General features: G+C 64.6%; 55 protein-coding genes (1 of these 55 running past the window's edge). 26 read left to right on the top strand and 29 right to left on the bottom strand.

Features of this window, described 5'->3' with window-relative positions:
- The first annotated feature begins 435 nt into the window (after positions 1 to 435).
- The 6 genes from AC1RKI_RS22480 (at position 436) to AC1RKI_RS22455 (ending at position 3,305) form a co-directional block, all read left to right on the top strand.
- Positions 436 to 798 (top strand): hypothetical protein, encoded by a 363-nt coding sequence (locus tag AC1RKI_RS22480; RefSeq protein WP_492797195.1) that lies wholly within the window; start codon positions 436 to 438, stop codon positions 796 to 798.
- Between the two features lie 274 nt (positions 799 to 1,072).
- On the top strand, positions 1,073 to 1,222 hold the full coding sequence (locus tag AC1RKI_RS22475; protein WP_492797217.1) for a PAAR domain-containing protein: 150 nt from the start codon (positions 1,073 to 1,075) through the stop codon (positions 1,220 to 1,222).
- A gap of 384 nt (positions 1,223 to 1,606) precedes the next feature.
- Entirely contained in the window at positions 1,607 to 1,876 is a 270-nt protein-coding gene (locus AC1RKI_RS22470) for a hypothetical protein (protein ID WP_492797193.1), read from the top strand.
- Positions 1,877 to 1,925: 49 nt separating this feature from the next.
- Positions 1,926 to 2,426, top strand: coding sequence for a hypothetical protein (locus AC1RKI_RS22465; RefSeq protein ID WP_492797191.1), 501 nt, complete (start codon positions 1,926 to 1,928; stop codon positions 2,424 to 2,426).
- Between the two features lie 21 nt (positions 2,427 to 2,447).
- The gene (locus tag AC1RKI_RS22460; RefSeq protein WP_244788431.1) at positions 2,448 to 2,864 is read left to right on the top strand and encodes a hypothetical protein; all 417 of its coding nucleotides are present in this window, start codon (positions 2,448 to 2,450) and stop codon (positions 2,862 to 2,864) included.
- 102 nt (positions 2,865 to 2,966) lie between these two features.
- Positions 2,967 to 3,305 carry a hypothetical protein gene (locus AC1RKI_RS22455; RefSeq protein WP_492797189.1) on the top strand — a complete coding sequence of 113 codons (339 nt, stop codon included), beginning with the start codon at positions 2,967 to 2,969 and terminating at the stop codon, positions 3,303 to 3,305.
- A gap of 131 nt (positions 3,306 to 3,436) precedes the next feature.
- Here AC1RKI_RS22455 and AC1RKI_RS22450 read toward each other — a convergent pair whose 3' ends face one another.
- Positions 3,437 to 4,339: a metal-dependent hydrolase gene (locus AC1RKI_RS22450; protein ID WP_244788429.1), complete on the bottom strand. Its 903-nt coding sequence runs from the start codon at positions 4,337 to 4,339 to the stop codon at positions 3,437 to 3,439.
- A gap of 332 nt (positions 4,340 to 4,671) precedes the next feature.
- Here AC1RKI_RS22450 and AC1RKI_RS22445 point away from each other — a divergent pair, with 332 nt between their 5' ends.
- Positions 4,672 to 5,022 carry a hypothetical protein gene (locus AC1RKI_RS22445; RefSeq protein ID WP_061953972.1) on the top strand — a complete coding sequence of 117 codons (351 nt, stop codon included), beginning with the start codon at positions 4,672 to 4,674 and terminating at the stop codon, positions 5,020 to 5,022.
- A 190-nt stretch (positions 5,023 to 5,212) separates the two neighbouring features.
- Here AC1RKI_RS22445 and AC1RKI_RS22440 read toward each other — a convergent pair whose 3' ends face one another.
- Positions 5,213 to 6,106 carry a DMT family transporter gene (locus AC1RKI_RS22440; RefSeq protein WP_492797186.1) on the bottom strand — a complete coding sequence of 298 codons (894 nt, stop codon included), beginning with the start codon at positions 6,104 to 6,106 and terminating at the stop codon, positions 5,213 to 5,215.
- Positions 6,107 to 6,337: 231 nt separating this feature from the next.
- Here AC1RKI_RS22440 and AC1RKI_RS22435 point away from each other — a divergent pair, with 231 nt between their 5' ends.
- From AC1RKI_RS22435 to AC1RKI_RS22425, 3 genes are all read left to right on the top strand, one after another.
- Positions 6,338 to 6,988: a hypothetical protein gene (locus AC1RKI_RS22435; RefSeq protein ID WP_222156462.1), complete on the top strand. Its 651-nt coding sequence runs from the start codon at positions 6,338 to 6,340 to the stop codon at positions 6,986 to 6,988.
- 68 nt (positions 6,989 to 7,056) lie between these two features.
- A complete protein-coding gene (locus tag AC1RKI_RS22430; RefSeq protein WP_061953968.1) occupies positions 7,057 to 8,277 on the top strand; it encodes a hypothetical protein in 1,221 nt (406 codons plus the stop codon).
- Positions 8,278 to 8,315: 38 nt separating this feature from the next.
- The gene (locus AC1RKI_RS22425) at positions 8,316 to 8,951 is read left to right on the top strand and encodes a Vgb family protein (protein ID WP_150979706.1); all 636 of its coding nucleotides are present in this window, start codon (positions 8,316 to 8,318) and stop codon (positions 8,949 to 8,951) included.
- Positions 8,952 to 9,028: 77 nt separating this feature from the next.
- On the opposite strand, the gene AC1RKI_RS22420 is transcribed toward AC1RKI_RS22425, so the two are convergent.
- Positions 9,029 to 9,940 (bottom strand): bestrophin family protein, encoded by a 912-nt coding sequence (locus tag AC1RKI_RS22420; RefSeq protein ID WP_492797184.1) that lies wholly within the window; start codon positions 9,938 to 9,940, stop codon positions 9,029 to 9,031.
- Between the two features lie 80 nt (positions 9,941 to 10,020).
- Positions 10,021 to 10,989 (bottom strand): MBL fold metallo-hydrolase, encoded by a 969-nt coding sequence (locus AC1RKI_RS22415; RefSeq protein WP_492797215.1) that lies wholly within the window; start codon positions 10,987 to 10,989, stop codon positions 10,021 to 10,023.
- Between the two features lie 438 nt (positions 10,990 to 11,427).
- Between AC1RKI_RS22415 and AC1RKI_RS22410 the strand changes: the two genes are divergently transcribed.
- On the top strand, positions 11,428 to 11,982 hold the full coding sequence (locus AC1RKI_RS22410) for a ferritin-like domain-containing protein (protein WP_061953962.1): 555 nt from the start codon (positions 11,428 to 11,430) through the stop codon (positions 11,980 to 11,982).
- A 145-nt stretch (positions 11,983 to 12,127) separates the two neighbouring features.
- Here AC1RKI_RS22410 and AC1RKI_RS22405 read toward each other — a convergent pair whose 3' ends face one another.
- The 3 genes from AC1RKI_RS22405 to AC1RKI_RS22395 all read right to left on the bottom strand — a co-directional run bounded on the left by AC1RKI_RS22405 (position 12,128) and on the right by AC1RKI_RS22395 (position 14,643).
- Positions 12,128 to 12,889 carry a hypothetical protein gene (locus tag AC1RKI_RS22405; RefSeq protein WP_490713552.1) on the bottom strand — a complete coding sequence of 254 codons (762 nt, stop codon included), beginning with the start codon at positions 12,887 to 12,889 and terminating at the stop codon, positions 12,128 to 12,130.
- A 243-nt stretch (positions 12,890 to 13,132) separates the two neighbouring features.
- A complete protein-coding gene (locus AC1RKI_RS22400) occupies positions 13,133 to 13,891 on the bottom strand; it encodes a hypothetical protein (protein WP_492797181.1) in 759 nt (252 codons plus the stop codon).
- Positions 13,892 to 14,253: 362 nt separating this feature from the next.
- Positions 14,254 to 14,643 carry a putative periplasmic lipoprotein gene (locus AC1RKI_RS22395; RefSeq protein WP_227460590.1) on the bottom strand — a complete coding sequence of 130 codons (390 nt, stop codon included), beginning with the start codon at positions 14,641 to 14,643 and terminating at the stop codon, positions 14,254 to 14,256.
- 335 nt (positions 14,644 to 14,978) lie between these two features.
- On the opposite strand from AC1RKI_RS22395, the gene AC1RKI_RS22390 reads away from it, so the two are divergent.
- Positions 14,979 to 15,569 (top strand): DUF2239 family protein, encoded by a 591-nt coding sequence (locus tag AC1RKI_RS22390; RefSeq protein WP_150979712.1) that lies wholly within the window; start codon positions 14,979 to 14,981, stop codon positions 15,567 to 15,569.
- A 3-nt stretch (positions 15,570 to 15,572) separates the two neighbouring features.
- Here the strand turns inward: AC1RKI_RS22390 and AC1RKI_RS22385 are convergent, their stop codons facing one another.
- Positions 15,573 to 17,411: a cytochrome c biogenesis protein DipZ gene (locus AC1RKI_RS22385; RefSeq protein WP_492797179.1), complete on the bottom strand. Its 1,839-nt coding sequence runs from the start codon at positions 17,409 to 17,411 to the stop codon at positions 15,573 to 15,575.
- 236 nt (positions 17,412 to 17,647) lie between these two features.
- On the opposite strand from AC1RKI_RS22385, the gene AC1RKI_RS22380 reads away from it, so the two are divergent.
- The 5 genes from AC1RKI_RS22380 (at position 17,648) to AC1RKI_RS22360 (ending at position 21,627) form a co-directional block, all read left to right on the top strand.
- Positions 17,648 to 18,391 (top strand): response regulator, encoded by a 744-nt coding sequence (locus AC1RKI_RS22380; RefSeq protein WP_061953950.1) that lies wholly within the window; start codon positions 17,648 to 17,650, stop codon positions 18,389 to 18,391.
- Complete coding sequence (locus AC1RKI_RS22375) at positions 18,388 to 19,689, top strand: sensor histidine kinase (RefSeq protein ID WP_251164916.1); 1,302 nt, start codon at positions 18,388 to 18,390, stop codon at positions 19,687 to 19,689. The genes AC1RKI_RS22380 and AC1RKI_RS22375 overlap by 4 nt, the downstream gene beginning before the upstream one ends.
- Positions 19,690 to 20,085: 396 nt before the next feature.
- Positions 20,086 to 20,517 carry a hypothetical protein gene (locus tag AC1RKI_RS22370; protein ID WP_061953946.1) on the top strand — a complete coding sequence of 144 codons (432 nt, stop codon included), beginning with the start codon at positions 20,086 to 20,088 and terminating at the stop codon, positions 20,515 to 20,517.
- A 57-nt stretch (positions 20,518 to 20,574) separates the two neighbouring features.
- A complete protein-coding gene (locus AC1RKI_RS22365; RefSeq protein WP_492797176.1) occupies positions 20,575 to 20,994 on the top strand; it encodes an organic hydroperoxide resistance protein in 420 nt (139 codons plus the stop codon).
- 78 nt (positions 20,995 to 21,072) lie between these two features.
- Complete coding sequence (locus tag AC1RKI_RS22360) at positions 21,073 to 21,627, top strand: thioredoxin family protein (RefSeq protein ID WP_251164918.1); 555 nt, start codon at positions 21,073 to 21,075, stop codon at positions 21,625 to 21,627.
- A 47-nt stretch (positions 21,628 to 21,674) separates the two neighbouring features.
- Here the strand turns inward: AC1RKI_RS22360 and AC1RKI_RS22355 are convergent, their stop codons facing one another.
- The gene (locus AC1RKI_RS22355) at positions 21,675 to 22,013 is read right to left on the bottom strand and encodes a cupin domain-containing protein (protein WP_061953940.1); all 339 of its coding nucleotides are present in this window, start codon (positions 22,011 to 22,013) and stop codon (positions 21,675 to 21,677) included.
- A 127-nt stretch (positions 22,014 to 22,140) separates the two neighbouring features.
- On the bottom strand, positions 22,141 to 22,629 hold the full coding sequence (locus AC1RKI_RS22350) for an Lrp/AsnC family transcriptional regulator (protein ID WP_227460595.1): 489 nt from the start codon (positions 22,627 to 22,629) through the stop codon (positions 22,141 to 22,143).
- 152 nt (positions 22,630 to 22,781) lie between these two features.
- On the opposite strand from AC1RKI_RS22350, the gene glmS reads away from it, so the two are divergent.
- Positions 22,782 to 24,611, top strand: coding sequence for a glutamine--fructose-6-phosphate transaminase (isomerizing) (gene glmS, locus AC1RKI_RS22345; RefSeq protein WP_492797173.1), 1,830 nt, complete (start codon positions 22,782 to 22,784; stop codon positions 24,609 to 24,611).
- Positions 24,612 to 24,696: 85 nt separating this feature from the next.
- On the opposite strand, the gene AC1RKI_RS22340 is transcribed toward glmS, so the two are convergent.
- From AC1RKI_RS22340 to AC1RKI_RS22325, 4 genes are all read right to left on the bottom strand, one after another.
- The gene (locus tag AC1RKI_RS22340) at positions 24,697 to 25,689 is read right to left on the bottom strand and encodes a Bug family tripartite tricarboxylate transporter substrate binding protein (protein WP_150979721.1); all 993 of its coding nucleotides are present in this window, start codon (positions 25,687 to 25,689) and stop codon (positions 24,697 to 24,699) included.
- 64 nt (positions 25,690 to 25,753) lie between these two features.
- Positions 25,754 to 26,539, bottom strand: coding sequence for an SDR family oxidoreductase (locus AC1RKI_RS22335; protein ID WP_492797213.1), 786 nt, complete (start codon positions 26,537 to 26,539; stop codon positions 25,754 to 25,756).
- A gap of 38 nt (positions 26,540 to 26,577) precedes the next feature.
- Positions 26,578 to 27,258, bottom strand: coding sequence for a fumarylacetoacetate hydrolase family protein (locus AC1RKI_RS22330; RefSeq protein WP_492797170.1), 681 nt, complete (start codon positions 27,256 to 27,258; stop codon positions 26,578 to 26,580).
- A gap of 116 nt (positions 27,259 to 27,374) precedes the next feature.
- Positions 27,375 to 28,328: a 2-hydroxyacid dehydrogenase gene (locus AC1RKI_RS22325; protein WP_492797211.1), complete on the bottom strand. Its 954-nt coding sequence runs from the start codon at positions 28,326 to 28,328 to the stop codon at positions 27,375 to 27,377.
- Between the two features lie 108 nt (positions 28,329 to 28,436).
- On the opposite strand from AC1RKI_RS22325, the gene AC1RKI_RS22320 reads away from it, so the two are divergent.
- On the top strand, positions 28,437 to 29,579 hold the full coding sequence (locus AC1RKI_RS22320; RefSeq protein ID WP_490713546.1) for a citrate synthase: 1,143 nt from the start codon (positions 28,437 to 28,439) through the stop codon (positions 29,577 to 29,579).
- Between the two features lie 71 nt (positions 29,580 to 29,650).
- Here the strand turns inward: AC1RKI_RS22320 and AC1RKI_RS22315 are convergent, their stop codons facing one another.
- On the bottom strand, positions 29,651 to 30,946 hold the full coding sequence (locus tag AC1RKI_RS22315; RefSeq protein ID WP_233473905.1) for an epoxide hydrolase family protein: 1,296 nt from the start codon (positions 30,944 to 30,946) through the stop codon (positions 29,651 to 29,653).
- A 298-nt stretch (positions 30,947 to 31,244) separates the two neighbouring features.
- Here AC1RKI_RS22315 and AC1RKI_RS22310 point away from each other — a divergent pair, with 298 nt between their 5' ends.
- Positions 31,245 to 31,715 carry a nucleoside deaminase gene (locus AC1RKI_RS22310; RefSeq protein WP_492797168.1) on the top strand — a complete coding sequence of 157 codons (471 nt, stop codon included), beginning with the start codon at positions 31,245 to 31,247 and terminating at the stop codon, positions 31,713 to 31,715.
- 124 nt (positions 31,716 to 31,839) lie between these two features.
- On the opposite strand, the gene AC1RKI_RS22305 is transcribed toward AC1RKI_RS22310, so the two are convergent.
- From AC1RKI_RS22305 to AC1RKI_RS22295, 3 genes are all read right to left on the bottom strand, one after another.
- Positions 31,840 to 32,787: a Bug family tripartite tricarboxylate transporter substrate binding protein gene (locus AC1RKI_RS22305; RefSeq protein ID WP_244789165.1), complete on the bottom strand. Its 948-nt coding sequence runs from the start codon at positions 32,785 to 32,787 to the stop codon at positions 31,840 to 31,842.
- Between the two features lie 212 nt (positions 32,788 to 32,999).
- Positions 33,000 to 33,968, bottom strand: a complete 969-nt coding sequence (locus AC1RKI_RS22300; protein WP_061953921.1) for a Bug family tripartite tricarboxylate transporter substrate binding protein — start codon at positions 33,966 to 33,968, stop codon at positions 33,000 to 33,002.
- Between the two features lie 216 nt (positions 33,969 to 34,184).
- Positions 34,185 to 35,096 carry a LysR family transcriptional regulator gene (locus AC1RKI_RS22295; protein ID WP_061954012.1) on the bottom strand — a complete coding sequence of 304 codons (912 nt, stop codon included), beginning with the start codon at positions 35,094 to 35,096 and terminating at the stop codon, positions 34,185 to 34,187.
- A gap of 178 nt (positions 35,097 to 35,274) precedes the next feature.
- On the opposite strand from AC1RKI_RS22295, the gene AC1RKI_RS22290 reads away from it, so the two are divergent.
- From AC1RKI_RS22290 to AC1RKI_RS22280, 3 genes are all read left to right on the top strand, one after another.
- Positions 35,275 to 36,630 (top strand): MmgE/PrpD family protein, encoded by a 1,356-nt coding sequence (locus tag AC1RKI_RS22290; RefSeq protein WP_492797166.1) that lies wholly within the window; start codon positions 35,275 to 35,277, stop codon positions 36,628 to 36,630.
- A 43-nt stretch (positions 36,631 to 36,673) separates the two neighbouring features.
- Positions 36,674 to 38,875, top strand: coding sequence for an acetate--CoA ligase family protein (locus AC1RKI_RS22285; RefSeq protein ID WP_492797164.1), 2,202 nt, complete (start codon positions 36,674 to 36,676; stop codon positions 38,873 to 38,875).
- A 62-nt stretch (positions 38,876 to 38,937) separates the two neighbouring features.
- Entirely contained in the window at positions 38,938 to 40,083 is a 1,146-nt protein-coding gene (locus AC1RKI_RS22280) for an acyl-CoA dehydrogenase family protein (RefSeq protein ID WP_492797162.1), read from the top strand.
- 166 nt (positions 40,084 to 40,249) lie between these two features.
- Here AC1RKI_RS22280 and AC1RKI_RS22275 read toward each other — a convergent pair whose 3' ends face one another.
- The 3 genes from AC1RKI_RS22275 to AC1RKI_RS22265 all read right to left on the bottom strand — a co-directional run bounded on the left by AC1RKI_RS22275 (position 40,250) and on the right by AC1RKI_RS22265 (position 43,719).
- Entirely contained in the window at positions 40,250 to 40,558 is a 309-nt protein-coding gene (locus tag AC1RKI_RS22275; RefSeq protein WP_227460603.1) for a hypothetical protein, read from the bottom strand.
- A gap of 406 nt (positions 40,559 to 40,964) precedes the next feature.
- Complete coding sequence (locus AC1RKI_RS22270; protein ID WP_492797160.1) at positions 40,965 to 42,362, bottom strand: amidohydrolase family protein; 1,398 nt, start codon at positions 42,360 to 42,362, stop codon at positions 40,965 to 40,967.
- A gap of 4 nt (positions 42,363 to 42,366) precedes the next feature.
- Positions 42,367 to 43,719, bottom strand: a complete 1,353-nt coding sequence (locus AC1RKI_RS22265) for a nucleobase:cation symporter-2 family protein (protein WP_492797158.1) — start codon at positions 43,717 to 43,719, stop codon at positions 42,367 to 42,369.
- A 186-nt stretch (positions 43,720 to 43,905) separates the two neighbouring features.
- Here AC1RKI_RS22265 and AC1RKI_RS22260 point away from each other — a divergent pair, with 186 nt between their 5' ends.
- On the top strand, positions 43,906 to 44,883 hold the full coding sequence (locus AC1RKI_RS22260; protein ID WP_150979732.1) for an AraC family transcriptional regulator: 978 nt from the start codon (positions 43,906 to 43,908) through the stop codon (positions 44,881 to 44,883).
- A gap of 72 nt (positions 44,884 to 44,955) precedes the next feature.
- The gene (locus AC1RKI_RS22255; RefSeq protein ID WP_150979733.1) at positions 44,956 to 45,717 is read left to right on the top strand and encodes a helix-turn-helix transcriptional regulator; all 762 of its coding nucleotides are present in this window, start codon (positions 44,956 to 44,958) and stop codon (positions 45,715 to 45,717) included.
- Between the two features lie 92 nt (positions 45,718 to 45,809).
- On the opposite strand, the gene AC1RKI_RS22250 is transcribed toward AC1RKI_RS22255, so the two are convergent.
- From AC1RKI_RS22250 to AC1RKI_RS22215, 8 genes are all read right to left on the bottom strand, one after another.
- Positions 45,810 to 46,292: a RidA family protein gene (locus AC1RKI_RS22250; protein ID WP_061953912.1), complete on the bottom strand. Its 483-nt coding sequence runs from the start codon at positions 46,290 to 46,292 to the stop codon at positions 45,810 to 45,812.
- Complete coding sequence (locus tag AC1RKI_RS22245) at positions 46,289 to 47,155, bottom strand: PhzF family phenazine biosynthesis protein (protein WP_492797156.1); 867 nt, start codon at positions 47,153 to 47,155, stop codon at positions 46,289 to 46,291. The genes AC1RKI_RS22250 and AC1RKI_RS22245 overlap by 4 nt, the downstream gene beginning before the upstream one ends.
- A complete protein-coding gene (locus tag AC1RKI_RS22240; RefSeq protein WP_251164927.1) occupies positions 47,148 to 48,131 on the bottom strand; it encodes a Bug family tripartite tricarboxylate transporter substrate binding protein in 984 nt (327 codons plus the stop codon). The genes AC1RKI_RS22245 and AC1RKI_RS22240 overlap by 8 nt, the downstream gene beginning before the upstream one ends.
- Before the next feature lie 239 nt (positions 48,132 to 48,370).
- Positions 48,371 to 49,477 carry a CobW family GTP-binding protein gene (locus AC1RKI_RS22235; protein WP_244788408.1) on the bottom strand — a complete coding sequence of 369 codons (1,107 nt, stop codon included), beginning with the start codon at positions 49,475 to 49,477 and terminating at the stop codon, positions 48,371 to 48,373.
- Positions 49,474 to 50,100 (bottom strand): UbiX family flavin prenyltransferase, encoded by a 627-nt coding sequence (locus AC1RKI_RS22230; RefSeq protein WP_150979737.1) that lies wholly within the window; start codon positions 50,098 to 50,100, stop codon positions 49,474 to 49,476. The genes AC1RKI_RS22235 and AC1RKI_RS22230 overlap by 4 nt, the downstream gene beginning before the upstream one ends.
- Complete coding sequence (locus AC1RKI_RS22225; RefSeq protein ID WP_492797153.1) at positions 50,097 to 52,382, bottom strand: xanthine dehydrogenase family protein molybdopterin-binding subunit; 2,286 nt, start codon at positions 52,380 to 52,382, stop codon at positions 50,097 to 50,099. The genes AC1RKI_RS22230 and AC1RKI_RS22225 overlap by 4 nt, the downstream gene beginning before the upstream one ends.
- Positions 52,379 to 52,888, bottom strand: coding sequence for a (2Fe-2S)-binding protein (locus tag AC1RKI_RS22220; protein ID WP_341248338.1), 510 nt, complete (start codon positions 52,886 to 52,888; stop codon positions 52,379 to 52,381). The genes AC1RKI_RS22225 and AC1RKI_RS22220 overlap by 4 nt, the downstream gene beginning before the upstream one ends.
- On the bottom strand, positions 52,888 to 53,748 hold the full coding sequence (locus tag AC1RKI_RS22215) for an FAD binding domain-containing protein (RefSeq protein WP_492797152.1): 861 nt from the start codon (positions 53,746 to 53,748) through the stop codon (positions 52,888 to 52,890). Before AC1RKI_RS22215 ends, AC1RKI_RS22220 begins: the two co-directional genes overlap by 1 nt.
- 171 nt (positions 53,749 to 53,919) lie before the next feature.
- Here AC1RKI_RS22215 and AC1RKI_RS22210 point away from each other — a divergent pair, with 171 nt between their 5' ends.
- Positions 53,920 to 54,700: the 5' portion of a LysR family transcriptional regulator gene (locus tag AC1RKI_RS22210; RefSeq protein WP_084003833.1), read on the top strand. The gene runs 137 nt beyond the window's last position; 781 of the gene's 918 nt are visible here — the first part of the coding sequence; it begins with the start codon at positions 53,920 to 53,922; its stop codon lies beyond the right edge, outside the window.

The following is a 54,700-nucleotide window of genomic DNA, read 5'->3' as shown; positions in this document are numbered from 1 at the left end:
CTGGACCTGTAAGTAGTTTTCTCCGCAAACTTTAGTACTTGCCAAGTCTGCATCACTCATGACACTCCCCCGCGCAACCTAGCTGACAGCGGTTCACTGTATTCCTGTCGAATAATGCGATTTACAAAACGTGTAATCCTGAGCCTTACACTTTTAACTACAGCAGGCCTTTGCGCAGCCGCAAGCAAGCAAACGGGGCGTGCCAGTGGATCGGTGCATCGACTCGATTCGATTGTCGAGAAGCAGTGTGGCGTAACTTTCAGTGTGCCAAAGGGAGTCAACGTCTTTCTTGTAAAGAACTCATCAACTACCCCATCTGTGCGCTGTACATTGGCGTTGCTCAGGACAGATCGGCCCCATGTTCCAGCTACCCGAGGGGTTACAGAAGGGTACTACGAAGAGGCAGACCTGGTACTCGTCGTGAAGGCGGCACCTATGACTGACAGATTAGCCGAGTTTAATTTCGCGCTTGCTGATGAACCCGGCCACCATGTCCGGTATGTTGGGCAACCACTCACAGAAGCCGCAAAACGAATAGGTTATATGCACGAGAAAGTAACCAGGCTTAGCGTTGCGAGCAAAGACGACACGTCGCTATTGGCTGCTGAATCCATGGTAACTCAAAGAAACTCAGATGGTTCGCGGGCGCGTTCTCGTCGGTTGGATATTATTTGGGGCACCAATGACATCTCTGTAGGGGCGACAGTGTGGTGTATTGCATCAAAGCCGCGGGACTGCCAATTCCAGAAGCAGATTCGAATCCTGTTTGGCACTATTTCAACACAGCGCTCGCAATGAGAGCGCCGCTCTGGCACGAGAGTGAAGGTTTTCAGGTGCTAGTGGCATATCGCATTGATAGAAGCTACTTAGCATCACCTTTCTAAAATTTTCGAACTCGTTCTGAGAATTTTTATGAGAAATTTGGTTATCCGGTTGTTCTTTCCCGACTTCGACGCTGAAAATGACATCCCCAATTCGCGTAGGCGATGACCTCGAAAAGGGCGGACAGTCACAGGCGGCTCCTTAACCATGAACTTCTTGGGCCGCGCGCTCGCGCGCAGGGGAGCCAGCACTGTGCGCCGAGCACGGGCCGACAACAATCGCCCAAGGCGAGGAACGATTCACCGATCAGGGTGGGCAGCCGGTAGCGATGCACCAACATGGCTGCGAATGCGGCTGCCGCCGCCTGATTTCTTCGCTACAGAATGTCCGCATTGGCTAGCGCATGCCGACTGATTTGACGTCGGCCGGCTTGGGCCGCTCTCGTAGGCCGCGCTGGGTGCCGCGCGAGGCCTTGCGGCGCAATGGCTTGCCTGAACTCGAATGCGTCACCGGTGGATCCTAATTTGCTCAATCTTGGAGGTCTGATTCGGCATATGCTGCGCACAATCGAAGCGGAACGAAGAAGAGTCCAGCCGAAATATCAGTCCCTCACCGGGTGACGCTTCCTGAGAATTGTATCGACTGTAGCGGGTTTTTTTGATCGTGGTCGTATGGGGCTGACCTCTGCGGCAGTTACAAAGCGAGTAAGCCCCTATGACGTAATAAGCCGACCTCAACGCTGGGAGGAAACGCGGCTTGCCTATCAAACGCTCGGAGACAATAAATGAGGAAATTTTTATGCACGGTCGCGATAATTTTTGTTTCGAAAAATTCAATAGCTGACACTCGCATCATTTCTTGCCTTGGTTTTTATTCGGCAGAAAAGAAGGCGGCCACATCTGTGGTTGTTAGTCACGGATTGCGTCCGATAGGGGTTGCAAGAATTGATCACCAGTTGGATGGCGGGGCATTCAACCTTGATAATTCTATTTTGGTGACATATGGGCTGGCGTCGAAAACGGTGACCAGGTCACGGGATACAGCGACAGATTGAGTCACCACAATAGAGTGGCTCTAATTTTAGGATTGCCGGCGGCATAATAATGAGAAAAATTGTCGTGAAAATAATATTAATTATCCTTGGTGGTACGCATTTTCCGGTATCTGCGGAAGGGATTTGTACCGCTGGTGAAGCAGCGATATTTAACTGCGATCTTCGGGGAGGGGCTGCGTCACTGTGCGAATCAAATAGTGATGGGGCTTTAACTTATCGACACAAAACAAGAAATTCAATAGATCTCGAGATTTCTGACGGGGATGGTCGTAGCGAGCAGGTTTTTTATTTTAGTAGCACCCCTTATGCAGGAGGTGGAGAGGCGCACATTCGATTTGCAAAAGGAGGGTACACCTATTTTCTCTATGACAAAACCGTGAAGACTGAAGAGGGGCCAGATTCTTCAGCGGGGATTGTGGTGTATAAGGGAAATATAAATACTGCCACTTATGTTTGCACAAATGATGCGTCGATACGTCAATCTGTCTATCAAAGAAACAAGATGGAGAGATACAAAGATATACTAAAAAATAGTCGTGTTGATAGATAACTCTCTTAAAGCGGCGATCAAATGGTGAAAATTGTGGCCATTATAGGCGGATATTTATTAGTTTTTTCCGTTCTGACAAGTGCTGCGCCGCCGCGACAAGAATTATCCGGGGATTGGGTCTGGTTTATGGCGCCAAAGTCTAGAGCATTTTCAATAAAATTGAGGCAAAACGGTAGAGATGTGAGCGGGCAGTATTGTGCGATTGTGCAGAATGGAAATCGAATAGACTGCGATGATGAAGAGAATCCAAATATGTTTGGCGTAACGAATTCCTCTGGAACGGATGCAATTGTCGAGTTTTCATCTTTTTTTGGTGCTACAAAGGGAAAGTCGCAACTGAAAATAGTCAATGGCCAATTAATTTGGCACGTTGAAAGGGCACCATCTGGGGGCGCTTACTACGCACCCAAAGATGCAGTCCTCGTGCGTAGTAAGTAACGTTGGCATAGAAACTCATAGGTAGATAGCTGAGTGTGTTAAACCGAGACCGCCAGCACAACCAAAAGCTTTGAGACCGAAAGTGTCTGGGTCTGGGTCCGCATGCTGGAGCATGCGCGGGTGACGCCTGTGGATAGCGCGACCGTCCAGCTCACATTCCAGGCCGCGCCCGACACCTTTGTTTCAGGCCAAGGCAAAAACGACAGTGAGTCGGCAGACGCGGTAGATCGTCCGGAGCATCCAGAAAACCTGCTGCCGCGCGCAGCCCGGCTTGCCGCACCGGCTGACATGCGATATCCGATCCGCTACCAGATGCGCGCGGCCGTGGGACGCGGCCCGCTGGAAGCGCTGGAGCTGCGCAATCTGCGGATGCCGGAGCGGATCTTTGTGGGCAGGGAGTCGCTGGCTCTAGCCGGAACTATGGCGGCAACGCGCAAGTAATCACCGGGTTCAATGATCTTTGGCACGCGTCGCGCCACAGCTCGCGCACGATGAGCTGGGATCCGACGACGACATGACGCAGCCCGTCATCGTCAGGCCCGCCGCGCATAGCTGCCTTCGCCGCAATTCCCTCAAAAGTCCACTTTCTGGCCCGGCTGCGGCACGATCACGGCGGTGCCAGTCGACGTGCCAAGGGCTGCTTTCAACTCGTCGGGCGTGCCGCGCAGCATCGGTGAGGTGCCGTAGTGGATCGGGATCGCGTACCGGGGCTTGATGAAATCGCGCAAGGCGATGGCGGCGTCCTGCGGGCCCATGGTGAAATGGCCGCCGATCGGAATCAACACCAGATCGGGCTTGTAGCGGTCGGCCACCAGCAGCATGTCGCCATACAGGCCGGTGTCGCCCATGTGCCAGATCTTGAAGCCGTTTTCCATTTCGATGATGTAGCCCACGGGCTCGCCGCCATAGTGAGTCTCATCTTTCCCCGTGGCGGGATTTTTCCACACCAGTTCGGACGAATGTTCGGCGTGCACGGCGGTGATTTTCGGACCGTTGGCGCCGAATGGCTGGATCGTCCCGCTCTTGCCGAAGCGCTGCGACAGGTTGGCCGGCACCATGCCCAGGCTCACCAGTTGCTGGCCCATGCCGCCGCCGTTCCAGATCGGCGCGTTGTTCAGCTTGGCCAGATCTGGCGCATCACCAAGGTGATCGCCATGTGCGTGCGTCACCAGAATCAGGTCCACCTTGCCCAGCGCCGACAACTGCTTGAACCCGGCAGGCGTCTTGGGATTGGCGGTCAGCCAGGGGTCTACCACGATGACCTTGCCGCCTGGCGTGGTGATCCGTATGGCGGCCTGGCCAAGCCACAACACTTCGGTCTTGCCCGCGGCGACGGGTGCGGTGGATCCCGCCGGGGCCGCAGGCTCGGCCGGCACGGGCGCGTTGGCGACGTTGCTGGCGCATGCGGCAAGTGTGCAGACGGCGCCGGCCAGCAGGATCAGGCGGGGGCGAAGCGGGATGCGGCGGGTGATCATGGTGGTCCCTTGTTTGAAGTTGTCTTGACATTGCCAAACCGCGTCGCGCCTGGTCGGAGATCGCGGTGGCTGCACCGCCTCGGGAAGACTCACGTTCGCGCCTAAGCGTTGCGAGGGGCAGTATTTGCAAGCTGTCAGACGCTGTCAACTGGCGCTGGCGCGCGGCCTCCGGATTGCACTTGTAACGCTTGATTTAAGAAAACGGCCATGCAGGCCGATTTTATCGACTTGCATTTACATCTGCTCACGATGGCGTAACCCACTGTAATCGTTCGTCGACCATCATAGTTTCCGTAAAGCAGGGCCAGTGCTGGCCCGACAAGGAGCCTGAAATGCGCAAGTCGATTCGTTACACCGGTATTGCTGTCATCAGTGCCGCCATGCTGGCGGCCGGGACCGCCTCGGCCCACGACCGCTACCACCGTGGCGGCGGAGGCGGGTCTGCGGGCGCCGCGATTGCGATTGCCGCCGTGGCCGGCCTGGCGCTCGGTGCGATAGTGGCCAGCAGCCAGCCAGTGGTAGCGGCACCGGCGCCGGTCTATGCGCCGCCGCAGCCGGTCAGCTATGCCGCCCCGCAGGTGCCGCCGGGCTACTGCTATAGCAACTACCAGGGCGCCTACGTGCCGTGCGGCCGCGGCGCGCCAGTGCAGTACGCCCAGCCGCAGCCGTACTACGGCTATTGAGCGCGACGTACGACGGAGCGAGATGGACGGCGCCTGACGCCCACCCGACGTTGACCGGCCGCCGGCCTACGAAAGAGGGCGGCGCCGCCGTTGAATCGGTCTCGGCGGAACGTGAGGGATGCTTGAACGGACTTCCGGCAGCCACGCGGCGAGAACCGCCGCGCGCGTCGTCTCGCAACTCACAGTCGCTTCAGTCGATGGCACCCGGTCGTCGGCGCATCACCAGATACAGGCCTGCGGCGGCGATGGCCATGCCCGGCCAGGCCATCTGCGGTATCGCTTCGCCAAGCACCGCGAATGCGATCACCGCCGTGACAGGCGGCACCAGAAAGAACAGCGCGGATACGCGCGACGCCTCGCCACGCCGAATCATCGCCAGCAGCAGCGTGATGGCCACCAGCGAATTGCCGATCACCAGATACGCCAGCGATCCAAACAGGCCGGCCGTCCATTGCACGTGCATCGGCTCCAGCAGAAAGGCCAGCGGCGCGGTCACCATCAGGCCGACAGCGTATTGCACGGTGTTGGCCAGCACCGGGTGCACCGACACGCCAAAACGTTTCTCCCACAACGTGCCCGTAGTCATGGCCAGCAACGCTAGCACCGCAAACACCAGCGCCAGCGGTGAACTGAGATCGATCGACGATTTCGCCATGATCACCATCGTCGCCCCCGCAACGCCGAGCGCCAGGCCGGCCCAGCGGGTGGCGTCGACGCGCTCGCCCGCCAGCGCCGGCGCAAGTAGTCCGATCAGGATGGGCTGCTGCGACGTCACCAGCGCCACCGCGCCGGCGGACATTCCGAACTTCAGGCTGAGATAGGTGAAAGCGAAATAGCCGGCCTGAATCAGCAAGCCGACCATCGCCAGATGCAGCCATGGCGCGATGCCGGGCGGCAACGCGGGCCGTATCCAGAGGCACGGGCCGATCAGCAGCGCCACCACACATGCGTAGCGCAACGCCAGGAAGGTCAGCGGATCGGCGTACTGAAGACCGAGTTTCAGGAATACGAAGCCGCTCGACCATAGCAACAGAAACATCGCGGGCGCGATACGCAGCCAGAGCGGCGTGGTCGAAGCATGCATGGTGCGTTCTGGCATCAACGATGGGCGGGCGCAGTCGGGAACAACCGAACGATAGCACCGGCGTCCCCAACACCGCCGTCGGGCGGAATTTTTGATCGTTCGACGGGGGAAAAATTGATTCAGTCTTACTCTGATCAGTGCGGAATACAGCGCAACCAAGGACAATTCAGCGCCTGTTTGGATGAATGAACGGGCGGCAAATTTCCGCGCGTTTGTGAAAGGCTGATTACCGTGAACAGAATAGTATTTGCGAATCTGGATTCCTATTGCATTTCGATCCCATCGGAAATGCCGGGAAAACGATGGCTGATCATCAGTGCATATCGCTGCCGGGATTTTCGGGCGGTGCACATCGATGGCCGCATGATGGATCCTGGCAAGCTGGTGGCGGAGCTGCAGCGGCATTGCCCGGATTTCAGGACCACCGTCAATCAGATCGTGATCGCGGCGGGGAATTCGGCCACCACCACCGGTATGGCCAGCATATCGAGCCTGCTGTCGGCGCGTCTTTCGCCCATACTGGTGCGCGGGTTTGAAACGGATGTGACGACAGAATCCCCGAAAGACATGATTGCGATTGCCGCGTTGCCGGGGGATGGCAATGGCAACGAGCTGCAGAATTTCCGTATGTGCGTGGGGCGCTCAGGGGCGGCGGTATCCGTACTGCATCTCAACGGATTCGGCGTGGCGGTCCAGGTTCACGAGGGCGGTCCGGGCGCCGATATCGATCTGTCGCTCGATGAACAAGAGCGGCGCGCGCTCTGGTATCACGCGGCCCGTACTACCTCCGACGATGCGATGCTGAGGTACTTCTCCCGCCTTGGACTGAACAGGCGTCGCCATGGATTTTCCCGGTTCCTGCCGTTGCGTACGCGTCGCTAGAGCGCGCGAACCCTATGCTAGATTAGGCGCCGGCATCGATCAGCGGAGCGACATGTGGCGGGATTCCAATGGATTCATTGATCACGGCGGCGGCGCGTGCGCTGGCGGCGGGCGACCCGCTTGGCGCGCTGAATCGCATTGCGCTGCGCGACGATGCGCCCGCGCTGGCCTTGCGCGGCATCGCCATGGCTCAGTTGGGCGACTTCGCCCTGGCGCGCGGATTGCTGCGCGCCGCCGGTCGGGCGTTCGGTCCCAAGGAAGCACTGGCCCGGGCGCGCTGCGTCGTGGCCGAAGCGGAGATCGCGCTGGCTTCGCGCGATCTGAACTGGCCGCAGAAATCGCTGGACGCCGCACGACGCGTGCTGGAAAACCACGCCGATGTCGTTAACGCCGCGCATGCGCGCTATCTGGCCGCACGCCACCATTTGCTGGTGGGCCAGCTTGACGCCGCCGAACATGTCATTGCAGATCTCGATCCGTCGCCGTTGCCGCCGCCGTTGCGCGCATCGCACGAACTGGTGGTGGCGGGCATCGCCATCCGTCGGCTGCGCTCGGCCGCCGCGCTCGCGGCGCTGCAGCGCGCGGAACAGGCCGCCCGGCACGCCGGCATCGCCGCCTTGTCCACCGAAGTCGAACACGCGATGCAGCGCTTGCGCTTGCCGGTGGCACGCCTGATATCGCGCGGCAGTGTGCGGCCGATGTTGCTGAGCGATGTGGAAGCGCTGCTGGCGTCTCCGGCGTTGATTGTCGATGCGTGCCGCATGGCGGTCCGCATGGGCGCGGAAATCGTGCCGTTGACGCGGCGTCCCGTGCTGTTCGGCATCGCCCGCGCGCTGGCCGAGGCATGGCCCGGCGATATGGCCCGTGACGACCTGATTGCGCGAGTGTTTCGCATTCGGCGTGCCGACGAAACACATCGCGCACGGCTGCGCGTCGAGATCGGCCGCCTGCGGGCCGCGCTGCGGCAGATCGCCAGCGTGCAGGCTACCGCGCGCGGCTTTGGCCTGGTGGTACACAGCACGGGCGACGCCGTGGTGCTCGCGCATCCCGTCGATGCGGCGCATGCTGCCGTGCTGGCTTGTCTTGCGGATGGACAATCGTGGTCGAGTTCGGCGCTGGCTCTGGCGCTAGGCGCCAGCCAGCGCACGGTGCAGCGCTCGCTCGATGCGCTGGCCGGTACAGGCCATGTGCAATCGATCGGAAATGGCCGCGTGCGCCGCTGGATGACGCCGCCGCCAACCGGATTCGCGACGCCGTTGTTACTCCCCGTGCTGCCGCCCGGCGCGTAGGATGGTTTCATCATCAACGTGTTCGAGAGGAAACCATCATGAAGCGATCCACCGCAGATATCGTTCGGGAATACGGCCCATTCGAGGGCGTCACCCATGTGCATGGGCTGACCTACGACGGGCGGCAGGTGTGGTTTGCCGTTGGCGACAAACTGCTGGCGCTCGATCCGGCCAGCGGCAAGACGCAGGGCGAGATCGCGGTGCCGGCGCATGCGGGTACCGCGTTCGACGGCCGTTACCTGTTTCAGATTTCCGAGAGCCACATCCAGAAAATCGATCCGCAAACCGGTCGCGTGGTGGGGACGATTCCGGCCCCGGGACATGGCAATGACTCCGGGATGGCGTGGGCCGAAGGGTCGCTCTGGGTTGGGGAATATCGCGCACGCAAGATCCACCAGATCGACCCCGAAACGGGCCACGTGCTGCGCACGCTCAATTCCGACCGGTTTGTGACCGGGGTGACGTGGGTCGATGGGCAACTGTGGCATGGCACGTGGGAAGGCGATCAGAGCGAGCTGAGGCGCATCGATCCGCAATCGGGCAAGCTGCTGGAATCGATCGAGATGCCGCCGGGCGTGGGCGTATCGGGGCTGGAAGCCGATGGTGCCGAGCGCTTCTATTGCGGCGGGGGCGACAGCGGCAAGGTGCGCGCGGTCAGGCGTCCGAAGGCGTAGGCGGTGCGCGGGGGCCGCGGGGCATGCGCCGGCCCTGACGGAGCGAAAGGGATTCTAACCACGCGCCCCCCCGCCGCTCAGATCTGGATGTAATCGCGCGGCACGGGCGCGGCGCTGCGCGGCGGCTCGCCAATCATCTCCAGTACCGTCGATTCGATCATGTACGTCATCGCCGTGAGCGCCAGATCGTTGGCTTCCTCGCCGAACGGCTCCTCGATTTCCGCGCTGAGCGCTTCGAGCGCAAAAAACGTGTAGGCGATAAAGCAGACGATCACCGGCGTCATCAGGCCAATGGTGTCCAGCAGGCCAAACGGCAGCAGCGCGCAGTACAGATAGATGCAGCGATGGATGATGACCGAATACGTGAACGGAATCGGCGTGCCGGCAATGCGTTCGCATCCGCCCAGCGCGGTGCTGAGCTGATTGAGCGAGGTTTCCATCGAATGCGCGAGCGGCGCGGCCAGTTGGCCGGCGCGCAAACGGTCGCCAACCCATTCGCCCGCCAGCAGCAGCGCAATGGCCGGCCGATACCGCACCGTTTTCAGGCGCGCGGCGTCCTCCTCATCCATGAACGGCGCAAGGTCGGCCCAGGCGTCGGTGCCGCGCAGTTGATGGCGCAGCGCGTGGATGAAAATGCAGAGCCGGTAGGCCAGATGCCGCGCGTGGCTCTTGTCCGCCACCAGCGTCAGCGCCTGGCGCGTGAGCGAGCGCGATTCGTTCAGCACGCTGCCCCATAACGTGCGCGCCTCCCAGTAGCGCGCGTAGCTGGTGCTGTTGCGAAAGCCCAGGAAGATCGCCAGCGTCAGGCCGATCAGCGAAAACGGTACGAAGTTCAGCGACACCTTCCAGTCGCCGATGCGCCCGTGCGCGGCCGTGATGACCGCCGCGAACAGCGTGATGGCCACCAGTTGCGGGGCAATCCTGGGCAGGACCGACCCACGCAGCACGAACAGCATGCGGAACCAGTGAAGCGGCGGGCGAATAATCATCGGAATGACAGGCCGGGACGATCAAGGCTGCCATGTTCGCACGGCGGCGCGCTGGTGTGCACGCCGCCGTGTGTGGGCCATCAACGATCGTTGCGGATCGGCCCGAACTCGACCGGCACCCAGGCGTAGCCGACAGAGTCGCGCCGCACGTGTCCCAGCCCCGGGAACGGCAGATGCGCCCCGCCCACCCACAGCTTGCCCTTGGCCGCCTCGGCCAGCACGCGCTGGCGCGTCAGCGCGGCCTGATGGCTATCGGTGTCGAATTCGATCGAGATGTTGGGACGACGGAACTGCGTGGCGTGGCTATGAACGATATCGCCCCACAACAGCAGTCGGTCGTTGCCCGATGTGAACAGATAGCTCGTATGGCCCGGCGTGTGGCCGCGCGTGGCCATGGTCTGCACGCCAGGAATCGGCGCGTGGCCTGCTGCGGCGTTGAAGGTCTGGAAGCGATTGGCGGCCTGGTACGGCGCCATCGCGTTGCGCGCCATCGCAAATAAACCCTTTGCCGATTCGGGCGCGGCGGCCTCGCTGGCCTCGCTGAGCCAGTAGTCGGCGTCGGCCTTGTCGGCGTAGACCGTGGCGTTGGGGAATACCGGCTTGCCGTCGGCGCTGAGGCCGCAGGCGTGGTCGCCGTGGAGGTGCGTCAGCAGCACGGTATCCACCTGCTCGGGCGTGTATCCGGAAGCGCGCAGGTTGTCCAGGATCCCGCCCAGTGTGGGCCCGAAGCACGCGGCGGCACCCGTATCCACCAGCACCAGGTGCGAGCCGGTGTTCACCAGGTAAGCATTGACCGCCGTCTGCATGCCGGGCGTGGAGGCGACGAACATGCGCGCCAGCAGGCTCTGCACCTCGCGTGCGCTGGTGTATTTGAGCACCTTGGGATCGATATCGATATAGCCGTCATACAGCGCGGTCACCTCGAACTGGCCGACCATCATGCGATAGAAGCCCGGCGCCTGTGTCTTCTGCTGTGCTGGCGGCGCGGCCTGCGCCGCGGTGGCAGCCAGCGGCAGCGCGGCGACGCCAATGGCGAAGGCGACGGCCATCGGTCCCAGAACAGCGGCGGCGGCGCGGCGGATGCGATGCTCCGAATGCGGTGTCATAAGACGGATTCCCCCTGAATCGGTGATTTGAATGGGCCTGATAAGACATAAATGGCCGATACGAACCCTACCCGCCTCCAGAGGGCCAGGCAAGTCACGCATAGGGTTGCGCCTCTCATACCTTCGTCGGATTTCGCGCCAAGGCCGCGAGTCGTCGATATTGCAAACAGGCCACCCGCGCGATTGTAAAAAACACATCCCAATGGCAAGCGGGCGACGGTTTTACCAGCGTTGGCGGAGTGGCATCGATTTTGCCTGCAGCGGTAAAGTCCGCTCCCCCGTCTCGCGCGCGGCAATGTGCCATTGCGTCGCTTGACCACGGCCATCCACGCACGGGGTTATCCGGGGCGGGATTATTCGAACGATGACGAAGGAGTCCCCATGGCTGAGAAGCAACCGTTCCTAACGGATATCAAGACGCTGCGCGAGCGCGCCCGCCAGCACATCGACGACGGCGCGGTGACCGCCGGATACAGCGCCGAGCGTGACACCGTAATCAAGCTGCTCAACGACGCGCTGGCTACGGAGATCGTTTGCGTGCTGCGGTATCGGCGCCATTACTTCATGGCCAAGGGCCCCAATTCGAAAAGCGTAGCGGAGGAGTTTCTGGCGCACTCGAACGAGGAACAAGGCCATGCGGACCAGATCGCCGAGCGCATCGTGCAACTGGGCGGTGAGCCCAATTTTTCGCCCGAGGGCCTGGCCTCGCGCAGTCATGCCGAATATGTGGAAGGCGCCACGCTGACCGACATGATCAAGGAAGATCTCGTGGCCGAGCGCATCGCGATCGACACCTATCGCGAAATCATCCAATACATCGGAGAAAAGGACCCGACATCGCGCCGCTTGATGGAAAGCATCCTCGCGGTAGAGGAAGAGCACGCCGACGATATGGCCGATTTGCTTGCGGCCAATCCGGGCGACAAACAGGGCTAAAGCGAATCGGCGCTGTCAGATTCAGACATCGCCGAAATTTGCGTGTACCGCAGCGCAGGTCGTCACGATGGGGCCTGCGCTGTTGCTTCTTGATCGCGTTGCTGGACAGCGTCCGCTGCCCGTTTCGTCCGGCGACGATCGCGCATCAGGGCACATACGCCCGACGCACCACATCGGGAATGCTCAAGGGGATCTTCGTGCCGTCGCGTCCCTGTAGAGAATCGGTGGCCAGTTTGCGTCCGTTGCGATAGAAGACCGCGTGCAGCGCACCGAAGCTGTCTGCACCCACGGTTTTGACTTTGACTCGCCCGCCGTGGTGCGGTTTGATCGGCAAGATCTTGGACAGAAAGGTGTGCGCCCTCGACGGCTTGTTGTGATGAATCGATGCGTATATTTCCCACGGGTCGCGCGCGCGGACTTCGCCAATAAAACCCCGCACGAAAATTCGGCGCCCGAGCGCTACCGAAAGCTCGTGGGCGATACTCCGGTCGGTCTGTCCAGCACTAGGAAGAGGACGAAGGGGACGCGGATTGGCCGTTGTCGTAAAGCCATTTGTGGAGGCATAGGCATAGGAAGGCGGCATCCCGGGTGGGGAAGCGTCCCGCACCGCATGGTACGTCGGCGGCGGCCCCTCAGGGTAAACCGGTGTAAAGATCGGCCAGGCCGAATCGCTGCAGGCGAGGACGACTTGGTCGGTTTTTTCCCAGATGTCGGGTGGCACAGTCCGTTCTAGCAGTTCGCCAAGCTGAAAACCGGCCAATAAGGTGCCCTTGATGCGAATTCGTCCCGTCCCGTTCGAGTGGGTAGCGGCTATCGATGAGCCAATGATCAACCAGTTTTCGTTCGAACGTTGCGATGATTGAATTTTTACGCAATAGGAATCGGAATGAGAAAAAATGATTTGCATGGTATGTCCAATTACGTTGGGTTAGACCATGCCAATCTGAATCGTACGGTTTGTCAGAAACTTGGTATGGCCACAACACAGTTTGCGCTAAAGGGTTGCCATGCGTTTTGATCGCTGTGGGTGCTGAATTGCTATTAGTAAATGTTCTACGGAATAGTCAGAATCTGATAAAGCATTATCGCCAGTAAATTCCCACAGCGGCCACACCGGCGGCGATTGGCCTGTGTGGGAATACGACGATTTTCAGATCACCCGGCCGTGGTCGCCGCGGGCCCAATAATTACTGTCCCTGAACGTCACGCGCAGGGAGTCCATCGACACAGGCGCGCCTTGTCCGCGGTTATATCGAGTGCCGCACCACAGATCGCCGTGAAAGAGGTAGCTGTGCAGGAACGGGCCACCGATCCTGATCGCAAAGGGTTCCTGATGGGCGGGAATCGTGCGGAATCGTCGCCATGGCAGGGCATTCACGCGTGGCGGCCGGTTGTAGTGGATCGAGGCATAGATGTTCCACGCATTGCTCACGTCGAGCTGGCCCTGGAAGCCCAGGACAAAGAACGGCCGCCCCAGGCCTTTTGCCAGGTCCTGCGCGATGCTGCGGTTGATCGAATTCTCGAAGGACGGGCTTGGGTGTAGCGATTGGTACGACGGTGGGAAGGGTCTTCTTTCGCACGCAGCGCTGTATGAAGGCAGCGGGGCCGCGGGTTGCACGTGGTAGGCGGGCGGAGAGCCCTCGTGCTGGGCGACATATGGCGCGCCGGAATTGCTGATCGCCAAAATCACCTGCTGCACGCGGCTCATGATTTGGCCCGGCACGGTGCGCCTGAGGAAGGCAGCAAGCTGGTGACCGTCAAGCACATTGCCGTTGATGCAGATATGGCCCGTTCCATAGTGATTGCGGGCGCCGGTCTCTGTGCCGATGATCAGCCACGTGAAATCAGGGTTGTCGACCGAATCGACATTTATACAATAGGCATCAGGATAGGAAAAGACAATATCCATTAGAGTTTATATGTCAATGAATAAAAAATGAAGCAAGAAGCAGGCGATTCGACTTTGATGCGATAGGCATCGGCAAAAATAATTCCCAAGGTGCGAAGGGATATCGCTTAGCCGACGACTTCGAAAGCAAACGGGGGCGCTGGCGACTTACCACCTGGCGCTTGACCGTGCGGGAGTGTGCACGACCGATGGGTGGCGCGTATTGATTGCGCTTCGCGAACGATGTGATTAGCGATACGGCGCTGCATGCGACAAGCGACGAGCGTTGTGGTCAGGCGGCGGTCGGGGAAATAAAAAAGCGAGGGGTGTCAGCCCTCGCTATGCATTGTCCTGGTAGACGCCTGCCGCTGGCGTCGGAATGCTTACTTGATGGCCGTACCGGGCTTGCAGTCTTGCACATACCCGGTGACGCGGCTTTTGCTCAGCATCGGCCGCCATTGGTCGGCGCTACGAATGTCCACGTCGGTGCCTGATGCCGCCGCGCGCAGCGCTATCAGGTAGGAATAGCCGGCGCTGGCCTGGTGACCGTAGCCGACGCGCACATCGACGCGGCCCGGTTCCGGATAGGCCTCGATTTCAGCGTCGTCGCCGAGCTTGCGCTTCAGGCACAGGACAAGATCTCCCACGCTGGCATCGGAGTGGATGCGCGTGGCGTCGCGCGATTCCAGATACTCGGGGTTGGCGCCGCTGGCGCAGGCGGCCAGCAATGGCGTGGCCACTGCTGCAATCAGCAAAAACCGCATTCCGGTCATTCAATCTCCTGTTGGTGGGTTCGAGGCGTCGAGACCCGCGATCGTGCCATGCGCGGATCGGCCGGTCAAAAACCGAGATCAAGCCTGACGTGTATCCAACCCTGCGTCGTTGGCCTCAGCAAAGAGCCAACCTCTGAGGCGTCCACGCGGCAAATCCTGATGGGTTCCCACCTGCGGGAATCCGCGCGCAAGCTCCCCAATGTGCGATATCGGTCCGGCCAACTTTGATCCTCGGCAAATTATTACCCGGATATAATTGACGGCCAAATATTACCCGGGTAATATCGCGTCTTCGATCGAATCTCGATCCCAACACGATCCCAACGGAGACCCAAATGGAAGACGTGGAAAGCTGTACCGCCTTTGCTGGCGAGCGTCGCCTGGCCGCTGGCACGCCCGCGCAGGTGGCGCTGGCGGTGGCCGCCGCGCTGCGCGCAGACCCCAACCAATCGATTCTGGCCTTTGACGACCAGAGCGGCCGTCAGGTCGATTTCGACCTGCGCGGCAGCGACGCGGACATCGCCGCGCGGCTGTCCCCAGGCGCGGCCACCCCGGCGGCCGCCGACGACGCGCAGGGCAAGCGTGGACGCCCCAAGCTCGGCGTCGTGGCGCGCGAAGTCACGCTGCTGCCGCGCCACTGGGACTGGCTGGGCGACCAGCCGGGCGGCGCATCGGTGACGCTGCGCAAGCTGGTGGACGCCGCGCGCAAGGGGCACGGTGTCGATCTGGCTGCCGGTCGCGCCAAGGCCGCCGCCGACCGCTTCATGTCGACGATGCTGGGCAATCAACCCGGTTACGAGGAAGCGTCGCGCGCGCTGTACAACGGCAACCGCGACCAGTTTCTCGCCTTGTCGGCCGCCTGGCCCGCGGATTTGCGCGATCACGCGCGCCAGCTTGCCGCGCCCGCATTTGGCGCCGACGCGTGACGATCAGCCAAACGTGAACGCGTAGGCCTGTGCGCCCGGATCCAGGAAGCGGATCTCGAACGTGTGTTCGCCCACGTCGCCCGCCTGCCTGACCAACTGATAGAGCCGCGTGGCGGTGATCGCGCCATTGCCGTTTGCGTCGATGTCCGCGCCGTGGCTGGCGCCGGGCGGCTTGCCGTCGATCGTCACCACAAAGCGCACGGCGCGGCCATCGGCGGCTGGCCCGAGCACCAGATGCAGGTCGCGCGCCAAGAAGCGATAGGCGATGCCACCGCCGGCGCGGTCCAGCGTTGCCTGTTCCGCGCCCGCGGTCCATTGGCCCGTCAGCCCCCACTGGTTCAGACGCAGCGCGCCCACCGTGTAGTCGCGCGATTTGTCCTGGCGCAGCCCGCCCGGTGACGCAAATTTCTCGGCCTGCCGATAGCCGACGTAGGTCTCGCCTGATCCCACGTGCCGCAGGTCCGGCGCGGCTTGCGCACCGGGCGCGTCCGGGGTTACCACGTCGCGCGAGGCCGAAGGCTTGCCGGCTTCGGCCAACAATTGCTGGATCTTGCGCTCGGAGTTGGCGTAGTCGCCTTCGCCAAACTGGTGGTGGCGGATATTGCCGCGCGCATCGACGAAATAGGCGGCCGGCCAGTAGTTGTTGTGGAAGGCGTTCCAAATCCGGTAATCGCTGTCCACGGCCACCGGGAACCCGATCTTGAAGTCGCCGATGGCGCGACGCACGTTCTCGGGGTTTTTCTCGAACGCGAATTCGGGCGTGTGCACGCCCAGCACAGTCAGGCCCTGATCCTTGTACTTGTCCGCCCATGCGCGCAGATACGGCAGTGTGCGGATGCAGTTGATGCACGAATACGTCCAGAAATAGACCAGCGTGACCTTGCCCTGCAGTTGATCGCGCGAAATCGGCGGCGAATTGAACCACTGCACCGCTCCGTCCAGCGACGGCAGGCGGCCCTCCACGGGCAGGCGGCTGGCAAAGCCGGCGCTGGTGTCGTTGGCGGCCAGCAGCATCGCGGCCGGTCGCACGGTTGCGGCGGCCAGCGCGGCCTGCTGCGGCGTATTGTCGAGCTGACCGGCCTCCTCGCTGGTGGTCAGGCTGGCGCTACGCACTGCGCCCGGCCTGGGGTGGAAACGGTCGACCAGCGCCTGTTCCAGCCGTGCCGTGCTGCCGACCGACAATTGCGCCAGCAGGCCGGTGTCGGCGCCCGCGGCAATCGCGGCCACGCCGCCCAGCACGCCTACGCCAAGCCCGCGCCGCAGCCATTCGCCGGCGCCCATCGACCGCTTCATCGCCGCAAACAGGCGCCCGCCAACGCCCAGCGCCGCCGCCAGCGATGTGGCCGCGCCGGCCGCATAGGCCGTCAGCAACAGCGAGCTTTGCACGCTCGCGCCTTGCAGTGCCGCCGTCGTCAACACGATGCCCAGGATCGGGCCGGCGCATGGCGCCCACAGCATGCCGGTGGCCACGCCCAGCAACAGCGACGCCCATGGCGATGCATCGGCCGACGCGCCGTTGCCGGCCAGCCGGTTGCCGAGTGCCACCACCGGGCGCGTCATCGCATCGGCCAGCCGCGGCACCAGCAGCGCCAGCCCGAATGCGGCCAGCAGCGCCAGCGCGGCGTAGCGCCCGTACTGGTTAGCCGCGATCGCCCACGCGCCGCCCACCGACGCCAGCGTTGCCACGCCGGCAAACGTCAGCGCCATGCCGGCCAGCATGGGCAGCCGGCCGCGCACAAACGGCTGGCCGGTGCGCGCCAGCACAAACGGCAACACGGGCAGGATGCAGGGGCTGAGGATGGTGAGCGCGCCACCCAGGTAGGCAAGGATCAGCAGTGTCATGATCGGGGTCCTTTCGGCAGAGTCGGACCAACGGTTGGTCCGGCGTTTTGGCATGTCCCGATTTGGCGCCTGGCATCTACCTTGAATGTGTCGTCAATGCGGAAAGTTGTACCGCTTTGTGGGGCTCAGGCGTCCAGATACATTGCGATACACGAAAGCCGACCGACGCCCATACAATCTCGCCAACAGACGCATTGCTCACATTCTCAAAAAATATTCTTCCAGGGGTGACATAGATGGAATCGCATGTGGACCATGTCCTGATCGTGGACGACGACCGGGAAATCCGCGAACTGGTCTCGACCTACCTGACCAAAAACGGCCTGCGCGTGACCATGGCGCCCGATGGCCGCCAGATGCGCCAGTTCCTGGAAGCCAATGCTGTCGACCTGATCGTGCTCGACGTGATGCTGCCCGGCGACGACGGTCTGGTGCTGTGCCGCGAGCTGCGCGCGGGCAAGCACAAGGCCACGCCAATCCTGATGCTGACCGCGCGCGACGACGAGACCGACCGCATCATCGGCCTGGAAATGGGGGCCGACGATTACCTGACCAAGCCATTTGCCGCGCGTGAGCTGTTGGCGCGCATCAAGGCCGTGCTGCGCCGCACGCGCATGCTGCCGCCCAACCTGCAGATCACCGAGGCGGGGCAGATCCTCGCGTTTGGCACCTGGCAGCTCGACACTACCGCGCGCCACCTGATCGACAGCGAAGGCACCATCGTGGCGCTGAGCGGCGCCGAATACCGGCTGTTGCGCGTGTTCGTCGATCATCCGCAACGCGTGCTCAATCGCGACCAACTGCTCAACCTCACTCAGGGCCGCGAAGCCGACATGTTCGAGCGCTCGGTCGATCTGCTGGTCAGCCGGCTGCGCCAGCGCCTGAACGACGATGCGCGCGAGCCGGCGTATATCAAGACCGTGCGCAGCGAGGGCTACGTGTTCTCGATGCCGGTGGAAATCAAGGAGGCGCGTCAGTGAATGCACGCCTTTGGCGCGGGCCGCGTACGCTGAGATCGCGCCTCTTCCTGATCCTGCTGACGGGACTGATCGTTGCCCACCTGATGTCGTTTGCCGTGCTGTTTGGCGAGCGCTATGTTTCGGCGCGTCAGGTGATGCTCGGCACGCTGGAGACCGACGTGGCCACTTCGGTCGCCATCCTGGACCGGCTGCCTGCCGCGGAGCGGCCGCAGTGGCTGCCGCGCGTGAACCGCGGCAACTATCAATACATCCTCGGCCCGGGTTTGCGCGGCGTGCCCGAGATGACGCAGCGCGGCAAGGACATTGCCGATCGCATCATGGAGGCCACGGGCGGGCGTTTTGCGGTCACGGTCGAGTCGATTCCGGGCGACGGCAAGCAGGTGCAGGCGCACCTGACGCTCAGCGACGGCAGCCCGCTGACCATCGACGTGCATCCGCGCATGACGCCGGTGGCGCAGTGGCTGCCCTATGTGCTGGTACTGCAACTGCTGCTGCTGATCGTGTGCTGCTGGTTCGCCGTGCGGCAATCGATCCGTCCGCTGGTGGCGCTGGCCGACGCCGCCGATGCCCTCAATCCCAACGCGAAGGCGGCCCCGCTGGACGAAGGCGGCCCCACCGAAGTGGCGCGCGCCGCGCGGGCGTTCAACGCGATGAGCGAGCGTATCGCGCACTTCGTGGCAGAGCGCGTGCAGATTCTTGCGGCGATTTCCCACGACCTGCAGACGCCGATCACGCGCATGAAGCTGCGTGCCGAGATGGCCGAGGATTCCGAGGAAAAGCGCAAGATGGTGAACGATCTGGCGGAAATCCAGACGCTGGTGCAGGAAGGGCTGGCGTATGCGCGGTCCACCAGCGGCGAGGGCGAAAAAGCGTCGCGTATCGATCTGGGATCGTTTGTGGAAAGCCTGGTCTACGACTATCAGGACACCGGCAAGAATGTGACGATCGAACAGAACGTGGGCGGAGCGATCGTGACGCGGCCGCACGCGCTGCGGCGCATCCTGACCAATCTGGTCGACAACGCGATCAAGTTTGGCGGTGCGGCCGAGGTCAGCGTGCGGCGCGAGCGCGACGCGGTGCTGATCGACGTAATGGATCGCGGTCCCGGCATTCCCGACGACAAGCTCGATGCGGTGCTGCAGCCGTTTGTGCGGCTGGAAGGGTCGCGTAGCCGCGAAACCGGCGGCACGGGGCTGGGCCTGGCCATTGCGCACCAGTTGTCGGTGGCGATCGGCGGATCGCTGAAGCTGCGCAATCGCGAAGGCGGCGGCCTGGCGGCGGAAATCCGCATCGGCTAGCCAGCTAACCACCCGCGCGCCTTGCGCGCGTTTGTCTTCATCGCGGCCGCGCCCTCAAAGGCGCGGCCGCGTCGTTTTCGGCGTATTGCCTGGGCGCATCCTGCGCCATGTACCCCCTCCCCGCCTGGCATCCGGCCAGCCTTTCCGACGGTGCGCGCTGCGTCGGCCGCGCATTGCTTGAGCCTTTTTGTACGTCTTTGTATCAGCCCGCCGCTGCGATACGTGGCCTGACATAACCGCCCGAAATCCGCTACGGGCGCGATACGTGGGGCGCCTTAAATACGTTCCGTGGCAGCGCAACGCAACGACGAAAAGCCGGAGACGCCGCTTCTGCACAACCGTGAAGTACCGATTGCACATCGCAAACACTCAACGTTCAGATAAAGGAAGCCAATCATGTCCAAGACCTTCACCCAACGCCTGGTTCTCGCCGTCGCCCTGGTTGCCGCCGCCGCTGGCGCGCAAGCCGCTGTGACCGGCGCCCGCGACCCGTACCTTGACGGCGCACGTGCCGTGCAAGGCGCGCGCGACGTTTTCAGCGAAGGCGCACGCTCGGTGTCCGATGCCCACGACCCGTACACCGACGGCGCACGCGGCGTGCAGGACCAGCGCAGCCCTTATTACGACGGCGCCCACGTGGTGGCCGGACTCGATCGCACGGGCGTATCGGCCCCGCCGGCCCGCGCTGTCGATCCGTACTACGACGGCGCGCGCAAGGTCGATCCGTATTACGACGGTGCGCGCACCTTGGCAGGCATGGACCGCACCGGCGTTTCTGCCGATCCGGCCCGCAAGGTCGATCCGTATCTGGATGGCGCCTACGCCTGATCCCGCCGCATGTTCTTGAGCCCTTTTACCCAAACCACTCGCAACAAGGAATTCATCATGACCCGCATCGAAAAAGTGCTGTACACCGGCAAGGTCCACGTCACGTCCGGAGGCCGCGACGGCAAGGCGCATAGCGACGACGGCAGGCTCGACATCGCGCTGTCGTCGCCCGGCAGCAAGGGCCAGGGCACCAATCCCGAGCAGCTGCTGGCCGCCGGCTGGTCGGCATGCTTCATCGGCGCAATCGGCCTGGCCGCGGGCAAGCGCAAGATCCAGTTGCCCGCCGACCTGTCGGTGGATGCCGAGATCGACCTGGGCACGGCGGGCATCGAATACCTGCTGCAGGCGCGCCTGCACGTGCACATCCCCGGCATCGAGCGCGACGTGGCGCAGGAGCTGGTGGAGACCGCGCACCGCACTTGCCCGTATTCGAAAGCGCTGCACGGCAATATCCAGATCGAGACCGTGCTGGTCTGAGCGGCTGCCACCGCATCGCCAGCAAGCCCCGATTGCCCCAATCGCTCGATTCAACACAACGTCGTCACGCTCCCGATCATGCGCAACCTCATTCGCGCCGTACTGGCCGCCGCCGGCATCGCGGCGATCTACACCTTCGGCACCGGTGCCATCGCTGAAAGTCCCAGGATGGGCGATCAGGGCGTGGCGCCGGAATTCGTCAACATCACGCAGTGGCTCAACAGCGAGCCGCTGACGATGCAGGGCCTGCGCGGCAAGGTGGTGCTGGTCGATTTCTGGACCTATGCGTGCGGCAACTGCGTCAATACCCTGCCGTACGTCAAGCAGTGGTACGACAAATACAAGGACCAGGGACTGGTGGTGGTGGGCGTGCACACGCCGGAGTTTCCGTTCGAGAAATCGACCGCCAATGTGCAGGCCGCGCTCAAGCGCTTCGATATCCGCTATCCGGTGGCGCAGGACAACGGGTACGGCACATGGTCGGCGTATCGGAACCAGTATTGGCCGGCCACGTACCTGATCGACGCCGAGGGCCGCATCGTCTATCAGCACTATGGCGAAGGACGCTACAAGGAAACCGAGGCGGAGATTCAGAAGCTGCTGGCGCAGCGCAAGGCGGCTGGCGTGCAGTAACAGGCTGGCGGCGCTGCGGCGCCGCCGCTTCCGCTTGCAGCGCGCGTCTAACCGCCGTTATCGAGCAGCACTATGGTCATCAGCACCGAGGCGTCGCTGACGGCCTTTACGTCATGCCGGACGTTGCCGGCCAGATAGATCAGGTCGCCCTGGCGCAGCCGACGCGACCCGCCATCGAAGGCGATCTCGATTTCCCCTTCCAGACACTGCATCGTCATTGGGCCCGCCACCGCATGCGGCGGCATCTGCTTGCCAGCCAGCAGCACCAGACGCGCCACTTCCATATGCGGCACCTTGAACAGCGCGGTGGTGGGCGTGTTTTTCAGATCGACGCCGAGCGGCTTCACGCTCGTGGTCTGGCCGGAGGTCAGGTGCGGAATCGACATGGCTCTATGCTCGCTGGACTGGGGATTGGCTGACAAAAGACAGCTGCGCCTTGCTGCGCGATGCCATTCAGTCTATTGCCAAAGCAGCGGGGCTGCGAAAGCAAAATGTTGCCTGCCTCGCGCAACGTCATGCGCCTGCGCCGATTGGCGCATTGGCTTCGAACTTGGCGCGATGCGTCGAGAAAAAGGTGCGCACGTTGCGCACATTGCCGGCGCCCGTGAACAGCCGGCGCGCAAAGGCGTCGTACGCGCCCATATCGGCCAATTCGACGATCACCACGAAATCGGGCCCCGGCGACACGCGATAGCACTGCGTGACGCCCGGTTCCGCGCAGACTTGCGCTTCGAACGCCGCGCAGTCTTCCGCGGTCTGTCGATCGAGCGTGACCTCGATGATGGCGATCAGCGCGCCGCCCAGCTTCTCGGAATCGAGTACTGCGATTTCCCGCGCGATGACGCCCGTTTCGCGTAATCGGCGCACACGGCGCATGGTGGTTGGCGCCGATGCAAACACGCGCTCGGCCAGCGCCGCATTTGAAAGCGATGCATCGGTCTGCAGCGCGCGCAGGATTCGGCAATCGAGGTCATCGAGCGGGACAGGGGGCGCAAAGGGCATACGATTTTTGTGAAAGAAAATTTCATCGATGGGATTGATCGATGAGTTGATTCATAAATGCCGAATTATTGAAAGAAAATTTCATTGCCGCAACCCTACCATCGCCGCCATGGATCGAATGCGATCGCTAACGTAAATCAATTGGAGAGGTCATGTGCGGAATAGTTGGCGCGGTGGCGCAACGCAACGTGGTGCGAGATCTTGTGGATGGGCTGAAGCGGCTCGAATATCGCGGCTATGACTCGTGTGGCGTGGCCATGCTGCAGCACGGCAAGCTGGTGCGCGCGCGCAGCGTGGAGCGCGTGGCTGCGCTGCAACGCGATATCGAGACGCACGGGATCGACGGCGCCACCGGCATTGCGCACACGCGCTGGGCAACGCACGGCATGGCGGTCACGGCCAACGCGCATCCGCATGTCTCGCCCGACGAGCGTGCGCCACGTATTGCGGTGTCGCACAACGGCATCATCGAAAACCACGAGACGCTGCGCGCGGAACTGCAGCAGCACGGCTATGTATTCGTCAGCCAGACCGACACCGAAGTGATCGGGCATTTGATCGATCACCTCTACAACGGTGATCTGTTCGAGGCCGTGCGCGAAGCCGTGGCGCGACTGCGCGGCAGTTTTGCGATTGCCGTGCTCTGTCGCGACGAACCGCACCGGCTGGTAGGCGCGCGCAATGGCTTGCCGCTGGTGGTGGGCGTGGGTGACGGCGAGAATTTCCTTGCGTCGGACGCCATCGCCGTCGCCGGCGTCACTAACCAGATCGTCTATCTGGAAGATGGCGATGTGGTCGACGTGCAGATGCATCGCCACTGGATCGTCGACCGCCACGGCCAGCGCGCGGATCGCGCCGTGCACACCGTGGCGGCGCACAGCGCTGCGGCCGATTTGGGCCTGTACCAGCACTACATGCAGAAGGAGATCTTCGAGCAGCCGCGCGCGGTGGCCGACACCTTGCAGGACATCACGTCGATCATGCCGGAGCTGTTCGGCGATGGCGCGTATCGACAAATGGCCCAGGTCGATTCGGTGCTGTTGCTGGCGTGCGGGGGCAGCTACCATGCCGCGCTGACGGCCAGCTACTGGATCGAGGCGCTGGCAAACCTGCCGGTGCGCGTGGAGATCGCCAGCGAATACCGCTATCGCGAGGCGTTCAGCCATCCCAATACGCTGGTGGTGGCCGTATCGCAAAGCGGAGAAACCGCCGACGTACTCGGCGCCGTCCATGCGGCCCGCGAGCGCGGCATGCAACGTACGCTGGCGATCTGCAACGTCGCCACCAGCGCGCTTGTGCGCGAATGCGCGATGCATTTCATCACGCGCGCGGGCGTGGAGATCGGCGTCGCGTCGACCAAGGCCTTCGTCACGCAATTGGTGGCGCTATTCCTGCTGGCCCTGACCCTGGCGCAGATCCGTGGGCGCCTGAGCGATGCCGACGAGCAGCGTCACCTGCGCGCGCTGCGTCATCTGCCCGATGCATTGACCCGCGTGCTTGCGCTGGAGCCGCATTTCATCGGCTGGGCCGATCAACTCACGCGCAAGGAGAACATCCTGTTCCTGGGACGCGGCATGCACTATCCGATTGCACTGGAAGGCGCGCTGAAGATGAAGGAGATTTCCTACATCCACGCCGAGGGCTACGCTGCCGGAGAACTCAAGCATGGACCGCTGGCGCTGATCAGCGACCAGATGCCGGTGGTGGCGGTGGCGCCCAACGACAGCCTGCTGGAAAAACTGAAGTCGAACATGCACGAAGTGAACGCGCGCAGCGGCAAGCTCTACGTCTTTGCCGATATCGACTGCGCGCTGCAGCCCTCCGACGGCCTCGAGATCGTGCGCCTGACCGAACACTACGGCATGCTGTCCCCGATCGTGCACACCATCCCGATGCAACTGCTCGCGTATCACACCGCGCTGGCGCGCGGCACCGATATCGACAAGCCCCGCAATCTGGCGAAGTCGGTGACCGTGGAGTGAGTGGGGGCGATGTGTGGGGAGATATGTGAGGCGCCACGCGCCTCATCGCCCTTCAACTTCAGAGCGGCTCACGCCGCCACCGCCATCATTCCGGCTGGATGTTGGCCTCTTTCACCACCTTGCCCCACTTGGCCAGGTCGGACTTTATCAGCGCCGCGTATTCCTGCGGCGTGCCGCCCTGCACCTCGATGCCGGCAGCCTCGAGTTTGGCGCGTACCTCGGGCAACTTGAGCGCGGCGTTGATCTCCGTGTTGAGCTTGGCGACGATTTCCTTAGGCGTGCCGGCCGGCGCGAGGAAGCCGCCGTTGGTATTGGCGTCGTAGCCCTTGAGACCTTGTTCCTCTGCGGTGGGCACGTTCGGCAGCGCCTTGGAGCGCTTGCGCGTCGATACCGCCAGCGCGCGCACGTTGCCCGATTTCACCTGTTCCTGAATCGCGCTGATCGTGTCGATATAGAGCACCGTGCGGCCCGCGATCAGGTCCGGATGCGCGGCCGAGGAGCCCTTGTACGGCACCAGCAGCACCGGCGCGCCGCTGACCATGCGGAACATCTCCGCCGCCATTTCCTGCGCACTGCCGCGACCGGACGTTGCCACCTTGGCCTCGGCCGGATTCGCCTTCATCCATGTCACCAGTTCCGGCACGGTCTTGGCCGGGACCTTGGGATACGCGGCGAAGACCAGCGGAATCTCGTGCGTGTAGACGATCGGCTCGAAGCTCTTCTCCGGGTCCCAGCCCAGGTTCTTGAACAGGAACTTGTTGATGTTGTGGCTGCCCCCGACGATGCCGATGGTGTAGCCATCGGGCTTGGCGTTGGCCAGCACCGCGGTGCCAAGGTTGTTGGACGCGCCGGGACGGTTCTCGACGATAAATGGCTGGCCAAGCTTGACCGACAGCTTTTCGCCGACCACGCGCGCGATCAAGTCGATGCCGCCGCCGGCCGGTGCGGGCACGATGATCGTGACGGGGCGGCTTGGATACGGCTGCTGCGCCAACGCGGCGCCCGGGTTTGCCAGCAGCGCGGCGGGCATCGCCAGTACGCTCAGCAGCGCGGCGAATTTACGGGGGATCGATTGCATGGTGGTCTCCTGGAAAAGCGATGGACGGCTGCTGCCGACTCTGTTTGCGTAAAAGAAGCTGGAATCAGCCGCGTCCGACGAAAGGCATGGCGCTGGCCATCACGGTCATGTTCAGCACGTTGGCGTCGAGCGGTAGCGACGCCATATGCCGCACGGCATTGGCAACGTGGCGCGCGTCCATCATCGGCTCCGGCGCGGTCGTGCCATTGGCCTGCAGCACACCGCGCGTCATCCGTTCGGACAATTCGGTCAGTGCGTTGCCGATGTCGATCTGGCTGGCGACGATGTTGAACGCGCGGCCGTCCAGCGCCAGGGCCTTGGTCAGGCCGGTGACCGCATGTTTGCTGGCGGTGTAGGGCGCGGTGAACGGACGCGGCGTATGCGCTGAAATCGATCCGTTGTTGATGATGCGCCCGCCCTGCGGCGACTGGCGGCGCATCAATCCGAATGCGGCGCGCGCGCACAGGTACACGCCGCTCACATTGGTGTTGATGACGTTGAACCACTTGTCCAGCGGCAGTTCGTCCATCGGCACCGCTGGTGCGTTGACGCCGGCGTTGTTGAACAGCATGTCGACTCGGCCGAACTCGCGCTCGACGGTGTCGAACAGCGCCTGCACGCTGGCCGGATCGGTGACGTCGGTCGGCACGGCCAGGGCAGTCTGGCCCCGTTCGGCAGCTTGCGCGACAAGCGTCTGCAATGGGTCCGCACGACGACCCGCCAACACTACGGTCCAGCCATCGTCCAGCAATGCCAGAGCGGTCATGCGGCCCACGCCGCTGCCGGCGCCGGTGACCACTGCGATCTTTCGGGTTGCGTTCAAGGTTGTCTCCTTTTTTTGACGATGCATCATGTGCGGCATCGCGCCGCGCGTATGTGGGTTGCGATCTATCCCGTCACCGTCAGCGCGATTTCGCCGATGCCGGCCACGCTGGCGTGAACCAGGTCGCCGCGTTGCAGCGGTCCGACGCCCGCCGGTGTGCCGGTGAAGATCAGGTCGCCCGGCATCAGCGCGACCGAGCGCGACAGCATCGCCACCAGTTCCTGCACCGGCCAAAGCAGCTCGGATACATCCGCGCGCTGGCGTTCCGCGTGATTGACCGTCAGCTGTATCGTCCCGGATTGCGGATGCCCGCACATTTCGGCGGGCACCACCGCGCTGCACGGCGCGGCGTGGTCGAATGCCTTGGCGGGCTCCCACGGGCCGCCGACTCGCTTGGCCTGCTGCTGCAGGTCACGGCGTGTCATGTCGAGGCCGACCGCATAGCCCCACACATATTCCAGGGCGCGCGCGGGATCGATGTCGCGCCCGGCGCGGCCGATCGCCGCCACCAGTTCCACCTCAGGACAAAAGTCCTCGGTGCCCGGCGGATACGGCAGCGCTTCGCCGGCGTCGTCCACCGCCGTGGCCGGCTTCATGAACCATGCGGGCATTTCCTGCGGCACGGGCTCGTCATCGCGCCAACGGTAATTGCGTCCGATACAGAACACGCGGGCGATGGGAAACCGTGCGGCACTGCCCATGACGGGGAGCGAACGCGGCGCGGGTAGCGGCAAGACAAAATCCATCGGTCTCTCGAAACTAGGTGCCGTTGATTGAGGCCCGACCGCGCGCCCTACGCGGTGCGGCAACCGGGCGCCGTGCGCAAAGCGATTTGGGCTGGGCGATCGATACGCCGTGGCGATCAGGTGGTCAGGCTCATGTTCGGGCGCGTGCCGGCAAGCGCCTGCGCGACGCTGTCCAGCACCATGCGCGCCATCGCCTCGCGCGTTTCCCATGTGGCACTGGCGCGATGCGCCTGCAATGTGGTGCGGTCGGAGCGGCGCAATGCCAGCGGCACGCGCGGCTCGTCGACAAATACGTCCAGTCCCGCGCCGGCAATGCCGCCGGCCTCGATCGCGCGCACCAGATCGGCCTCATTGACGAGGCGCCCGCGCGCCACGTTGACGAGGAAGCCGCGCGGACCCAGCGCATCGAGCACCGCAGCATTGACGATGCCCTCGGCCTTGTCCGCGGCGGCGCACAACACCAGCGCGTCGCTGTCGCGCGCCAGCTGTACCAGATCGGCCACGAATTCATGCGGCACGTCGTCCATCGCACGCAGGTCCGTATAGCGGATCGGGCAGCCAAAGGCCGCGGCGCGCGTGGCGACGGCGCGGCCGACGCGCCCCATGCCGACGATGCCCACGCGCATGCCGCTGAAGCGGCGCGCCAGCGGAATGGCGCTGGGCTGCGGATACAACTCCCACTGCCCGTCTCGTACGAAGCGATCGCCCGCGCAGATATTGCGGCACGCGGCAATCAACAGCCCGATCGCCAGATCGGCAACATCCTCGGTCAGCGCGCCCAGCGTGGCCGTCACCGGCAGGCCGCGCTCGCGGCAATATGCAAGGTCCACTGCATCGGTGCCCACGCCATTGACGGCCACCACCTTCAACGCCGGAAGCGCCTCCAGCATCGCGCGGGAAATACCGGTATGGCCCCCGGTGATCACGGCTTCGATCGATGCGCCATGTTGTTGCAGCCACGCGGCCTGGTCGTCGATTTCAAAGTACTTGTGCACGTCATACAGCGCGGCCAGTTCTTCGTTGGCGGCAGGGATCAGGATGGGATTCAGTTGCAGGATCTGCGGCTTCATGTGCATCGATGTCAGGCTGGAAAGTGAAGCCATGGTAGGCAATAGTTGATTGTCAATGCAATATTGATATATAAAATCAACATAAATCAGTTTCTACGAGTCACCACCATGGGTTCCTGGATATCGATGGACGAGGCGTGCGCGCGCCTTGGCGTGCGGCCGCAGACGGTCTACGCCTATGTGAGCCGCGGCAAGATCGAGGTCACGTCCGACCCGGCCGATACGCGGCGCAGCCTGTACCGCGCCGAAGACGTCGCCAGCCTTGCGCGGCGCAAGCAGGCCGGGCGCAAGCACGAAACGCTGGCCACTAATACGCTGTTCGGCGCAGAGCCCAGCATCCCGACGGCGCTTTCCACTTTCGTGCGCGAACGCCTCTACTACCGAGGGCAGGATGCGGTGGCGCTGGCCCGATCGGCTACGCTGGAAGAAGCGGCGCACCTGCTATGGAATGCCGAACAGCCCGTGGATTTCTCGTCGACCGCGCGCGTGGCGCGGCCGGGGCGCGTGGCCGCATTCCGCACGCTGGCCGAACTGGCCGCCACGGGGCATTCCACGCACGGCCGCATGACGCGCGTGCTGCATGCGGAAGGGCAGGGGCTGATCGGGAAAATGGCCAATGCGTTTGGCGCGCAGCCGGGACGCGATGCACTGCACCGGCGTCTTGCGCAAGGCTGGAACCAGCCCGCGGCGGTGGCGGATCTGCTGCGCACCGCAATGGTCTTGCTGGTGGATCACGAGCTGACCAGCTCGGCGTTTGCCGCGCGCATCGCGGCGTCCACCGGCGCGTCGCTGCCCGCGTGCCTGCTATCGGGACTGACCACGCTGTCGGGGCCGCTGCATGGCGATGCGTCCGGGCGCGTCAAGGCCCTGTTCAGCGAACTGGAGCGCCAGGGCGAGGACGAAGTGATCGCCCATCATTTGTCGACGGGGCTGCCGCTGGCCGGTTTCGGTCACCATCTCTATCCTGAAGGCGATCCACGCGCCGCGGCGCTGCTGGCACTGTTTGATCCGCCAGCGGTGATTGCGCGCTTTATCGACAAGGCCACGCGCCTGACCGGGCTGCAGCCCAATATCGACGTAGCGTTGGCCGCGCTGGTTACGCACTGCGGCCTGCCCGACGATGCGGCATTCGGCATGTTCGCCACCGCGCGCAGTATCGGGTTGCTGGCGCATAGCCTGGAACAGCTTGGCGTCGGTCAGGTGATCCGGCCGCGCGGCCGCTATGTCGGCGTCATGCCGGAAAAGACCTGACGCGCAGCGCGCGGCAGCTTTCGAAAGGGCGCGCCCGATGCGCGCGGCATCGGGCACGGCAGGGGCGACGGTCAGCGCGCCGACTTGAACGCCGCGCGAAGCTCTTCGGCAAAAAGCTGCGGCTGTTCCCACGCGGCAAAATGCCCGCCGCGCGCCACCTGGTGGTAGTAGTTCAAGGACGGATAGGCCGCCTTGCTCCAGCTTTCCGGCGCCTGATAGATCTCGTGCGGAAATACGCTGATGGCCACCGGCACCTTGATGTCGCGCGTTTTCTGCGCGTCGGCGCTGAAATTATTGTTGTTGTTCTCCCAGTAGAAGCGCGATGACGACGCGCCAGTATTGGTCAGCCAGTACAGCGTGATGTCGTTGAGGATCTCGTCGCGCGAGAGCACGCGCTCGGGCACGCCGCCGCTATCGCTCCATTCCGCGATCTTTTCGTAGGTCCACGCGGCCAGTCCCGACGGCGAATCGGCCAGCGCATATCCCACCGTCTGCGGGCGCGTCACCATCATCGCGCCGTACGCCGCATTGCGTCCGAAGAAGCTGGAGAGCGACTGGAATGCCTGCTTTTCCGGGGGTGTCAGCGAAGCGGGCGGCGCATCGCCGGCCAGGATCGACTTCATCACGTCGCCCGGCACCGTGGCGGGCATGTTCAGATGGATCGCGCGCAGGCCGCTCGGTGCCTGACGCGCCAGCGCGTCCGAGATCACCGAGCCATGGTCGCCCCCCTGCGACACGTAATGCGTATAGCCAAGCCGCTTCATCAGCACGTCCCACGCGCGCGCGGTGCGGTCGGGGTTCCAGCCCAGATCCTTGGGGCGGCTGGAAAATCCATAGCCGGGGATCGACGGAATGACGACGTCGAACGCATCTTCGGCGCGGCCACCGTAGGCGGTGGGATCAGTCAGCGGGCCGATGGTCTTGGTGAACTCGAAGATCGATCCAGGCCAGCCGTGGGTCAGGATCAGCGGTAGCGCGTTGGGATGGCGCGAGCGCACGTGGATGAAATGGATGTCCACGCCATCGATCGTGGTAACGAACTGCGGCAACGCGTTGAGCTGCGCCTCGGCCTTGCGCCAGTCGTACTGGGTGCCCCAGTACTTCACCAGTTCCTGCGTTTGCGCCAGCTGGATGCCTTGCGAGGCGTCGCCGACGGTTTCCTTGTCGGGCCAGCGCGTGGCCGCGATGCGCTTGCGCAGATCGTCGAGTTGGGCCTGCGGCACGTGCACGTGGAACGGGCGGATGCTTTCGTCGGCATTGGCGGGTTTTGCCGGCTTGGCGGCGGCGACCGGCGCCGGCGTGGACTGCGCGGCGCGCACGGACGGGGCGTGGCCGGCAAGGGCTAGCGTGGCCAGCGCGGCGGCCAGTGCAAGGGTGTGGCGGCTCAAGGCCGATGACTGGAAACTGCGGACGGCTGCGTGCGACACAATGGATCTCCGGTTGGGTTGGGCCACGACGCAGGCGCATTCGCTGCCTGCGTGACTTGCAGCGCAGTGTGGGGGGCCGATGTATTGCGGAGGTGTCGCGCGCGGCGCGTTATGCATCGCCATGTATCTGGCGGCCGCGCTGAAACATGAAGATACGGACGGGCCTGGGGCGCCGTGCGCACGTGAGAAGTGCGCTGCCCGGTTATCATCGGCAGCCCTACAGTCATGGAGAAGCGATATGACCGACGCACAGCGCTATCTGCGCGAAGCCATCCGGCTGGCGCAGGCCAATATGGAGCAAGGCGGGCGTCCGTTTGGCGCGGTGATCGTCCGGGACGGACAGGTGCTGGCCACGGGTGTGAACCAGATCCTGACCACCAACGACCCTACTTCGCACGCGGAGCTCAACGCCATCCGCGCCGCAAGTCAGAAACTTGGCACGCCCAGCCTGGCCGGGTGCGCGGTCTATGCCAGCGGGCATCCATGTCCGATGTGCATGGCGGCGATGCGCCTGGCCGGCGTGGCGGAAGTGGCCTATGCCTATTCGAACGACGACGGCGAGCCGTTCGGCTTGTCGACGGCGGCCATCTACGCCGACCTGGCCAAACCGTTCGCACAGCAGTCGATGAAGATTGCGTATGTGCCGGTGCGCCTTGACGGCGCCGAGGATCTCTACGCGCAATGGCAGCGGCGACAAGCGGGGAAATAGCAGCAGCGCGCGGCGCGCATGCATTGGGAGGGTGCGCCGCCGTTGCCGCCTTCGTCACTGCCCCGGAACTGCACGCCGCTTGCGCCCGGTAGCGCAAAGCGGCAGCCGGGGCGCGGCGACAAGCTCAGTCGAGCGTGATCTTGGCCGCCTTGACGATCTGTGCGTAGCGCGTGGTATCGCGCTCGATCAGCTTGCGAAACTCGTCGGGCGTGCCGCCCACGGGGATGAAGCCGAGTTCGGTCAGCTTGCGCGCCACTTCGGCGTTGCGCGTGGCCGCCGCAATTTCCTTCGCCATGCGATCGACGATCGGCTGCGGCGTGCCGGCAGGCGCCAGCAGGCCGGTCCACGAACTCATCACGAAGCCCGGAAAACCGGCTTCCTCCATGGTTGGGATATTCGGCTCGCCGGGCCAGCGCTTGGCCGATGCCACGGCCAGCACGTTGATCTTGCCCGATTTCACATGCGGCATCGGCACCAGCAGCGGGTCGAACGCCACCGACACTTCGCCCGACACCAGCGCGGGCAGGATCGGCGCGCTGCCGTTGTAGGGCACGTGCGTCATCTTGACCTTCGCTTCCATCGCCAGCCGTTCGCCGGTCAGGTGCGCGGAACTGCCGACGCCGCTGGACCCGAACGTCAGCGTATCGGGATGCTTTTTGCCGTAGTCGACCAGTTCGGCGACGGTCTTCACCGGCACCTTCTTGCTGGCGAACAGGAATAGCGGCAGCTCTGCCATCTCGGCCACGGGCGTGAGGTCGGACGGCTTATAGCTGAGCTTCGAATACAGCGACATGTTCGCGCTGTACGCGGCCAGCACCGACACGAAGGTGTACCCGTCCGGCGCCGCGCGCGCGGCCACGCCGACGCCCAGCGTGCTGTTGGCGCCGGGTTTGTTCTCGATGATGATGGGCTGGCCCAGGCTCTGCGATACGCGCTCGAACACCACGCGCGACACGGTGTCGGTCGACCCGCCCGGCGTGTACGGCACGATGACCTTGATCGGCTTGCTGGGCCACGCATCGGCGGCCAGGGCCGCATGGCCCGAAAACACGGTGGCAATGGCAATGGCCATCACACGCGCAACGCGCGTGGCTTGACGCTTGATACTCACTACATCTCCTTCACTGATATTCTTCTGCGCCCCGTGGATGACCCCGGGGCTCTGTGGCCGATTCAGGCGGCCTTGCGGATTATCGGTGAGGAAGTCTGCCGCGGAAGTCGGGGTCAGCCCCCGGTTTTCGATGCAATGTGCGATAGCCGCACGGCGCGGCGATCGCGTTGTCGTCAGTCGATGCGCGCGCCGGAACTGATCACTACCGGCTTCCACGCCTGATATTCGGCCACCACGAACTTGCCGAAGGCGTCCGGCGCCAGGCTCATCGCTTCGGCGCCTTGTTGCGCCAGCTTGTTGCGCATGTCGGGTTGCGCCAGCGCCTGGGTCACGGTCTGGTTCAGCTTCGCGACGATTTCCGGCGGTGTGCCCTTCGGCGCAAACAGGCCGAACCACGCGCCCGTGACCAGTTTTGGCACCCCGGCCTCGGCCATCGTCGGTACGTCGGGGAGGGCCACGGACCGCTTGCGCGATGTCACCGCCAGTGCCCGCAATTGTCCGCCGCGAATATGCGAAATCACCGAAGGCACGGTGGCAAACATGAACTGCACGCGCCCGGCCAGCAGGTCGTTGAGCGCATCGGCGCCCTTGTACGGCACATGCGTGGTCTTTACGCCGGTGCGCTCGTTGAACAGCACGCCGGACAGATGCGCGGCGGTGCCGACGCCTGTGGAGCTGAAGTTGAGTTGATTGGGATGCGCGCGCGCATAAGCCACCAGTTCCTGCACGGTGGTGGCCGGCAGGTTCGGATTGACCACCAGCACGTTCGGCACGTCGGCAATCGGCGCGACCGGCTGCAGGTCGGTCTGCGGGTTGACCTTGAGCCGCGTGTAGAGCGTGGGATTGATCGCCACGGGCCCCACCGACGTGGCTAGCAGCGTGTAGCCGTCGGCGTCGCTGCGGCCGACAAAATCGGTGCCGATATTGCCGCCCGCGCCGGGACGGTTTTCGACCACCACGCTCTGGCCGAGTGCCTTGCCCATCTGCTGCGCCACCTCGCGCGCCAGGATGTCGGTGGTGCCGCCCGCGGTAAAGGCCACCACCACGCGGATCGGTTTGGATGGGTAGGGCTGTTGCGCATGCGCGTTTGCGGCGCACACCAGCAGAACCCCGACGGCCGTGCGCCGCAGGAAGTCTTTCATCGCTGTCTCCGGTCTGGTTCTTGTCATGGGCGTTGCGCGCCGCAGCGCGGCGGCAATCCCTGTCATGCATCTTAGAAAGACACCAGCGCCCAGCTTTGACGAAATAGAAACGCAGCCATCATCGGCGGCGGTGCGGATCGAGCGGTGATGCGGACACGGACGCTCGAACGCCGCGCGATGGGTGGCGATGGCGCGACGGGGGCGCGTCCGGCCGCGCTAGCGCGGCTTCAGGAAGTGCTGTTCCATGGTGGCGCAGCGGCTCAGGTGGTCGAGCAGCCGGGCAACGCCCGACGGCAGGCTGTCGCGGTCGCGCACGCATACATGGAAGGTGCGCTCGGCCCAGTCGTCCTTCAGCGTCAGCAACGACAGCCCCATCATCTGCAGGTAATTGCGCGCGATGCCTTCCGGCACCACGGCCAGCCCCAGCCCCTCGCGCACCATGCGGCAACGCGCCTCGAAATTCGACACCTGTGTCTTGACCGTCAGCGGCCGCGAGATCGTGCCCGAGACCAGCGCCAGGAAAGCGTCGAACGTGTGGCGCGGAAAGTAGCCGAGAAAGTCATAGTCGAGCGCTTCTTCCAGATGCAGCGCGCCCCTGGCCTCGAGCGGATGCCCGCGGGGCACCACCAGTCCAACCCGATCGGTGCGATACGGCAGCGAATGCACGCCGGGGCTTGGACTGCGCGCGTGATAGATGCCGATATCGGCGTCGCCGTTGGAAACCATGCGCGGAATGTCAAAGCTGAATGCTTCGATCAGATCGATGCGCGTATCGGGGTCGTGCTTGAGGAAGCCGCTGATATCGGCGGGCAGAAACTGCAGGATCGTCGAACGATTCGACGCGAGCCGGATCTTGGCGATGCCGTCCAGCGAATACGCCGCCAACGCGTCCTGCGCCAGTTGCACGCTGCGCACGATGGCCTTGGCGCGCTGATAGAGCATGGCGCCGGCCGGCGTCGGTTCCACGCCGCGTCCGTGGCGACGCAGCAGCGCGGTACCGGCGCGGCGCTCCAGCTCGGCAATGCGCTTGCTGGCAGCCGACGTCACGAGGTTTTCGCGTTCGGCCGCGCGTGACAGGCTCTTTTCCTCGACGGCGGCAATCAGGATGGCAAGCGAAGGAATGTCCATATCCATGCGGTGAGCGTGCTCCAAAAGGAAAGGCTGGGCCGATAACTGCGTGCGCAGAGTATGCACCAGCGCGCAGCGGTGCGGATGCGCTGCGCGGCTTGGGAGCTTTCACCAAATGTCAAAGCTGGCGCACGCGCCGTTCGTACCATGGAAGCCATTCCAGAAGGAGACAAACGGCATGCTGATCGACCAATTTGCCGCCTATGTCGGACAACAGGCTCACGCGCCGCTGGCCGACGACGTACAGCATCACGCACGGCGCGTGGTGATCGACTGGTTCGCCGCGCTGCTGGCCGGTGTGCCGATGGCGCCGGGTCAGCAGCTTGCGGCGGCGCATCAGAAGGAATTCGGCGTCGGGCACAGCAGCGTGATCGGCCGCGCCGCCACTGCGTTTCCTGCGCTGGCAGCATGGGTCAATGGCAGCGTGTCGCATGCCGCCGAGTTCGACGACATCTTTCGCGATGCGGTCTATCACCCCGGCTGCCCGACGATTGCCGCCGCGCTGGCGCTGGCCGAACATCGCAACGCCAGCGGCGCGGACCTGCTGCGCGCCGTGGTGGCCGGCTACGAAGTCTCGACGCGCATCGGTGCGGCAATTCAGCCGGCGCATTACCGCTACTTCCACACCACCGGCACCGTGGGATGCATTGGCGCGGCAGCGGCTGGCGCGTTGCTGATGGCGCCCGGCGATGCCGAGGTGGCTGGCCACGCGATGGCCACGGCCACCACGTTTGCGTCCGGCCTGCAGCAGGCGTTTCGCTCCGATGCGATGACCAAGGCGCTGCACGCGGGCCACGCGGCGCAGACGGGCGTGCTGGCCGCGCAGGGCGCCGCGCATGGCGTCACCGGCGTGCGCGACATCCTCGAAGGCGACGCGGGATTCGGCGCGGCGCTCTGCGGCAGCCCGAACTGGGATATCGCCACCGAAGGGTTGGGTAGCACATACAACGTGACGCGCATCACGCAGAAGAATCACGGCTGCTGCGGGCATACCTTCGCCGCAATCGACGCCGCCATGCGCATCGTGCGCGATCACGCGCTGGACACCGCGAAGATCGCTGCCGTCCGTGTGCATACGTACCAGGTTGCGCTGGATGTCACCGGCAATTTCACGCCGGCCACGCCGTTCGAAGCGCGCTTCAGCCTGCCTTACGTGGTGGCGCACGGCATCCTGCGCGGCGCGGTGCGGCTCGACGCCTTCGAGCCGCAGCGCCTGGCCGATCCATCGATCCGCGCGCTGATGCAGCGCATCACGCTTGCCGCCGACGCGGAGCTGAGCGCAGCGTTTCCGCGCCAGCGCGCGGCGCGCGTCGAGATCGAAATGGCTGACGGAAAGCGCCATGCGCACTTCGCGCCGTATCGGCTGGGCGATCCGGAAGCGCCGCTCGACGACGCCATGCTGGCCGACAAGTTTATGGAACTGGCCGCGCCCGCGCTGGGCACGGTCAAGGCTGCCGGCCTGCTCGATGCGTTGTGGCGGCTCGACGAGCGCCCGGTGCGCGATCTGGGCTTGCACGCATTGCTCGCGGGTTGAGCGGCGCAGCGGCATTGCTCCCATTTTCAGGAAGGACGGATTCATGATCGGAATCGATAACGACATCGCGCGTGGCCCCGGCCATGCGGAAATGGAAAAGAAGCCGGACGCGCCGCGCGCCAACGATGGGCTCGGCGCTCGCGGCGCAACGGGAAGCGTGCTGGCCCGCGCGTTGTTTACACCGGATGTGGTGGCGCTGGTGGGCGCCTCGGCCGATGAACGAAAGAACACCGCCCGGCCACTGCGCTTCATGCGCAAGCACGGTTTTGCGGGCCGCATCCTGCCCGTGAATGCGGGCCGCAGCGAAGTGATGGGCCTGGCCGCGTACCCCAGCGTGGCGGCCTTGCCCGAATCGATCGACCATGCGTTTGTGATGGTGCCCGGTGCGCAGGTGATCGACGCGCTGGAGCAGAGCGCGGCGCGCGGCGCGCGCGTGGTGACGGTGTTTTCCGATGGTTTTGCGGAACTTGGGGAAGCGGGCATGGCTGCGCAGCAGGCGCTCGCGGCGCGTGCACGCGCGCTTGGCGTGCGCTTGCTGGGACCAAACAGCATCGGCGTGGTCGATGTGCACAGCGGCGCCATCCTGTCGGTCAATGCCGTGCTCGAAATGGACGCGCTGCAGGCCGGTTCGGTCAGCGTGATTTCGCAAAGCGGATCGATGCTGGGGGCGCTGCTGTCGCGCGGCGCAGCGCGCGGCATGGGGTTTGCCAAGCTGGTGTCCGTCGGCAACGAGAGCGATATCGGCGTGGGCGAGCTGGTCGACATGCTGGTGGACGACGCCGCCACCGCAGCGATCCTGTTGTTCCTGGAGACGATCCGCGATGCGGCGGTGCTGGGCCCGGCATTGCGGCGCGCCCGCGCGGCCGGCAAGCCCGTGCTGGTCTACAAGCTGGGCCGCTCCGCACAGGGCGAGGCGCTGGCGCAATCGCACACCGGCGCGCTGGCCGGCAATGACGCCGCCGTCGACGCGTTCCTGCGCAAGCATGGCGCGATGCGCGTCGAGATGCTCGAAACGCTGTTCGAAGCCGCACCACTGGCCATTCGCCATGCACGCACCGTGCCCGCGCTGACGCGTGCCCCGCGCGTGGCCGTGGTGACTACCACCGGCGGCGGCGCGGCTACCGTGGTCGATCGGCTGGGCCTGGCCAACGTGGAAGCAGTGCCGCCGCCCGATGCATTTGTCGCGCATATGGCCGCGCGTGGCGTGAAGATTCGCCAGACGCCGATCATCGACCTGACGCTGGCCGCCACCAGCGCGCAGTATCGCGACCTCGTCGAGCAGATGGTGCAAAGCGATTGGTGCGATGCCGTGCTGTGCGTGGTGGGATCATCGGCGCAATTCCATCCGCAATTGGCAGTCAAGCCAATCGTCGAGGCCAGCGTCACGCGCGGCAAACCGCTGCTGGCGTTTCTGGCGCCCCATGCCGCGCAATCGCTGCAGGTGTTGCAGGCCGCTGGCGTGCCGGCGTTTCGCACCCCGGAAAGCTGCGCCGACGCACTGGCCTGCCTGTTCCGTGCAGCTGCTGCAGCAGCCGATGATGAGGGGAGTCCATCAGCGCCGTCGACGCCGTGGCCACCAAATCTGCCGATCCGGGGCAATCTGACCGAACTGGAAGCTGCCGCCGTATTCCAGGCGCTGGGCGTGCCGATTGCCGCGGCCGCGCTGGTCCGCGGCGAATCGTTGGCCCATCCGGTGCCGTATCCGGTCGTGGCCAAGATCTGCTCGCGCGACATCCTGCACAAGACCGAGATCGGCGGCGTACAGGTGGGCGTGCGCGATAACGCGGAACTGGCCACCGCCGCCGCGCGGCTGCTGGCCAACGCGCGCCAGGCCGCACCCGATGCGCAAATCGACGGCATCCTGGTGCAGCGCATGGAAGACCGGCTGCTGGAGCTGATGCTCGGCTATCGCAACGATCCGCTGGTTGGGCCGATCGTGGTGCTGGGCGCGGGCGGCGTCACAGCCGAACTGCATCGCGACGTGAGCCTGCGTCCCGCGCCGGTCAGCCTCAGCGAAGCACGGCAGATGATCGACGAGGTGCGCTCGACGCGTCTGGTGCGCGGATTCCGCAACCTGCCGCGTGGCGATGTCGACGCGCTGGCCGATGCAATCGTGCGCTTCTCGCACCTGTGCGCGATGCAGGGCGTCACGGTGGACGAAGCCGAAATCAATCCGCTGTTTGTGCGCGCCGATGGCGTGGTCGGTGTCGACTGCGTGCTGCGCCTGGCGGAACCTCAAATCTGAACACCAGGCGGATCACCACGGCGCGCACGCGCGTTGCCGAACCGCCATCCGGAGACAACGACATGCATTTCAAGCTCACCCCAGAACAGCAGGAATTCCAGGACGCCGTCAGCCGCTTCGCGCAGAAGACGCTGCGGCCCGGCGCTCGCGAGCGGGCCCACACCGACGCCTATCCGTGGGACGTGGCGCGGATGATGGCCGAACAAGGACTGCTGGGCATCACGATCGCCGAGTCCGATGGCGGGCAGGGCGGCACGCTGATGGACGCAATCATTGCCATCCAGGCCGTGGCCGGGCATTGCCCGCGCAGCGCGGACGTAATTCAAGCCGGCAACTTCGGCGCCATCCGGGTGTTGGCCGAGTACGGCTCGGCGGCGCAGAAAGCCAAATGGCTGGCGCCGCTGCTGCGCGGCGAGACGCTGATCTCGGTCGGCATGACGGAGCCCGAAGCCGGTTCCGCCGTGACCGAACTAAAGACCGCCGCAACGCCCGATGGCGACGGCTATCGCATCAACGGCACCAAGATCTTTACCACGCACGGCCCGCATGCCGATGTGATCCTGGCCTACGTGCGCTTTGGCCCCGGCGTGGGAGGCATCGGCTCCGTGCTGATCGACACCAAGGCGCCCGGCGTGCGGATCGGACAGAAGTCTCGCTTCATGTCCGGCGAAGAGTGGGCGCAGATCTACTTCGAGGACGTCCATGTGGCGGCCGAAGACGTGCTGCTGGCCGAAGGCGGATTCAAGAAGCAGATCGCGGGCTTCAATGTCGAGCGCATGGGCAACACGGCGCGGTCGCTGGCGCTGGGCCGCTACGCCTATGAAGTGGCGCGCCAATGGGCGCTGCAGCGCAAGCAGTTTGGCAGGCTGCTATGCGAATTCCAGGGCCTGCAGTGGAAGTTTGCCGACATGAAGATGAAGCTCGATGCGGGCCAACTGCTGTTGTATCGGGCGGCCAGCAATGCCGACAGCGGACTGCCGTCGGCCGAGGAAACCGCAATCGCCAAGGCGTTCTGCAATCAGGCCGGCTTCGACATCGCCAACGAGGCGTTGCAAGTGATGGGTGGCATGGGGTACAGCCAGGAAGAACTGGTCGAATACTGCCAACGCCGCTGCCGCGGATGGATGATCGCGGGCGGTTCGATCGAGATCCTGAAGAACCGCATCGCCGAATCGGTCTTCGAGCGCACGTTTTCGCAGCGGCCCTGACGCGCGGCGGACGAAATCCGCGCCAATCGGTATGCAGGCGGAAGCGGCGCGCGTCGCTTAGTGCGAGGGTGCGCGCCGGGACGCCGGCGTCTCCGACTACTTGCGGATCGCTCACGCGCAGCGCGGCGTTCGCGCGCGTATGGGCGGGTGGTCGCCGGACGCGCGCTCAGTCGTCGTCATGCCAGCGGTGCCACTCGTGCCGGCGCCATTCGTGTTCGCGCCAGCGTTGCTCGCGGCGCCATTGCCGTTCCTGCCATTCGCGTGCGCGCCAGTCGTCGTAGTAACCGGGCGCGACCACTACCGGCGCGGGCGGTGCCACCACGACGGGCCGTGGGGCGTAGTACACCGGCGGCGGGGGCGCGGCTACATAGGCTGGCACGCCGATGCCGATGTCGAAATTGACGTGTGCCTGCGCGGCGCCGGAGGCGGCCAGCGCGGCGATACCAAGGGTCGCGGCGAGAAGAATCTTGTTCATGGGGGCGTCTTGTACCTTGCTGCCTGTATGCCGATAGTAACGGCGCCCCTGCGCGTTCGTTGACCCGTGGTGACGAGCCTTTGTAAGCTGTTGTATCGCCTTGCGCGGCGGCAGGCGGGGCCGGCCCGCGTGCGAAGATCGCGCGATTTGCAAGGCATTGGCGGGGCAATCGATGCGCATGTACGGCTCACACCCGCTGATGCCCGCCACGGCGGCGATGTGGATCGCCGCGCGGCTGTTACCGGTTGATGCATCTTGGCGACACGGCGGGTCCGGGAAACTTGTCGTTCCTTAAGCGCACCTTAAGAACCCGCGCGCCGCGATGTTGCCGCTGGAACTTGCACAACGATTTTTACGCGAGCGGCATGCGCGGTGCCGCCGCTCGCATTGTTGCCGCATCGATTGACTAGGGCCGCAGCGTTTCCAGCGCCGCCTGGGCGTCGCGCCGCAAGCGCTCGATATCGAGGCCGACGACGGCGCCGTCGCGCACCACATGGCGGCCCCGCACAAAGACGTCGCGCACCGGTGTGGGCTCGCCTGCGGCCACCGGCGCCGTGGCGATGTCGTGGAAGCCCGCAAAGCGCAGGCCGCTGACGTCGTAGATCGCCAGGTCCGCGGACTGGCCCGGCGCCAGCGTGCCGACGCCAGGCAGCCCCAGCACCTGCGCACCGCCGGCCGTGCCCCAGTGAATCACCTCTTCGACGCGCGTCTGATCCGCGCCGCCCAGCGCGCGATGGATTAGCCACGCGAAGTTTGCCTCGTGGACCATGCTGCCCGATTCGTTCGACGCCACGCCATCGACGCCGATCGACACCGGCACACCCGCATTGGCCATGGCGCGCACCGGCGCGATACCGCTGCCCAAACGCGCGTTGCTGACTGGGCAATGCGCCACGCCCGTGCCGGTCTGACCGAGCATGCGGATCTCGTCGGGCGTCACGGTCACCAGATGCGCAAACCACACATCGGGCCCGAGCCAGTCGTGATCGGCGACGAACTGTACCGGCGTGCAGCGATATTTCTCCGCGCAGAAGCGCACGTAGTTGTCGGTTTCCGACAGATGCGTATGCAGCCGCAACTGCATGCCGCGCGCAAATCCGGCCACTTCGCGCAGCAGCGCGGGCGGCATCGAGAAGGTTGGCGTAGTGGGCGCGACCACCACGCGACGCAGCGCGTCCGCGCCGGCATCGTGATAACGCGCCTTCAGCCGCTCGATATCGCCGAGCATTTCATCGAACGTTTCCGGCACCAGCGCGGTGGCACGCATGCCGGGGTGGTCGGACTTCGACTGCACCGCGCCGCCCCGGCACAGCACCAGTCGCATGCCGAATTCCTCGGCCACGTCGAACAGTACGTCGCCGGTTTCGGCACCATGCCCGTGGTGGTAGAGGTAGTGATGATCGGCACAGGTGGTGGTGCCCGACAACAGCAGCTCGGCCATGCCGAGCCGCACCGCGGTGCGGAAGATCTCGGGCGTGAAGCGGTCCAGGCGCGGATATGGCACGCTGGCCAGCCATTGCTGCAGATCGGCGTTCATGCCCGCTGGCACGGCCTTGAGCAGGTTCTGAAACAGGTGGTGGTGCGTGTTCACCCAGCCCGGGTACACCACGCAGCCTGTCGCATCGATTACGGTCTCGCCCGGTTGCGGAGCGAGGCCGGCGGCCATTTCCGCCACGCGGCCGTCGCGCACGCGCAGGTCGATCGCGCCCGCGCGCGCCGCGGCGCCGGTGCGGCCGGTCATCACGGCCGCAGCGTTGCGGATCAACAGATCGCCGGAAGCGATGGAGTGGGTAGGCGTCGTCATGGTTTCAGACCTCAGGAACATGTTCGCCGGTGACGGCCAGCTCGTGATCGTCGTCGCGCGTGGGCACGCCATTGAGCAGCAGATTCAGAAGTACCGACACCACGCAGGAAATGATCACGCTGCTGTGCACGAACGGCTGCAGCGCGGCGGGCAGCTTTGCCAGCAGGTTGGGCATGATTACCGGCATCAGCGCGCACGCCAGCGTGATGGCTACCACGCTCAGGTTTGCGGGCTTGCGTTCGTAATCGACCTGCCCCAGTGTGCGGATGCCTGCCGCGACCACCACGCCGAACATCACGATGGTGGCGCCGCCCAGCGCGGCGGCGGGGATCGACGAGAACAGCGCGCCGATCTTCGGCACCAGCGCCACGGCGCACAGCATCACGCCGCAGACCGCCACCACCCAGCGGCTGCGCACGCCGGTGACGATCACCAGCCCGACGTTCTCCATGAACGCGATGAACGGAAACGCCGCGAACATGCCGCCGATGGCGCTGGCCAGGCCGTTGGCGCGCAGGCCACAGGTGGCCTCGCGTTCGCTGACGGGCCGCTTGACGATATCGCCGATGGCCACGAACAATCCCATCGATTCCACCATCTGCACCACCATCACGATCACCATGGTGACGATGGCGCCCGCGTTGAAGGTCGGCATGCCGAACGCGAACGGCATGACCATCGTGAACCATGGCGCGCGCGCCACCTCGTCGAAGCTGCCCATGCCGAGCAGCCATGCCGCCGCGCCGCCGATCATCAGGCCGATCAGCACGGCCAGGCTGCGCACCAGCCGGCCGCCGTGGCTGTTGATGAACAGGATCAGCGCGATGGTGCCGAACGCCACTACAAAGAACAGCGGCGAGCCGAAGTCCTTCGCATTGTGGCCGCCGCCGGTCCATTGATACGCGACCGGAAACAGCGACAGCCCGACCGAAGTGATGATGCAGCCGCTGACTACCGGCGGGAAGAATCGCTTGAGCCGTCCGATGACCGGCGCCAGGAACATCGTCACCACGCCGGCGCCGATCACCGCACCGCATACGCCGGTGAATCCGAGCGACGGGTCGGAGCCGATCGCGATCACGGGTCCCACCGATCCGAACGCCACGCCCTGCATCAGCGGCAGGCGCACCCCGAACTTCCAGAAGCCGACCGTCTGCAGCAGCGTGGCGATGCCCGATGTAAACAACGCGGTGCTGATCAGCAGCGTGGTCTGTGCAGGCGTCATCTTCAGCGCGCCGGCCACGATCATCGGCACGGCAATCGCGCCCAGATAACTTACCAGCATGTGCTGAAAACCTAGCGAGACCATCGCCCGCGCTGGCAGGATCTGGTCGACGGGATGGACGGGGGTGGTCATGGGGGCGCTCCTGCCTTGTGGTGTGGGTGTGCACCCAACTTAGCGACGCCGCAACCGGTCTCGTAGCAACATTGCGAATGCGCACGCATGGAAGCGAAATGGCAGGGGTTTTCCGCAGCTTGCACGGAATCTGCATTGATCCCTAGGATGAAGCCATTATCGCCAGTCCGCCCCTCGATCTGCACCATGGGTCATCATGCTGCACCAAGATTGAACACCGCCAGCCATGCCCGTGCGCTCGATCACGTGCAGGCGCTGTCCGCGCGCGTGTTCGGTCCGACGCGCCTGCATAGCGACGACGCCCATCCGCAAGTGCAGTTGCAGACCTGCCAGATCGGTCATCTGACGCTGGCCACCACACGCTACGACCGCGCGATGGAGGTGGTGCCGCAGCCGGGCAAGGACGAATACGTGATCCAGACCGTGATCGCCGGCCGGTGCCGCGTGGAAATCGACGGCGTGGCCGAGGACATGGAGCCGGGCAGCACCTGGGTGTTTTCGCCGTCGCTGGCGGTGCGACTGTTGCTGGACGCCGATTGCGAACGCTTCAGCGTGGTGGTGCGCCGTCATGCGCTGGAGGATGCGTTCCGTACCTGCTTCAACTTCGATCCGCCGGGGCCGCTGGTCTTTGCGCTGCAGCCGCTCAGCGACGCGCAGCGTGCCGGCCGCTGGCGCGCGATGCTGACGTGGCTGCGCACCGAAGCCGCCATGCGCACTGGCCGCCCGGCTCTGCCGGCGGCCGACGCCGCCATCGAACAACTCTGCCTGACCACGCTGCTGGTCGATCATTTCGGCGAGGACGGCGGACTGCTGCCGCGCGGCTACCTGCCGACGCTGCCCGCCTATGTGCGGCGCGCCATCCGCTACCTGCGCGCCAACCTGGACCAGCCGATCACGCTGCAGGAACTGGCCGCGCACTGTGGCGTCTGCGAGCGCACGTTGCAGTTGGGCTTTCGCAAAAGCAAGGACACCACGCCAATGGAATACCTGCGCGTGCTGCGCCTGCAGGGCGCCCGCGCCGACCTCCAGCGCGCAATGCCCGGCCCCGGCGTGGTCACCACCATCGCCCTGCGCCACGGCTTCACACATCTGAGCCTGTTCGCGCGCGAATACAGAAGGGAATACGGCGAACCGCCTTCGGCTACGTTGCGCGGGGGTGGGTGAGGGCGCGCTACCAACGCACCACCGGGCAGCGTATGATCGCCGGGCCCCCCCACGGTTGCCGATGTACTCGCGATGACCCACCAACCTCATCTGTCTCCCAAGCTGCATCTGACCACTAAGCATGGTTTTGCGCTGCATGACAGTCGGCAGCCCGCATTTCATCGCGCTTGGCACATCCATGACTGCGGCATGCTGCTTTGGCCGCGCATGGGCCGGCTCAAGACGGTTTGGAACGACGTTGGCGGCGAGCCGGACGCGCCGCATGCGGTGTCGCTGGTGCGCGGTACCGCTGTGCTGCTGCCAGCGACGACCTCGCACCTGACCGCATCGGAGCAAGGGCGCCAGCAGCATGGAGAGCTTTACCTGCCGCCCGACCGCCTGCCCGCCGGCCGACGTTTTGGCGCCATGCATCTGGACGCAGCGACCATTGCGATGCTGGAGGGGTTGCTGTCCCCGGGCATTGCGATGACGAGTGCGGCGTGGCTGGTGCGCGCAATCGTCGAACAACTCGCGGCAAGCCGGCCGCTGGCGATGCCTGAAGCACCTTCATCGGTGGCGATGCGCATGGTGCGGCGCTTCCATCAGGCGCTTGAGCGCGACCTGCCGCTGCCTTCGATCGATGCGGTTGCAAGCGAGCTTGGCGTGTCGATCCGGCATTTGCAGCGCGCTTGCCAGATCGAGTTCGGCGTGACGCCAGTGACTGTCAGGCGCCGCGTCCTGGCCACGCATGCCCGCGGGCTGATCGCCCAGGGAAAATCAGCAGCCAGCGTCAGCATGGATCTCGGTTTCGCGTCGAGCGGTCATCTGCACCGCCTGCTGCGCGAAACGCGCTGACTGTGCGGTCGCCCGCCGTTGCCCCGTTGCAAATAGGGCGCTGCAGGGCGCTGCAGGGCGATGCGGCCCGTGATACTCGATCCATTTCCTCGCTAAGCCATGACCACGGCGTCGATCTCGATCTCGATCCACGCGCCGTCGGGGAGGCTCGCCACGCCCAATGCGCTGCGCGCGGGCAATGGTTGCTCCGGGAATGCGATGCGGAGAATTGCCGACGCCGCATCGAGCACTGCCGGATGATGGCCAAAATCCGGTGCCGCGCGGATGAATCCGCGCACACGGACAATCTGGATCACGTTTGACAGATCGTCATCGCAAGCCATCCGCAGCGCTGCCAGCGCGTTCAGCATCGACACTTCGGCGGCGCCGCGAGCCGGCTCGACATCGGCCTGGCCGCGGCACTGGCCTGCCATGGCAACGCCTTGCCGCCTGCAGACTTGCCCGGCGATCGACACCCAGCGCGATGCGTCCGTATCCACGATGCAATACGGCGCATAGCTGCCGCGCGGACGAGATACCTCGGGCAGCGTGAATCCTGCTGCGCCAAGCAGAGCCTCGGGAGAAGCGGCCGTCATGGTTCGCCCCATGCCACCCCGCCACTGAGCCAGCATCCGTCGGGCGCGCCGGAATCGGCATGGCGCGGCGCAACGAGGATCTCCGATGGGCAGCCCATGGCATCGCCCTGCCACACCGCCATCGATGCTGCGGTCCGGCCGCGACCGTGCAGTTGTTTAGTCTGGTTCAGGTATCCCCAAAGCGCCGCCGCGGCGATGCCGGTCGCGGCATCCTCGGGATAGCCTGACGACTTTGGAAACTGCCGTGCATGAACTACGGGCGTGCCGTCGACCCGGGGTGTGCCGAATGCGTACGGATACAGGCCGGTGGAGCCGATCGACGCGCACAGCGGCGCCATGGTCGAGAAATCCGGTTGCAGGGCGTCGAGCATCGCCACGGATGGCAGGGCGATGAGCGTCTTCACGCGGCTGGTCGCGGCATTGACGACCGTATGGCTGCCGGCGGGCAAGCCGAGCTGCATCGCCACGCGGACCGATGCTGCGGCGTCCAGCTTGGCGGTGCGCACCGCCGGCTGCGAGATCCACACGCGTTGCGATGCTTCATCCCAGTTTGCCAGCACGATGCCGCTCAACGTCTCGATGCGCGCCGTCGACGTGGTCCAGCGCCCCCACTGGCGCAGCGCCCAGAGCGTGCCCACCGTGGCATGTCCGCACATTTCCATTTCGTGATGCGGCACGAAGAAGCGCAGGCGCCAGTCGCAGCCAGCATCGCTCGGCAATACGAAGGCTGATTCGTGGCCATGCGTCGCGGCGACGCGCTGCATGGCCGCCGCATCCATGCCGCGTGCGTCTGCGACCAGCGGCACCGGGTTGCCGCCTTTCCCATCGCGTACAAAGACGCGAATCAGTTCGACGTTACTCACCGGTGGCTCCAACCGACTTGGCGATCCTGCCCCAGTACGGGATGTCCTGCTGGACGGCGGCCCGCAGCGCCGCCGGCGTACCGGGGCGAACGGTCACCCCCTTGCCGGCGAGATCGTCGGCCACGGCCTTGTCGGCCAGCACCTTGTTCAAGGCCGCATTGAAGCGGTCGACAATCGCCGCGGGGGTTCCCTTTGGAAATGCGATGCCGTACCACAACTGCTGTTCAAAGCCTGGCACGCCCTGGCTTGCGAACGTCGGTACGTCGGGCAGCAATGGCGTCGCTGCGGTCACAGCGATGGCGGCGATCTTGCCGGCTTTGATATATGGCGTGAGTCCCGCCGGATTGTCGAACATGATCTGCACCTGGCCGCCAATCAGATCAGTGTATGCAGGCGCCGCGCCGCGGTATGGCACGTGGATCATCGGCTCGCCGATGAATTTCTGAAACTGTTCGCCCATCAGGTGCGACACGGTCCCGACGCCAACCGACCCAAAGGTGTGCGGAGCCCGGTCGGACTTCAAGCGAGCGACGAGCGTACGCGCATCGGGCACTCGCAACGCGTTGTTGACCGCCAGCACGTAAGGCGAAGTGCCGATGAAGCCGGCGTATGCAAAGTCCGCTGTCGGGTTGTAGGCCAGCCGGGGATAGAGCGCGACGCTTACCGCGTGGGTGCTCGTGGTGACCACGCCAGCCGTGTAGCCGTCGGCAACGGCCCGCGCCACGAAGCTGGAGCCGAGCGTGCCGCCTGCGCCGCTGCGGTTGTCGATCACCACCGGTTGTCCGAGTTCGCGCTGCAGAAGCGGCTGGATCGAGCGCGCCACGAGATCGGTGCCGCCTCCGGCGGGAAACGGCACGACCATCGTGATCGGTTTCTCTGGCCAGCTTCCGGCATGAGCGGAGACGGAACATGCGGCGACAACGGCCGCCAGTATTGCGCGCCGTAGGCCGCGCGTCGGATTCGACAGGGGGGACATGTGCACTCCTTTCGTTGGAATACACGAAAGTCTAAAAACGGGGCGGCCCTGTCTCAAACCGGAATGCGACGGCGCGCGATCCAAAAAGCGCATGAGTCTTGCCAGAGGGCTGTGGGGAGTTCCGCCTATGTGCCGCCGGGCGCGGCCAACGCCGATCAACAAAAAAGACGCAGCCGACGTGAGGCGGCTGCGCCGTCAATCACCCGCCAGTATCGTTGGCGGGGTCCCAGAGCTTTACGTCAGGCGGCGATCTGCGCGGGTTGGCAGATGCGCAGCAGCGTTTGCAGGCGCGCGCGGTCCAGGTTGCGGCCGATGAAGACGAATTTGCTTTCGCGCGGCTCGTTGCCCCATGGGTCAGCGCGATGGAAATCCATCAGGCGATGCACGGCCTGCAGTACGTGACGGCATGTGTCGTCCTGCACGGCAACGATGCCCTTCATGCGGAATACATCGTCGCCTTGCGCGGCCAGCAGCGCGCGCAGCGCGTGCTCCAGCCGCTCGCGATCGAACGGCGTGTCGAACACCAGCGAGACCGATGTCACGGACGGATCGTGCCGATGCGCATGATCGTCGCCGCCGTGTTCGTGATCGTGATTGCAGGTTTCGTCGCAGATGTGATCGGCGTGGTGGTGCGCGTCGTGGTCATGATGACCATGATGATGCGCATCGGCCGCGTCATCGGGCAGTTGCGTCGCGCCCGGCGTGAAGCCGCCAATGCCCAGGATGCGCGACAGGTCCACTTGCGCGTAGTTCGAGCGCAGGATCTGTGCGCCTTCGTTCAGGTGGTGCAGGCGATGCGTCAGCGCGTCGAGCCGCGCCTCGGACACCAGATCTGACTTGTTCAGGATGATGCGATCGGCCGCCACGATCTGATCGACCGCCTGGTTGTCGAAGCCGGACAACTGCGGATCGTCCAGATGGGCTTCGATATGCACGGCGTCGACCAGCGTCAGGATGCCGTCGAGCGTCACCTGTTTGGCCACGTCGTTGTCCATGAAGAACGTGGCGGCTACCGGCGTGGGATCGGCCAGCCCGCTGGTCTCCACGAGGATATGGTCGAAACGTTCAGGCCGTTCCAGCAGCTTCTGCAGGATGCGCACCAGATCGGTCCGCACATCCACCACACAGCAGATGCAGCCGTTGGTCATCTGGTAGATCTCCTCGTCCGAGGTCATCACCAGGTCCGAATCGACATCGACTTCGCCAAACTCGTTCTCGATCACAGCGATGCGGTGGCCGTGCTTCTGCGTGAGGATGTGGTTCAGCAGCGTGGTCTTTCCTGCACCCAAAAAGCCGGTCAGGATGGTGACGGGTACGGGTGGCAGGTTGCGTTGCACTTCGGTCATGGTGTCTCCCGGGTGATGACATCGGTATTGACTGCGGCAAGCGTTGTGCGCATCCCGGCCCAGCGCGAGACCAGGCCGGTGTGCGGCACGTCGAACAGATCGAGCACGCGCCCGACCGTGTGATTGACGATCTCGTCGACGCTTTGCGGATGGGTGTAGAACGCGGGCATCGGCGGCATGACGATGGCGCCCATCTCGGTCACCGTGGTCATGTTGCGCAGATGCACCAGATGCAGCGGTGTCTCGCGCGCCAGTAGCACCAGCCGCCGGCGCTCCTTGAGCATCACGTCGGCGGTGCGCGTGATCAGGTTGTCGGCCACGCCGGTGGCGACGGCAGCCAGCGTGCGCATCGAACACGGCGCGATCACCATGCCGTCGCAGCGGAACGACCCGCTCGCAACGGCGGCGCCGATGTCGCGCACGTTGTGCACCACGTCGGCCAATGCTTCCAGTTGCGGACGCTGCATGCCAAGCTCGTGATGCACGGTGAGCCATCCGGACGGCGAACAGATCAGATGGGTTTGCCACTCCGGCGCCGCCTGCATGGCCTGCAGCAGGCGCACGCCGTATGCCGCGCCGCTGGCGCCGGTGACCGCCACCACGAGCCTGCGCGGGGCGTTCATGCGCGGGCCTCCGCGGCGCGTTTTTCGGCCAGCGCATGCAACACCTGTTCCGGCTTGATCGGATAGTGGCGGAAACGCACGCCGATGGCGTCGAATACGGCGTTCGCGATGGCCGGCCCGATCGCCACGATCGGATCTTCGCCGACGCCCTTCGCGCCGAACGGGCCGCCCGGGTCCGGCGCAGCTTCCAGCAGTACGGTGTGGATCTCGGGCATGTCCATCGCCAGCGGCATCTTGTAGTCGACGAAGTTGGCGTTCAGCGATCGCCCGGTCTTCATGTCGATCTGGTAGTCCTCGTAAAGCGTGTGGCCGATGCCCTGCTGGATGCCGCCTTCGATCTGCCCGGCCGCGGCCACCGGGTGGATCACCTTGCCGATATCGTGTACCGGCACCACCTGCTTGACCGTGATGAAGCCCGTCTCGGTATCGACCTCGACCTCGACGAAATGCGCGGCGAACGAATACGACTTGGTCGGGTGATAGGTTGCCGTGCCCACTAGTTGCGCGGCGGGCAGTCCCTTGCGCGGCATCACGGCCTCGCGCACGGTCATGGTGGGCCCGATGCGGTCGCGCACGGCGATCACGCCGTTGGCAACTTCCAGCTGGTCGGGTTCGGCCTCCATCTGGCGCGCGGCGCGTGCCAGCAACTGCTGCTTGATTTGCGCGGCGGCCATCTGCGCGGCGCGTCCCACCATGTAGGTGGTGTGGCTGGCAAAGGCGCCGATATCCCACGGCACCACATCGGTATCGCCATGCACCACGCTGACCGATTCGAACGGGATCGCCAGTTCCTCGGCGACGATCTGCGCCAGCGCGGTATGTGCGCCGGTGCCCAGGCCCGCCGCGCCGGTCAGCAGCACCACGGTGCCGTCTTCATTCATCTTGACGATGGCGTTGCCCTGCTCCTTGATGCCCGGATAGGCGCTGCTGCCGTGCATTTCGCAGCCGATGCCCCAGCCGCGGCGGATCACGCCATGCTGGGCGCGCGTCTGGGCGCGGCGCGCGTGCCAGTCCACCACTTCCATGCCCTTGGCAATGCACGCCTCGAGGCCGCGCCCGATCAGCGGATGATTCGACGGCGCGATATCGCCTTCGCGCACCGCGTTGCGCAGCTTCAGCTCGGCCGGATCGAGGCCCAGATGATGGGCCGCCTCGTCCATCTGGATATCGAGCGCGTAGTAGGTCTGCACCACGCCGTAGCCGCGAAACGCGCCCGCGATCGGGCTATTGGTGTAGACGCAGCGACCTTCCAGCCGCACGTTTTCGCAGCGATAGAGCGATACCATCGCCGCGGTGCCGACATTGGTGACACCGGGCCCGTGCGATCCGTAGGCGCCGGAATTGAACACCACCTTCGCTTCGCGCGCGGTGATGGTGCCGTCGTTGCGGAATCCCTGGCGCAGCCAGATGCGCGCGGGGTGGCGCGTGCGTCCGCCGAGAAAAGTTTCCTCGCGCGTGTATTCCATGCGCACCGGGCGATGGGTTTCGCGTGCCAGCAGCGCGCACAGGAATTCACCTTGAAACAGGTCCTGCTTGGCGCCGAAGCCGCCGCCCATGTGGTCCACCAGCACGCGCACCTTGTGCAGCGGCAGCCCGAGCACTTCGGCCATGATGCCGCGCACCATGAACGCCGTCTGCGTCGAGATCCAGACCGTCAGGTTGCCGTTGCCGTCCCATTTGCAGGTCAGCACGTTCGGTTCCATATAGGCCGGCGTGGGGCGACCGCCTTCGTAGACGCCTTCGAGAATGAAGTCGGCTTCTGCAAAACCGCGGTCGATGTCGCCGCGTTCCACCACCACGGGGGGGAGCACAAGATTGCCACCTGGCTCGCGGTCGTGGATCGGCACGGCGCCGGGCGCGGCGGCGTCCTCCACGGTGAACATCGCGGGCAGCGGCTCGTATTCGACTTCGATCAGCTCGATGGCGCGCGCGGCGATTTCCTCGCTGACGGCCGCCACCGCAGCTACGCCTTCGCCCCAGTAACGCACCTTGTCGTCGAGGATGTACTGGTCGCAGGTGACGGAGGCCGAGCGCGGATGGGGCGATCCCGCGTGCAGCACGCGCGGCACGTTTTCATGCGTGAGGATCGCCTTCACGCCCGGCAGCGCCAGCGCAGCCGCGGTGTCGATGCGACGAATGCGGGCATGCGCGACATTGCAGCGCTTGAGCCTGGCGTGCAGCAGGCCCGCCATCGGCATGTCGGCGACGTACTTGGCGTTGCCGGTGACCTTGTCCAGCAGGTCGGTGCGCTTGACGCTGTGTCCGATCACGGCGTGGGTCATTGTGCGTTCTCCGTTGCGCCATGCGATGGGCAGGGACGTTGGATGGCCTCGGCGGCCTTTTCCACCGCCTCGATGATCTTGGTGTAGCCGGTGCAGCGGCAGATGTTGCCGGCCAGCGCAAAGCGGATCTCGTCGCGAGTGGGGTTTGGATTGGCATCGAGCAGCGCCTTGATCGCCACCACAAAGCCCGGCGTGCAGAAGCCGCACTGCGCCGCGCCGCAGCGCATGAACTGATCCTGGATCGGATGCACGGTATCGGCACCGGGCTGGATGCCCTCGATCGTGGTCAGCTTGCATCCATGCGCCTCGGGCGCGAGCATCAGGCAACTGTTCATCGGCGTGCCGTCGACGAGGATCGTGCAGGAGCCGCATTCGCCTACATCGCATCCCTTCTTGGTGCCGGTCAGGCCCGCGTCGTTGCGCAGCGCGTCGAGCAGCGTGCTGTGCGGCTCCACCGCCAGTTCGCGCGGCTCGCCATTGATTTCCACTTCGATCAGTTTGCGCATCACAGTGTCTCCAGGGCTTGGGCAATGGCGCGGCGTGTCAGCACGCTCACCATTTCGCGGCGATAGGCGGCGCTGGCGCGCACGTCGCTGATCGGACGCGCGTCTTCCATCGCGGCGTGGGCCGCCTGGAGGACTAGCGCCTCGCTGATCGGCCGGTCGCGCAGCAGCGCTTCGGCGTGGGTGGCGCGGATCGGCGTCGGCCCTACGGCGGCCAGTACGATGCCGACATCGGTGCAGTGGCCGCGTTCGACCGTGATGGATACGGCAACGCCCACCGTTGCCAGCTCCATCTGCACGCGGCGTCCGTGCTTGATATAGGCCTTGCCCGTATGGGGCGCCGGCGCTGGGATGGTGATACGCGACACGAGTTCGTCGGGCTCCAGCGCGGTCTTGCCGGCGCCGGTGACGAAGTCTTCCACACGCATGGCGCGCGACCCCTGCAAGCCGTACAGATGCACCGACGCGCGATCGGCGATCAGCGGCGCAAGCGAATCGGCCGACGGCGACGCGCGGCACACGTTGCCCACCACCGTGGCGCGGTTGCGCACCTGTATCGATGCGAAATCGGTGACCGCGCGCGCCATTCCCGCGTAATGGCGGCGCACCGCATACGACGTTTCCACTTCGCGCGTGGTCACCAGCGCTCCGATGCGCAGTCCGTCGACGGGATCGAACGCCAGCACGTTCATGCCCGGGATTTTCTTGATGTTGATGACGTGCGCGGGCTGCCGGTGCGATTCCTTGATCTGCACGAGCAGGTCGGTGCCGCCCGCCAGCACGCTGGCCCGACCGCCGCAACGGTGCAGCAGCGCGGATGCCTCTGCAAGCGTGGCGGGTTCGAGATATTCAAACGCTCTCATCGTCGCTCCTGTGTGGATGCTTGCGGCCCGTGCGCGCCATGCGTTTGCCGCTGACCGTGAAAGCATGATGGTTGCCACACCATCATCGGTAAATACCCATAACCGGATTTATTGATCGTGTTACCCTCTGAATCGACTGCCATGACCCCCACAACAGAGCAGGCGAGAGACATGCCCACCATCAGCAACATGAACGTTTCGCTGCGGCAATTACGCGCGTTTATCGCCGTGGCCGAAGAGCGTCACTTCACGCGCGCAGCGGAGAAATTGAGCCTTTCGCAGTCTTCCGTCAGCGCCCTGATTCACGAACTCGAAAGCAATCTCGGACTCAAGCTGTTCGATCGCCATACGCGGCTGATGCAAATCACGCAGGCCGGCGCGGAACTGCTGCCGATGGTCAAGAAGGCGGTGGCCGATATCGACAGCGTGCTGGACAGCTCCGCGGAATTGCGCACGCTGGGGCGCGGGCGCGTGTCGATTGCCGCATCGTCGATCCAGGCCGCGCTGATGCTGCCGCGTTTCATCCGCGAGTTCTGCGTCGGCCATCCGGGCGTCAAGGTGGACCTGCACGACGTGGCCGAGGATGAAGTGCCGCGCATGGTCAGCGCTGGCGAGGTCGATTTCGGTATCGGCACGATTCCCGAGGGTCAGCCCGACCTGGCCGCGCACCGGCTGTCGTCGGATGCATTCGTGATCGTCATGCCGCCGAGCCATCCGCTGGCGCGCCGGCGCGATCTCACCTGGGAAGACGTGGCCCGCCTGCCCGTGATCGGTCCGCACCGCGGCAATCCGATCCGCGATTGCCTGGACGCCGCGCTGGCCGCGCGCGGCATCACGCTGGCGCGCGTGCACGAGGTGTTCCTGCCGCTGACGATGGTCGGCATGGTCGACGCCGGACTGGGGATCGCGGTGATGAGCACGGCGGTCACGCGGCTGACGTCGGCGCTGGGGC

Source organism: Cupriavidus sp. GW822-FHT06G04, from assembly GCF_058799075.1.
The sequence above is the reverse complement of the archived record's forward strand: the minus strand, read 5'-3'. Positions and strand labels throughout refer to the sequence as shown.

Bases quoted from the DNA above. Each gene is read 5' to 3' on its own strand.
- AC1RKI_RS22480 (WP_492797195.1), top strand. From the start codon at position 436: ATGACTGACAGATTAGCCGAGTTTAATTTCGCGCTTGCTGATGAACCC.
- AC1RKI_RS22470 (WP_492797193.1), top strand. From the start codon at position 1,607: ATGAGGAAATTTTTATGCACGGTCGCGATAATTTTTGTTTCGAAAAAT.
- AC1RKI_RS22465 (WP_492797191.1), top strand. From the start codon at position 1,926: ATGAGAAAAATTGTCGTGAAAATAATATTAATTATCCTTGGTGGTACG.
- AC1RKI_RS22460 (WP_244788431.1), top strand. From the start codon at position 2,448: ATGGTGAAAATTGTGGCCATTATAGGCGGATATTTATTAGTTTTTTCC.
- AC1RKI_RS22455 (WP_492797189.1), top strand. From the start codon at position 2,967: ATGCTGGAGCATGCGCGGGTGACGCCTGTGGATAGCGCGACCGTCCAG.
- AC1RKI_RS22450 (WP_244788429.1), bottom strand. From the start codon at position 4,339: ATGATCACCCGCCGCATCCCGCTTCGCCCCCGCCTGATCCTGCTGGCC.
- AC1RKI_RS22445 (WP_061953972.1), top strand. From the start codon at position 4,672: ATGCGCAAGTCGATTCGTTACACCGGTATTGCTGTCATCAGTGCCGCC.
- AC1RKI_RS22440 (WP_492797186.1), bottom strand. From the start codon at position 6,106: ATGCATGCTTCGACCACGCCGCTCTGGCTGCGTATCGCGCCCGCGATG.
- AC1RKI_RS22430 (WP_061953968.1), top strand. From the start codon at position 7,057: ATGGATTCATTGATCACGGCGGCGGCGCGTGCGCTGGCGGCGGGCGAC.
- AC1RKI_RS22425 (WP_150979706.1), top strand. From the start codon at position 8,316: ATGAAGCGATCCACCGCAGATATCGTTCGGGAATACGGCCCATTCGAG.
- AC1RKI_RS22420 (WP_492797184.1), bottom strand. From the start codon at position 9,940: ATGATTATTCGCCCGCCGCTTCACTGGTTCCGCATGCTGTTCGTGCTG.
- AC1RKI_RS22415 (WP_492797215.1), bottom strand. From the start codon at position 10,989: ATGGCCGTCGCCTTCGCCATTGGCGTCGCCGCGCTGCCGCTGGCTGCC.
- AC1RKI_RS22410 (WP_061953962.1), top strand. From the start codon at position 11,428: ATGGCTGAGAAGCAACCGTTCCTAACGGATATCAAGACGCTGCGCGAG.
- AC1RKI_RS22405 (WP_490713552.1), bottom strand. From the start codon at position 12,889: ATGCAAATCATTTTTTCTCATTCCGATTCCTATTGCGTAAAAATTCAA.
- AC1RKI_RS22400 (WP_492797181.1), bottom strand. From the start codon at position 13,891: ATGGATATTGTCTTTTCCTATCCTGATGCCTATTGTATAAATGTCGAT.
- AC1RKI_RS22395 (WP_227460590.1), bottom strand. From the start codon at position 14,643: ATGACCGGAATGCGGTTTTTGCTGATTGCAGCAGTGGCCACGCCATTG.
- AC1RKI_RS22390 (WP_150979712.1), top strand. From the start codon at position 14,979: ATGGAAGACGTGGAAAGCTGTACCGCCTTTGCTGGCGAGCGTCGCCTG.
- AC1RKI_RS22385 (WP_492797179.1), bottom strand. From the start codon at position 17,411: ATGACACTGCTGATCCTTGCCTACCTGGGTGGCGCGCTCACCATCCTC.
- AC1RKI_RS22380 (WP_061953950.1), top strand. From the start codon at position 17,648: ATGGAATCGCATGTGGACCATGTCCTGATCGTGGACGACGACCGGGAA.
- AC1RKI_RS22370 (WP_061953946.1), top strand. From the start codon at position 20,086: ATGTCCAAGACCTTCACCCAACGCCTGGTTCTCGCCGTCGCCCTGGTT.
- AC1RKI_RS22365 (WP_492797176.1), top strand. From the start codon at position 20,575: ATGACCCGCATCGAAAAAGTGCTGTACACCGGCAAGGTCCACGTCACG.
- AC1RKI_RS22360 (WP_251164918.1), top strand. From the start codon at position 21,073: ATGCGCAACCTCATTCGCGCCGTACTGGCCGCCGCCGGCATCGCGGCG.
- AC1RKI_RS22355 (WP_061953940.1), bottom strand. From the start codon at position 22,013: ATGTCGATTCCGCACCTGACCTCCGGCCAGACCACGAGCGTGAAGCCG.
- AC1RKI_RS22350 (WP_227460595.1), bottom strand. From the start codon at position 22,629: ATGCCCTTTGCGCCCCCTGTCCCGCTCGATGACCTCGATTGCCGAATC.
- glmS (WP_492797173.1), top strand. From the start codon at position 22,782: ATGTGCGGAATAGTTGGCGCGGTGGCGCAACGCAACGTGGTGCGAGAT.
- AC1RKI_RS22340 (WP_150979721.1), bottom strand. From the start codon at position 25,689: ATGCAATCGATCCCCCGTAAATTCGCCGCGCTGCTGAGCGTACTGGCG.
- AC1RKI_RS22335 (WP_492797213.1), bottom strand. From the start codon at position 26,539: ATGCATCGTCAAAAAAAGGAGACAACCTTGAACGCAACCCGAAAGATC.
- AC1RKI_RS22330 (WP_492797170.1), bottom strand. From the start codon at position 27,258: ATGGATTTTGTCTTGCCGCTACCCGCGCCGCGTTCGCTCCCCGTCATG.
- AC1RKI_RS22325 (WP_492797211.1), bottom strand. From the start codon at position 28,328: ATGAAGCCGCAGATCCTGCAACTGAATCCCATCCTGATCCCTGCCGCC.
- AC1RKI_RS22320 (WP_490713546.1), top strand. From the start codon at position 28,437: ATGGGTTCCTGGATATCGATGGACGAGGCGTGCGCGCGCCTTGGCGTG.
- AC1RKI_RS22310 (WP_492797168.1), top strand. From the start codon at position 31,245: ATGACCGACGCACAGCGCTATCTGCGCGAAGCCATCCGGCTGGCGCAG.
- AC1RKI_RS22305 (WP_244789165.1), bottom strand. From the start codon at position 32,787: ATGGCCATTGCCATTGCCACCGTGTTTTCGGGCCATGCGGCCCTGGCC.
- AC1RKI_RS22300 (WP_061953921.1), bottom strand. From the start codon at position 33,968: ATGAAAGACTTCCTGCGGCGCACGGCCGTCGGGGTTCTGCTGGTGTGC.
- AC1RKI_RS22295 (WP_061954012.1), bottom strand. From the start codon at position 35,096: ATGGACATTCCTTCGCTTGCCATCCTGATTGCCGCCGTCGAGGAAAAG.
- AC1RKI_RS22290 (WP_492797166.1), top strand. From the start codon at position 35,275: ATGCTGATCGACCAATTTGCCGCCTATGTCGGACAACAGGCTCACGCG.
- AC1RKI_RS22285 (WP_492797164.1), top strand. From the start codon at position 36,674: ATGATCGGAATCGATAACGACATCGCGCGTGGCCCCGGCCATGCGGAA.
- AC1RKI_RS22280 (WP_492797162.1), top strand. From the start codon at position 38,938: ATGCATTTCAAGCTCACCCCAGAACAGCAGGAATTCCAGGACGCCGTC.
- AC1RKI_RS22275 (WP_227460603.1), bottom strand. From the start codon at position 40,558: ATGAACAAGATTCTTCTCGCCGCGACCCTTGGTATCGCCGCGCTGGCC.
- AC1RKI_RS22270 (WP_492797160.1), bottom strand. From the start codon at position 42,362: ATGACGACGCCTACCCACTCCATCGCTTCCGGCGATCTGTTGATCCGC.
- AC1RKI_RS22265 (WP_492797158.1), bottom strand. From the start codon at position 43,719: ATGACCACCCCCGTCCATCCCGTCGACCAGATCCTGCCAGCGCGGGCG.
- AC1RKI_RS22260 (WP_150979732.1), top strand. From the start codon at position 43,906: ATGGGTCATCATGCTGCACCAAGATTGAACACCGCCAGCCATGCCCGT.
- AC1RKI_RS22255 (WP_150979733.1), top strand. From the start codon at position 44,956: ATGACCCACCAACCTCATCTGTCTCCCAAGCTGCATCTGACCACTAAG.
- AC1RKI_RS22250 (WP_061953912.1), bottom strand. From the start codon at position 46,292: ATGACGGCCGCTTCTCCCGAGGCTCTGCTTGGCGCAGCAGGATTCACG.
- AC1RKI_RS22240 (WP_251164927.1), bottom strand. From the start codon at position 48,131: ATGTCCCCCCTGTCGAATCCGACGCGCGGCCTACGGCGCGCAATACTG.
- AC1RKI_RS22235 (WP_244788408.1), bottom strand. From the start codon at position 49,477: ATGACCGAAGTGCAACGCAACCTGCCACCCGTACCCGTCACCATCCTG.
- AC1RKI_RS22230 (WP_150979737.1), bottom strand. From the start codon at position 50,100: ATGAACGCCCCGCGCAGGCTCGTGGTGGCGGTCACCGGCGCCAGCGGC.
- AC1RKI_RS22225 (WP_492797153.1), bottom strand. From the start codon at position 52,382: ATGACCCACGCCGTGATCGGACACAGCGTCAAGCGCACCGACCTGCTG.
- AC1RKI_RS22220 (WP_341248338.1), bottom strand. From the start codon at position 52,888: ATGCGCAAACTGATCGAAGTGGAAATCAATGGCGAGCCGCGCGAACTG.
- AC1RKI_RS22215 (WP_492797152.1), bottom strand. From the start codon at position 53,748: ATGAGAGCGTTTGAATATCTCGAACCCGCCACGCTTGCAGAGGCATCC.